The sequence below is a fragment of the Pseudomonas sp. NPDC087697 genome (genome assembly GCF_044743155.1).
GTDB lineage: Bacteria > Pseudomonadota > Gammaproteobacteria > Pseudomonadales > Pseudomonadaceae > Aquipseudomonas.
The window spans coordinates 57,672-114,793 of the sequence record NZ_JBIUVW010000005.1; the positions used below are offsets into that span (position 1 = coordinate 57,672).

The 57,122-nt window shown below is 60.4% G+C and carries 52 protein-coding genes and 1 pseudogene (1 of these 53 only partly in view); 36 read left to right on the forward strand and 17 right to left on the reverse strand.

Annotated elements, in window-relative coordinates; translation table 11 throughout:
- The 3 genes from iolB to iolC all read right to left on the reverse strand — a co-directional run.
- On the reverse strand, positions 1–745 hold the 5' portion of the coding sequence (iolB, locus tag ACIPIN_RS05675) for a 5-deoxy-glucuronate isomerase (RefSeq protein WP_401116449.1). It extends 65 nt beyond the left edge of the window; the window shows 745 of its 810 coding nt (coding positions 1–745); its start codon is at positions 743–745; its stop codon lies off the left edge, out of view.
- A complete protein-coding gene (gene iolE / locus ACIPIN_RS05680; RefSeq protein WP_401116452.1) occupies positions 742–1,635 on the reverse strand; it encodes a myo-inosose-2 dehydratase in 894 nt (297 codons plus the stop codon). Before iolE ends, iolB begins: the two co-directional genes overlap by 4 nt.
- 137 nt (positions 1,636–1,772) lie before the next feature.
- On the reverse strand, positions 1,773–3,710 hold the full coding sequence (iolC, locus tag ACIPIN_RS05685) for a 5-dehydro-2-deoxygluconokinase (protein ID WP_401116455.1): 1,938 nt from the start codon (positions 3,708–3,710) through the stop codon (positions 1,773–1,775).
- A gap of 312 nt (positions 3,711–4,022) precedes the next feature.
- Here iolC and ACIPIN_RS05690 point away from each other — a divergent pair, with 312 nt between their 5' ends.
- Entirely contained in the window at positions 4,023–4,943 is a 921-nt protein-coding gene (locus ACIPIN_RS05690; RefSeq protein ID WP_401116458.1) for a MurR/RpiR family transcriptional regulator, read from the forward strand.
- Here the strand turns inward: ACIPIN_RS05690 and ACIPIN_RS05695 are convergent.
- On the reverse strand, positions 4,916–5,812 hold the full coding sequence (locus tag ACIPIN_RS05695) for a patatin-like phospholipase family protein (RefSeq protein WP_401116461.1): 897 nt from the start codon (positions 5,810–5,812) through the stop codon (positions 4,916–4,918). The genes ACIPIN_RS05690 and ACIPIN_RS05695 overlap by 28 nt on opposite strands.
- Positions 5,813–5,978: 166 nt before the next feature.
- Here ACIPIN_RS05695 and ACIPIN_RS05700 point away from each other — a divergent pair, with 166 nt between their 5' ends.
- Positions 5,979–6,590, forward strand: a complete 612-nt coding sequence (locus ACIPIN_RS05700; RefSeq protein ID WP_401116464.1) for a glutathione S-transferase — start codon at positions 5,979–5,981, stop codon at positions 6,588–6,590.
- A gap of 189 nt (positions 6,591–6,779) precedes the next feature.
- On the opposite strand, the gene ACIPIN_RS05705 is transcribed toward ACIPIN_RS05700, so the two are convergent.
- On the reverse strand, positions 6,780–7,853 hold the full coding sequence (locus ACIPIN_RS05705) for a diguanylate cyclase (protein ID WP_401116466.1): 1,074 nt from the start codon (positions 7,851–7,853) through the stop codon (positions 6,780–6,782).
- A gap of 182 nt (positions 7,854–8,035) precedes the next feature.
- On the opposite strand from ACIPIN_RS05705, the gene ACIPIN_RS05710 reads away from it, so the two are divergent.
- The 5 genes from ACIPIN_RS05710 to ACIPIN_RS05730 all read left to right on the forward strand — a co-directional run bounded on the left by ACIPIN_RS05710 (position 8,036) and on the right by ACIPIN_RS05730 (position 14,251).
- A complete protein-coding gene (locus tag ACIPIN_RS05710; protein ID WP_401116469.1) occupies positions 8,036–8,968 on the forward strand; it encodes an alpha/beta fold hydrolase in 933 nt (310 codons plus the stop codon).
- On the forward strand, positions 8,965–10,464 hold the full coding sequence (gene glcD / locus ACIPIN_RS05715; RefSeq protein ID WP_401116472.1) for a glycolate oxidase subunit GlcD: 1,500 nt from the start codon (positions 8,965–8,967) through the stop codon (positions 10,462–10,464). The genes ACIPIN_RS05710 and glcD overlap by 4 nt, the downstream gene beginning before the upstream one ends.
- The gene (gene glcE, locus ACIPIN_RS05720) at positions 10,464–11,522 is read left to right on the forward strand and encodes a glycolate oxidase subunit GlcE (RefSeq protein WP_401116475.1); all 1,059 of its coding nucleotides are present in this window, start codon (positions 10,464–10,466) and stop codon (positions 11,520–11,522) included. The genes glcD and glcE overlap by 1 nt, the downstream gene beginning before the upstream one ends.
- A gap of 3 nt (positions 11,523–11,525) precedes the next feature.
- A complete protein-coding gene (gene glcF, locus ACIPIN_RS05725) occupies positions 11,526–12,743 on the forward strand; it encodes a glycolate oxidase subunit GlcF (protein WP_401116478.1) in 1,218 nt (405 codons plus the stop codon).
- Positions 12,744–12,853: 110 nt separating this feature from the next.
- Positions 12,854–14,251 carry a VOC family protein gene (locus tag ACIPIN_RS05730; RefSeq protein ID WP_401116481.1) on the forward strand — a complete coding sequence of 466 codons (1,398 nt, stop codon included), beginning with the start codon at positions 12,854–12,856 and terminating at the stop codon, positions 14,249–14,251.
- A 358-nt stretch (positions 14,252–14,609) separates the two neighbouring features.
- Here ACIPIN_RS05730 and ACIPIN_RS05735 read toward each other — a convergent pair whose 3' ends face one another.
- Entirely contained in the window at positions 14,610–14,930 is a 321-nt protein-coding gene (locus ACIPIN_RS05735) for a cupredoxin family copper-binding protein (protein WP_123425424.1), read from the reverse strand.
- A 13-nt stretch (positions 14,931–14,943) separates the two neighbouring features.
- On the reverse strand, positions 14,944–15,915 hold the full coding sequence (locus ACIPIN_RS05740; protein WP_401116484.1) for a metallophosphoesterase family protein: 972 nt from the start codon (positions 15,913–15,915) through the stop codon (positions 14,944–14,946).
- Between the two features lie 149 nt (positions 15,916–16,064).
- Between ACIPIN_RS05740 and ACIPIN_RS05745 the strand changes: the two genes are divergently transcribed.
- Both ACIPIN_RS05745 and ACIPIN_RS05750 read left to right on the forward strand, forming a co-directional pair.
- On the forward strand, positions 16,065–16,577 hold the full coding sequence (locus ACIPIN_RS05745; protein WP_401116487.1) for a sigma-70 family RNA polymerase sigma factor: 513 nt from the start codon (positions 16,065–16,067) through the stop codon (positions 16,575–16,577).
- Positions 16,570–17,328 (forward strand): anti-sigma factor family protein, encoded by a 759-nt coding sequence (locus ACIPIN_RS05750; RefSeq protein WP_401116490.1) that lies wholly within the window; start codon positions 16,570–16,572, stop codon positions 17,326–17,328. Before ACIPIN_RS05745 ends, ACIPIN_RS05750 begins: the two co-directional genes overlap by 8 nt.
- 309 nt (positions 17,329–17,637) lie before the next feature.
- On the opposite strand, the gene ACIPIN_RS05755 is transcribed toward ACIPIN_RS05750, so the two are convergent.
- The 4 genes from ACIPIN_RS05755 to ACIPIN_RS05770 all read right to left on the reverse strand — a co-directional run bounded on the left by ACIPIN_RS05755 (position 17,638) and on the right by ACIPIN_RS05770 (position 22,575).
- Positions 17,638–18,222: a hypothetical protein gene (locus ACIPIN_RS05755; protein ID WP_401116493.1), complete on the reverse strand. Its 585-nt coding sequence runs from the start codon at positions 18,220–18,222 to the stop codon at positions 17,638–17,640.
- 127 nt (positions 18,223–18,349) lie between these two features.
- The gene (locus ACIPIN_RS05760; protein WP_401116496.1) at positions 18,350–19,438 is read right to left on the reverse strand and encodes a lipocalin-like domain-containing protein; all 1,089 of its coding nucleotides are present in this window, start codon (positions 19,436–19,438) and stop codon (positions 18,350–18,352) included.
- Positions 19,428–21,905, reverse strand: a complete 2,478-nt coding sequence (locus tag ACIPIN_RS05765) for an FtsX-like permease family protein (RefSeq protein ID WP_401116744.1) — start codon at positions 21,903–21,905, stop codon at positions 19,428–19,430. Before ACIPIN_RS05765 ends, ACIPIN_RS05760 begins: the two co-directional genes overlap by 11 nt.
- Before the next feature lies 1 nt (position 21,906).
- Positions 21,907–22,575, reverse strand: coding sequence for an ABC transporter ATP-binding protein (locus ACIPIN_RS05770; RefSeq protein WP_401116498.1), 669 nt, complete (start codon positions 22,573–22,575; stop codon positions 21,907–21,909).
- A 356-nt stretch (positions 22,576–22,931) separates the two neighbouring features.
- Here ACIPIN_RS05770 and ACIPIN_RS05775 point away from each other — a divergent pair, with 356 nt between their 5' ends.
- Positions 22,932–24,584: a phospholipase effector Tle1 domain-containing protein gene (locus ACIPIN_RS05775; RefSeq protein ID WP_401116501.1), complete on the forward strand. Its 1,653-nt coding sequence runs from the start codon at positions 22,932–22,934 to the stop codon at positions 24,582–24,584.
- A 2-nt stretch (positions 24,585–24,586) separates the two neighbouring features.
- The gene (locus tag ACIPIN_RS05780; RefSeq protein WP_401116504.1) at positions 24,587–25,240 is read left to right on the forward strand and encodes a DUF2931 family protein; all 654 of its coding nucleotides are present in this window, start codon (positions 24,587–24,589) and stop codon (positions 25,238–25,240) included.
- Between the two features lie 23 nt (positions 25,241–25,263).
- Here the strand turns inward: ACIPIN_RS05780 and ACIPIN_RS05785 are convergent, their stop codons facing one another.
- Together ACIPIN_RS05785 and ACIPIN_RS05790 are read right to left on the reverse strand one after the other, a co-directional pair.
- A complete protein-coding gene (locus ACIPIN_RS05785; protein ID WP_401116507.1) occupies positions 25,264–25,413 on the reverse strand; it encodes a hypothetical protein in 150 nt (49 codons plus the stop codon).
- Positions 25,414–25,433: 20 nt separating this feature from the next.
- Positions 25,434–27,134: a sulfatase-like hydrolase/transferase gene (locus ACIPIN_RS05790; protein ID WP_401116510.1), complete on the reverse strand. Its 1,701-nt coding sequence runs from the start codon at positions 27,132–27,134 to the stop codon at positions 25,434–25,436.
- 387 nt (positions 27,135–27,521) lie between these two features.
- On the opposite strand from ACIPIN_RS05790, the pseudogene ACIPIN_RS05795 reads away from it, so the two are divergent.
- From ACIPIN_RS05795 to ACIPIN_RS05870, 16 genes and pseudogenes are all read left to right on the forward strand, one after another.
- Positions 27,522–27,605: pseudogene (locus tag ACIPIN_RS05795) on the forward strand (hypothetical protein); the annotation flags it as partial.
- Between the two features lie 20 nt (positions 27,606–27,625).
- The gene (locus ACIPIN_RS05800) at positions 27,626–28,708 is read left to right on the forward strand and encodes an NAD-dependent epimerase (protein WP_401116512.1); all 1,083 of its coding nucleotides are present in this window, start codon (positions 27,626–27,628) and stop codon (positions 28,706–28,708) included.
- Positions 28,705–29,451 carry a sugar transferase gene (locus ACIPIN_RS05805; RefSeq protein WP_401116515.1) on the forward strand — a complete coding sequence of 249 codons (747 nt, stop codon included), beginning with the start codon at positions 28,705–28,707 and terminating at the stop codon, positions 29,449–29,451. The genes ACIPIN_RS05800 and ACIPIN_RS05805 overlap by 4 nt, the downstream gene beginning before the upstream one ends.
- Positions 29,452–30,099, forward strand: coding sequence for a CpsD/CapB family tyrosine-protein kinase (locus ACIPIN_RS05810; protein WP_401116518.1), 648 nt, complete (start codon positions 29,452–29,454; stop codon positions 30,097–30,099).
- A 22-nt stretch (positions 30,100–30,121) separates the two neighbouring features.
- The gene (locus tag ACIPIN_RS05815) at positions 30,122–31,147 is read left to right on the forward strand and encodes a polysaccharide biosynthesis/export family protein (protein ID WP_401116521.1); all 1,026 of its coding nucleotides are present in this window, start codon (positions 30,122–30,124) and stop codon (positions 31,145–31,147) included.
- Positions 31,148–31,167: 20 nt separating this feature from the next.
- Positions 31,168–32,760, forward strand: coding sequence for a GumC family protein (locus ACIPIN_RS05820; RefSeq protein ID WP_401116524.1), 1,593 nt, complete (start codon positions 31,168–31,170; stop codon positions 32,758–32,760).
- A complete protein-coding gene (locus ACIPIN_RS05825) occupies positions 32,745–33,845 on the forward strand; it encodes a glycosyltransferase family 4 protein (protein WP_401116527.1) in 1,101 nt (366 codons plus the stop codon). The genes ACIPIN_RS05820 and ACIPIN_RS05825 overlap by 16 nt, the downstream gene beginning before the upstream one ends.
- Positions 33,842–35,212, forward strand: a complete 1,371-nt coding sequence (locus tag ACIPIN_RS05830; protein WP_401116530.1) for an O-antigen ligase family protein — start codon at positions 33,842–33,844, stop codon at positions 35,210–35,212. The genes ACIPIN_RS05825 and ACIPIN_RS05830 overlap by 4 nt, the downstream gene beginning before the upstream one ends.
- The gene (locus ACIPIN_RS05835; RefSeq protein ID WP_401116533.1) at positions 35,209–36,177 is read left to right on the forward strand and encodes a glycosyltransferase family 2 protein; all 969 of its coding nucleotides are present in this window, start codon (positions 35,209–35,211) and stop codon (positions 36,175–36,177) included. Before ACIPIN_RS05830 ends, ACIPIN_RS05835 begins: the two co-directional genes overlap by 4 nt.
- Positions 36,170–37,306 carry a glycosyltransferase gene (locus ACIPIN_RS05840; protein ID WP_401116536.1) on the forward strand — a complete coding sequence of 379 codons (1,137 nt, stop codon included), beginning with the start codon at positions 36,170–36,172 and terminating at the stop codon, positions 37,304–37,306. The genes ACIPIN_RS05835 and ACIPIN_RS05840 overlap by 8 nt, the downstream gene beginning before the upstream one ends.
- A gap of 12 nt (positions 37,307–37,318) precedes the next feature.
- Positions 37,319–38,326, forward strand: a complete 1,008-nt coding sequence (locus tag ACIPIN_RS05845) for a polysaccharide deacetylase family protein (protein WP_401116539.1) — start codon at positions 37,319–37,321, stop codon at positions 38,324–38,326.
- Positions 38,326–39,630, forward strand: coding sequence for a lipopolysaccharide biosynthesis protein (locus ACIPIN_RS05850; protein WP_401116542.1), 1,305 nt, complete (start codon positions 38,326–38,328; stop codon positions 39,628–39,630). Before ACIPIN_RS05845 ends, ACIPIN_RS05850 begins: the two co-directional genes overlap by 1 nt.
- Positions 39,627–41,564 carry a hypothetical protein gene (locus ACIPIN_RS05855; protein WP_401116545.1) on the forward strand — a complete coding sequence of 646 codons (1,938 nt, stop codon included), beginning with the start codon at positions 39,627–39,629 and terminating at the stop codon, positions 41,562–41,564. Before ACIPIN_RS05850 ends, ACIPIN_RS05855 begins: the two co-directional genes overlap by 4 nt.
- A 100-nt stretch (positions 41,565–41,664) precedes the next feature.
- Positions 41,665–42,354, forward strand: a complete 690-nt coding sequence (locus ACIPIN_RS05860; protein WP_401116547.1) for an N-acetyltransferase — start codon at positions 41,665–41,667, stop codon at positions 42,352–42,354.
- A 5-nt stretch (positions 42,355–42,359) separates the two neighbouring features.
- Entirely contained in the window at positions 42,360–43,574 is a 1,215-nt protein-coding gene (locus ACIPIN_RS05865; RefSeq protein ID WP_401116550.1) for a GNAT family N-acetyltransferase, read from the forward strand.
- The gene (locus ACIPIN_RS05870) at positions 43,546–44,340 is read left to right on the forward strand and encodes a carbohydrate deacetylase (RefSeq protein ID WP_401116553.1); all 795 of its coding nucleotides are present in this window, start codon (positions 43,546–43,548) and stop codon (positions 44,338–44,340) included. The genes ACIPIN_RS05865 and ACIPIN_RS05870 overlap by 29 nt, the downstream gene beginning before the upstream one ends.
- A 61-nt stretch (positions 44,341–44,401) precedes the next feature.
- Here the strand turns inward: ACIPIN_RS05870 and ACIPIN_RS05875 are convergent, their stop codons facing one another.
- A complete protein-coding gene (locus ACIPIN_RS05875; RefSeq protein ID WP_401116556.1) occupies positions 44,402–44,560 on the reverse strand; it encodes a hypothetical protein in 159 nt (52 codons plus the stop codon).
- Between the two features lie 611 nt (positions 44,561–45,171).
- Here ACIPIN_RS05875 and ACIPIN_RS05880 point away from each other — a divergent pair.
- Together ACIPIN_RS05880 and ACIPIN_RS05885 are read left to right on the forward strand one after the other, a co-directional pair.
- Entirely contained in the window at positions 45,172–45,858 is a 687-nt protein-coding gene (locus ACIPIN_RS05880; protein ID WP_401116559.1) for a GNAT family N-acetyltransferase, read from the forward strand.
- A 146-nt stretch (positions 45,859–46,004) separates the two neighbouring features.
- On the forward strand, positions 46,005–47,345 hold the full coding sequence (locus tag ACIPIN_RS05885; RefSeq protein WP_401116746.1) for a substrate-binding domain-containing protein: 1,341 nt from the start codon (positions 46,005–46,007) through the stop codon (positions 47,343–47,345).
- Between the two features lie 9 nt (positions 47,346–47,354).
- Here the strand turns inward: ACIPIN_RS05885 and cobF are convergent, their stop codons facing one another.
- Positions 47,355–48,122, reverse strand: a complete 768-nt coding sequence (gene cobF / locus ACIPIN_RS05890; protein WP_401116561.1) for a precorrin-6A synthase (deacetylating) — start codon at positions 48,120–48,122, stop codon at positions 47,355–47,357.
- Positions 48,119–48,706, reverse strand: a complete 588-nt coding sequence (locus ACIPIN_RS05895; protein ID WP_401116563.1) for a histidine phosphatase family protein — start codon at positions 48,704–48,706, stop codon at positions 48,119–48,121. The genes cobF and ACIPIN_RS05895 overlap by 4 nt, the downstream gene beginning before the upstream one ends.
- A 340-nt stretch (positions 48,707–49,046) precedes the next feature.
- On the opposite strand from ACIPIN_RS05895, the gene ACIPIN_RS05900 reads away from it, so the two are divergent.
- The 7 genes from ACIPIN_RS05900 to astA all read left to right on the forward strand — a co-directional run bounded on the left by ACIPIN_RS05900 (position 49,047) and on the right by astA (position 56,342).
- Complete coding sequence (locus tag ACIPIN_RS05900) at positions 49,047–49,901, forward strand: MurR/RpiR family transcriptional regulator (protein WP_401116565.1); 855 nt, start codon at positions 49,047–49,049, stop codon at positions 49,899–49,901.
- 2 nt (positions 49,902–49,903) lie between these two features.
- Complete coding sequence (locus ACIPIN_RS05905) at positions 49,904–50,548, forward strand: isochorismatase family cysteine hydrolase (RefSeq protein ID WP_401116567.1); 645 nt, start codon at positions 49,904–49,906, stop codon at positions 50,546–50,548.
- Complete coding sequence (locus ACIPIN_RS05910) at positions 50,545–51,897, forward strand: glutamine synthetase (protein WP_401116569.1); 1,353 nt, start codon at positions 50,545–50,547, stop codon at positions 51,895–51,897. Before ACIPIN_RS05905 ends, ACIPIN_RS05910 begins: the two co-directional genes overlap by 4 nt.
- A complete protein-coding gene (locus tag ACIPIN_RS05915; protein ID WP_401116572.1) occupies positions 51,881–52,633 on the forward strand; it encodes an N-formylglutamate amidohydrolase in 753 nt (250 codons plus the stop codon). Before ACIPIN_RS05910 ends, ACIPIN_RS05915 begins: the two co-directional genes overlap by 17 nt.
- Before the next feature lie 144 nt (positions 52,634–52,777).
- Positions 52,778–54,127, forward strand: coding sequence for an APC family permease (locus tag ACIPIN_RS05920; RefSeq protein WP_123425456.1), 1,350 nt, complete (start codon positions 52,778–52,780; stop codon positions 54,125–54,127).
- Positions 54,128–54,259: 132 nt separating this feature from the next.
- A complete protein-coding gene (locus ACIPIN_RS05925; RefSeq protein WP_401116575.1) occupies positions 54,260–55,276 on the forward strand; it encodes an arginine N-succinyltransferase in 1,017 nt (338 codons plus the stop codon).
- A gap of 31 nt (positions 55,277–55,307) precedes the next feature.
- Complete coding sequence (astA, locus tag ACIPIN_RS05930; protein WP_401116578.1) at positions 55,308–56,342, forward strand: arginine N-succinyltransferase; 1,035 nt, start codon at positions 55,308–55,310, stop codon at positions 56,340–56,342.
- A gap of 211 nt (positions 56,343–56,553) precedes the next feature.
- On the opposite strand, the gene ACIPIN_RS05935 is transcribed toward astA, so the two are convergent.
- On the reverse strand, positions 56,554–56,886 hold the full coding sequence (locus tag ACIPIN_RS05935; protein WP_401116581.1) for a hypothetical protein: 333 nt from the start codon (positions 56,884–56,886) through the stop codon (positions 56,554–56,556).
- Positions 56,887–57,122 lie beyond the last annotated feature (236 nt).

The following is a 57,122-nucleotide window of genomic DNA, read 5'->3' on the forward strand; positions in this document are numbered from 1 at the left end:
CCATGACATTCAGGTAATACGACTCGTAGCCATAAGGCACGCTGACCGGGTGATACCCCTTGGGCACCACCACCAGATCGCTGTTTTCCACGGCCATGGCCTGATCGATGGAGCGGTCATCGGTGTAGACCCGCTGAAAAACGAAACCTTGCGGCGGGTTGATCTGGTGGTAATAGGTCTCTTCGAGAAAGCTCTGGTGCGGCAGGTCGTCGGTGTCGTGCTTGTGCGGCGGGTAGCTCGATGAATGCCCGGACGGTGTGCGCACCTCCACCACCAGCAGCGAATGCGCAGGCGCGGTGTCCGGCAGGATGTCGCAGACGTAACGGGTGTTGGCACCCTTGCCGCGCACGCTGCGCTTCATGCTTTCGGGTGTGATCAGCCGAGGGCCGAGACCGGCCGATTTCGAGCCAGGCGCGGCACACACGGCAATCTGTACATCGCTGAGGGCGACTACCTGCGCCTGACTGCCAGGTGGCAAGTACGCGGCGAACGGTGATTTGTCTTCGAACACCGAATGGCGGTCGCCGATGTTGTCCCAGTTGAACGCGCCCTGCCCTGGCGCCTCACCGCTGACGTCGACCCGACCGCTGAGCAACACCAGGCACAGCTCTTTATCGCCCGCGCTGACCGGCAAGGTTTCGCCGAGGCTCAGGCGATAGGCGGCGAAACCGACGTATTCCAGCGCACCGGCCGCCAACTCGACCATGGTCCGGCCCTTTGCGTTGCTCTTGACCAGCAGGTTCATTGCCCTCTCCTCTGATCGAGTAATGCGCGCAAGGTGTCGTAACCTTTCTTGGCGTAGACATAGCTCGGCGCGACAGCCGGATCCTGTTCGGCCTCGACCACCAGCCAGCCGTGATAATCGGCGGCCAGCAACACCTCCAGCAGCGCGGCGAAGTCGATATCACCGTCGCCGGGCACGGTGAACGTGCCGTTGATGATGCAGTCAGGGAAACTCCAGAGATTGTTGCGCGCCAGTTGCACCACCGGTTTACGCACGTCCTTGAAGTGCACGTGGCAGATACGCCCGACGTGTTTGCGCAGCACCTCGATCGGTTCACCGCCGCCCATGTAGCAATGGCCCGAATCGAACAGCAGACCGACTTCGCTGCCAGTCAGCGCCATCAATTTATCGATGTCCGCTGGCGATTCGACGTAAGCGCCCATGTGGTGGTGATAGGCCAGACGCACGCCCTGGGACAGGGTGAAACGTGCCAGTTCAGTTAGCTTGTCGGCGTATTCCCGCCAGGCCTGCTCGGTGTGAAAACGCGGGCGCTCGACCAATGGAATGCGCTGACCCTGAATCGAATCGGCGACTTCGCCGTACACCAGCACCTTGGCGCCATTCTTCGCCAGCAACTCGACATGGCTGCCGATGGCGTCGATTTCTTCAGCCACCGAACGCCGTGCCAGGCGGCTGGAATACCAACCCGACACCAGCGCCAGGTCGTAAGGCCGCAACACGTCGCCCACCCCTTTGGCGTCCTTGGGGAACTTGCCGTTGAGTTCAAAACCTTCGTAGCCGATTTCCTTGCCCTCACTCAGGGCAGTGCTCAACGGGGTTTCGCCACCGAGGGACGGCAGGTCGTCGTTGCTCCAGGAAATCGGGTTGATGCCAATTCGGATAGCGGGCATGGCTGCACCTTTTATTGTTTTCTAAAAATGAGATCGCACAAACCACCCCCCGTAGGAGCAAAGCTTGCTCGCGATGCTTTTGGCGTTCTTGAGGGCCCCATCGCGGGCAAGCCTTGCTCCTACGGGTCATCAGCGCTTCAGGCTCGCGCCTTGCGCCAGGCATCAATGAGTTCGACAAACGTGCCCTGCACTCTCTGAATCAGCGCCTCGTCATCGATCTCACCGGCCAACCACGCTCGGCTCGGTTCCTGGAAAATCGTCCGGCCCACCGCAAACCCCCGACAGGTCTTGCTCTGGCTCGCTTGCGCAAAGCCTTCGGCCAGCGCTGCGGCCGGCGCATTCAGGCCCAGCAGCACCACGCCTCGGCAATAGGGGTCGCGCTCCTGGATCAGTTCGTCGAGCTGTTTCCACTCCTCACTGCTTTGCGCCTCGATCTTCCACCAGGCCGGGAAAATGCCCAGGTTGTACAGGCGTTTGATCGCGCGATAGAGCACGTCCGGATGCGGTGACGGGTGATCCTTGGGCGGGATGATTTCCAGCAGCAACTCATGGCCGCTGACCTGCGCCGCCTGATACAAACCCTTGATCTGCGCCTCCTGTTCCAGACGCAACAGCGGCTCGTCGTCCGGGTGAAACTGCACCAGGCACTTGATGATTTGTTCCTGCGGCCAGGCGATCAGATTGCTGCCAATCGAGCGGCCATGTTCGAAGGCCAATGGCCGTGAACCCTGGACTTCCACCGGACGTGCCACCCACCAACCACGACCGGTGGCGGCATTAAGCGAGTCCTGGCCGAAACGCTGGTCAGCCAGCAGGCCGACATCGGCTTCGATGCCCTGCCGACGCAGGTCCGCTTCGACCCGCTCCACGGCTTGGATAAACAACTGCTTGAGCTCGCAAATACTGCTCAGGTCACGTCCACCCTTTTGCGCCAGCTCCACCAGTTGCCCGCGATGGTCGAAGGCAAAGATGAACAGTTGCTTCCAGGCTTTGCGTGGCACGCTGACCTGATGCAAGCGTTGCAGCACGGCATCCTGATCCGGCCGGGTGATCGGCACCGGGCTGTTGAACAGGTAATCCAGTTCGGCACGGGTCGGCATGGCCGGGGCGCAGGCGTGGCGTGAAACCACCAGACCGCCGCAGGCGTTGGCCAACTGGCAGCAGCGCTCGTCACTGGCATCCTCCAGCCAGCCGCTGAGGAAGCCCGACATAAAGGCATCGCCAGCGCCCAGTACGTTGAGCACTTCGACCCGCACACCGGGATAGATCGCGCCGTCTTCGAGACGTACCGGAATCACCCCGTGAATCACCGTGCAGCCTTGCGGCCCGAGCTTGACCACCAACGTCGCTGCCGTCAGGCGTCGCACGTTACGCAGTGCGCTCAACAAGTCTTCGGAGCCACCGGCAATCAGAAACTCCTCTTCGGTGCCGACGATCAGGTCAAAACGCGGAAGTATTTTCTGTACGTGCTGGCTGACCTGCTGGTCGGCGACGAAACGGGTTTCGCCATCCGCCTTGCCCGCCAGGCCCCAAAGGACCGGACGGTAATCGATGTCGAGAATGCGTTTGACGTTGTGCTTTTCGGCGTACTCCAGCGCCTGGATGCTCGCTTTGTAGACGCCGTCGGTAGAGAAATGCGTGCCGGTGATCAGCAAGGCTTTGCTGGAGGCAATAAAGGCTTCGCTGATGTCTTCGGCGCGCAGGGCCATGTCGGCGCAGTTTTCGCGGTAGAACACCAACGGAAAGGTTTCGCGGTCCTTGAGGCCCAGCAGGACCATGGCGGTGAGGCGCTCCGGATCGACCTTGATACCGCTGACGTCGCAGCCTTCGCGGGCCAGGGATTCGAGCAGGAAGCGGCCCATGTGGTCGTCGCCGACCCGACTCAGCATGGCCGACTTCAGCCCCAACCGGGCCGTGCCGAATGCGATGTTGGCGGACGAGCCTCCGAGGTATTTGGCGAAGCTTGAGACATCCTCCAGCCGCGCACCGACTTGCTGCGCATAGAGGTCGACGCCAAGGCGCCCGAGGCAAATCAGATCCAATTGACGCCCACTGGCAAAACGAGTCTGGCCCATGCTGGCTCCTGTTATTTTTATCAGCCTGCGTTCGGGGCGGTGGTGGCGCCGAACACTCTTGGTGGATGCAGACTAAAACGGGCGGCGCCCACAAATCAATATTTATTCCAATAAATTTTTACGTGGAATATTTTTTCCAATAAACTTTTACAGAACCGCTCCAGACACACTGCATCGTTTCAGCAACTGTCTGGCTGACCCACGGCTCAAGATTTTATTCACGCCTACCCTGTAGACTGCGCACAGCCAACCTATTGTCAGGGGCAGCGCTTCACCGAGCGGCCCTGTAAGAACAAGCCAGAAGGATTATTTATGTCCCGCACCGATCAGCCGGCTACCGCCGAGACCACGCCGGAAAGCGACCTCGCCAGCCCCCCGATCAATGCCGAGCGCTTGCTGGCGCTCATCACCAACGAATACGAAAGCCTGCCGCGCCAGCTCAAACGCATCGCCAGCTACATGAGCCAGCAGAGCGACCGGATCATGGTCGACCGCATCAGCGACATCGCGCGCGAATGCGAAGTGCACCCCTCGGCCATCGTGCGCTTCTCCCAGCGCTTTGGTTTCAGCGGTTTCAGCGAAATGCAGGCGTTGTTCCGCGAGGCGTACACCCACAAGACCACGCCGGTACAGAACTACCAGCAGCGCATTCGCAGCATGATTGCCAACAAGTCACAGAAGGCCAGCGGCGGCGACCTGGCGCGCGAGTGCATCAACGCCACGCTGTCGGGCATCGAACGCCTGGGCCTGGAGCTGGATGACCAGTCCTTCGAGAAAGCCGTGGACCTGGTGGTCAATGCCGACAACATCTACGTGGTCGGGGTGCGCCGCTCATTCGCGGTAGCCGATTACCTGGTGTACAACCTGCAACACACCAACAAGCGCATTCACCTGGTCTCGGGGCTGGGCGGCAGCTATCGCGAGCAAATGCGCAGCGTGCGGGCCAATGATCTGGTGATCGCCATCAGCTTCACGCCCTACGGCAAGGAAACCCAGCACTGCCTGCGCATCGCCCAGCATCATCAGGCGAAAACCCTGATCATCACCGACAGCAACCTGTCACCGCTGGCCAAACGGGCGAACACGGTGTTGCTGGTCAATGAAGGCTCCTCGTTTGCGTTCCGCTCCTTGAGTGCGACCTTGTGCCTGTGTCAGGCGCTGTTCATCGCCGTGGCCTATCGCCTGGAACTGAAGATGGATGAGATTCACGAGCAGGTCGGGTTCGAGGACTGACCCTCACCGCCATGATGGGTGTGGGCCTGCAATGAGCCCGGCACCCCGGTGCGAACCAGCCCGCCCTCCTCGATCCAGGCCTGGGTCGATTGATAAGCGCGTTGCAGCAGTTGATCGGTCTGGGTGAAATCGAACACCGAGATCCCCAGCGGACACAGCGGCGCGACCACATGGATCACCGCTCGCGGTGAGTACAGCTCAATGTCGCGCACCAGTTGACGCATGCTCATCAGGTTCAAGGTGTGCAGCGCCAACGCCACCAGCCCCGATGGTGGACTGGGGCAGTCACAACCAAATCCGGTCGGCACCACCACAACCCGCGTCGCTCCCAGGTACACCGCACTGGCAATCGGCGTATTGCTGGCAACGCCGCCATCGACCAACAGCTTGTCGCCGATCTGCACACACGGAAACACCAATGGAATCGCCGCACTGGCCAGCAACGCCTGCTCGGCACTGCCGCTGGACAGCAGTTCTTCGGCGCCGGTGAGCAAATTGGTGGTGACGATGTATAGCGGCAATTCGGTGTCTTCAATCTGCTTGAAGGGCAACGCCTGCCGCACCAGATGCTCCAGCGCCGAAGGCTGCAACAGAAAGCCTCTGCGCCGAAAAATCGCCGACAGGCTATCGAGCAGCGAAAACGGAAACACATCGGCCTTGCGCAAACCCCGCCAGAAGTCCGCCAGCTCGGCTACCCCTTGCGCAGTCGGCCGCGCAGCAAAGTACGCACCGTTGATGGCGCCGACCGATGCACCGATCACCAGGTCGAATGAAACGCCCGCTTCGACCAGCGCCTGCAACATGCCGACCTGAACCGCACCGAGGCTACCGCCACCGGCGAGGACGAGTGCAGTTTTTTCCGCAGGCATGGCAGACCTCCAGAACCGCTCAGGTTTAGATACTCAAGCATAGCGGTTGAGCTCGATTACACTCGGCTCGTCGCTAGCGCATCAAGCGATTGTGACAGTGGCGAAGGTCACGGGTTTACCGCTAAATTGGCGGCGCACTGTCTGCGCATAATCACAGGAGCTGTACATGAAGCTGATCGGAATGCTCGATTCACCTTATGTAAGACGCGTCGCCATTAGCCTGAAGTCGCTGGACATCCCGTTCGAGCACGCCTCGGTGTCGGTGTTCCGCCATTTTGCGCAGTTCCAGCAGATCAATCCGGTGGTCAAGGCCCCGACGCTGGTGCTGGACAACGGCGAAGTGCTGATGGACTCGACCTTGATCATCGACTACCTGGAAGCCTTGAGCGGCCCGGACAGAAGCCTGATGCCCGCGCCACTGGACCAGCGCCTGCGTTCATTGCGGCTGATCGGCCTAGCCCTGGCGGCCTGCGAGAAATCGGTGCAGATCTATTACGAGCGCACTTTGCGGCCGGCCGAGAAACAGCATGAACCGTGGCTGGAACGCGTTGGCGGGCAGTTGCTGGCGGCGTATTCGGTGCTGGAACAAGAGCTGGAAAGGCAGCCACTGAAGACCGACGGCACCCTCGATCAGGCTGGCATCACCCTCGCCGTGGCCTGGAGCTTCACCAATCTGGTGGTGCCGGATCAGGTCAGTGACGCGCAGTTTCCGAAGATCCGCGCATTTACTGCCTACGCCGAACAGCTGCCGGCGTTTATCAGCATGCCGATTACCTGAAGACTGACCTATGGGAGCTGGCGCCGCCTGCGATCTTTTGGCCCCATCGCAGAGGCCACAAAATCAAGATCAAAAGATCGCAGCCTTCGGCAGCTCCTACGAACTTGCGTACGGGTTCGACTGCCCGGCGTAGGAGCTGCCGCAGGCTGCGATCTTTTGGTGATCCTGCACGCGCAGCCCTCTTTAACCTCAAACCGCCCCCATCGCCACCCGCTGCACCAGCCCATCGGCATGACAAATCACCCGATTGCGCCCGGTAGTCTTGGCCGCATACAGCGCCTCATCGGCATCGTTGAGCCATTGCAGGGCTTCGCTGTGCATCGGGTCGAACGCGGCCAGGCCGATGCTCAGGCTGACTTTCAACGCCGGATTCTGTTCGTAACCCAGCCCCGAAAACCGATCACGCAAAGCGTCCATCGCCTGCGCGGCGTGGGCCAGTGGCACGTCGGGCAGGATCACGCAGAACTCGTCGCCGCCATAACGCCCGGCCAAGTCGCTGGCGCGCAGGTTTTGTTTGAGAATTTTGCTTAGCTGACGCAACACACTATCGCCGGCCACGTGGCCGTAAGTGTCGTTGATGGATTTGAAGTGGTCGATGTCGATCAAGGCAATCGCCCCGCCCCGCTGCTGGCGCTGACAACGCTGGAACTCGACGTCCAGCGCATCTTTCCAGGTGCCATGGTTCAACAGACCGGTCAGGCTGTCGGTGCGGCTCAGGGCCAACAGTTCGCGTTTGTGTTGGCCCAGTGTGTGGGCCTGGCGAAAGCAGATCCAGCCCAGCATCAAGGGATACAGCGTCAGCAACGGTAAGCAGGCATACAGCTGAATCGGGCTTGTTTGCGGGATGAACACAGGGAAGAAAAGTAGTAACCCGACGCCCATACCCAGCAGTTGGGCCACCGTACCCGCGAGCAGAAAACGCAAGCCACCAATGGCGACGTTGTTCATCGCCATCATCGATAACGTGGCGGTGCTGGGTAAGGGATTGAACTGCATGGCAGCGACCCAGAACCCACCCATGAACGCGTCGATCAACAGATTGCGGTGTTCGGCCTGATAAGGCGATTGCGAGCTGCGCGCCCATTGATAGGCCAGGTGCGGCCAGATCAGGCCGTTGAACAGCATCAGCGCCAACAGCCAACGGGGCGGGTTGAGTGGAATGATCGCCGCGCCCACGCAGAGCAGGCCCAGGACCATCCCCAGGGTTCGCGACGTGTAGAGCCTCCTGGCCAGTGAAAGTCCCTTTCCTCCGTTATGTTGCATAGGGGGCCAAAGCTCCTGATTACTACCGGAAACACAGGGATGTCTGGGAGTCTATCAGGGTGACCTCAAATAGCCATCACCGCCCGGCGCCCCGAAATAGACCTGCGGGCAGGCCCGCTGTCGAAAATTTGACTATAAATGACAAGGGACCTGCGTCGACGCCTGCTGTGTGGGAGAACACCATGCTCGTTGTACTGATCGTTGTCGCAGTGTTGATCATCTGGAGTTGGCGGACCTGGCCACGCATCGGGCACGTGTTGTACGACGCGAGCATGGCATTGGAGGCGCGGCTTTATCGCCTGCACAAAGTCTCGGTGCCAATTACCGGGATGAACATGGTCACGTACCAGGGCGGACCGGCCAACGCCGCTAAAACTATCCTGATGCTCCACGGTTACAGCGCCGACAAGACGATCTGGCTGCGCTTCGCCCGGCATTTTGTCGACGATTGCCGGGTGCTCATTCCCGACTTGGCGGGCCACGGTGAAACCGGGTTCAAGGCCGGCGCAGGCTACGACATACCGAGCCAGACTCAACGGCTGATCCAGTTGCTCGATGCCTGCAAAATCGACAAGGTGCATGTCATCGGCAACTCCATGGGCGGTTACATCGCCGCCTGGCTCGCGGCGACCCATCCTGAACGAGTCGCGTCAGTGGCCTTGATTGACCCGGCCGGCCTCAGTTGCTCACCGGAACCCAGCGACATGGATCGTCTGCTGGCTCAAGGCGCCAACCCGTTCCTGATCCACTCACGCGCAGACTTCAACGTGTTCTATGCCATGACCATGGCCTCCCCGCCGTGGGTACCGGGCGTGGTGCTGGCCGCGATGACCGAACGTTATGAGCGTCGGCGCGATGAACTGGCAGAGATTTTCGAGGACCTCAATGGGAGCCAACCAATCGGCGAAAAACTGCACGACATCCACGGCCCCGCCCTGCTGCTGTGGGGTCGCGAAGACCGGCTGATTCACGTCAGCAGCGCGCCTGTCTGGGCGCACGGTATCGCCGGGTTGGAGGTGGAAATCTGGGACGGTATCGGGCACATGCCGATGGTCGAACGGCCGGGGAAAACGGCGGCGTTGTATCGTGGGTTTCTGCAAGGGCTGACGCTATGAACATCCTCTACGACGAACACATCGACGGCGCTCTACCCCCGGTGGACAAGAACGCGTTGCTCAACGCCCTGCGCGAGCAGGTGCCGGATCTGGACATTCTCTACCGCGAAGAAGAGCTCAAACCCTACGAGTGCGACGGGCTCTCGGCGTATCGAACCACGCCGATGCTGGTGCTGCTGCCGCGCACGCTTGAGCAGGTTCAGGCCGTGCTCAAACTCTGCCACGCCCGGCGGGTGCCGGTAGTGGCGCGTGGCGCGGGCACCGGGCTGTCCGGGGGCGCGTTGCCGTTGGAAAAAGGCGTGCTGCTGGTGATGGCGCGCTTCAACCAGATCCTGCACATCGACCCCGCCGCCCGCACGGCGCGGGTTCAGCCGGGGGTGCGCAACCTGGCGATTTCCCAGGCAGCAGCGCCGTTTGGCCTGTATTACGCGCCGGATCCGTCCTCGCAGATCGCCTGCTCGATTGGCGGCAATGTCGCGGAAAACGCTGGCGGTGTGCACTGCCTGAAGTACGGTTTGACCGTACACAATGTGCTGAAACTGGAAGTGTTGACGATCGAAGGTGAACGCCTGACCCTCGGCTCTGACGCGCTGGACTCAGCGGGTTTCGATCTGTTGGCGCTGTTCACCGGATCCGAAGGGCTGCTGGGGATCATCACCGAAGTCACGGTCAAACTGCTGCCCAAACCGCAGGTGGCCAAGGTGCTGCTCGCGAGTTTCGACTCCGTGGAAAAAGCCGGACGCGCCGTGGCGCAGATCATCGCCGCCGGGATCATCCCCGGTGGCCTGGAGATGATGGACAACCTGGCCTTGCGCGCCGCTGAAGACTTCATTCATGCCGGCTACCCGGTGGACGCCGAGGCCATTCTGCTGTGCGAACTCGATGGCGTCGAAGCCGATGTGCGCGACGACTGCCTGCGGGTTCGCGCAGTACTGGAACAGGCCGGCGCCAGTGAGGTGCGCCAGGCCCGTGACGAGGCGGAACGGGTGAAGTTCTGGGCCGGACGCAAAGCTGCGTTCCCGGCGATCGGGCGCTTGTCGCCGGATTATTACTGCATGGACGGCACCATTCCGCGCCGCGAATTACCTGCGGTGCTCAAAGGCATCGCCGAGCTTGCCAGTGAGCACGGCTTGCGGGTGGCCAACGTGTTCCATGCCGGCGACGGCAACATGCACCCGTTGATCCTGTTCGACGCCAACCAGCCCGGCGAGCTGGAACGCACCGAAGCCCTCGGCGGAAAAATCCTTGAGCTCTGCGTCAAGGTTGGCGGCAGTATCACCGGCGAGCATGGTGTCGGTCGGGAGAAAATCAATCAGATGTGCGCGCAATTCAACAGCGACGAGCTGACAGTGTTTCACGCGGTAAAAGCAGCCTTCGACCCCCAAGGCCTGCTCAATCCCGGCAAGAACATTCCCACTCTGCATCGCTGCGCCGAGTTCGGCGCCATGCATGTCCACGGCGGGGAATTGCCCTTCCCTGAACTGGAGCGTTTCTGATGCGCACCGAACAGGATAGAGACGCCAGCGCGGAGTTACTGGAGCAGATCAACCAGGCCCGGGAGAACGCCACCCCGCTGCGCATTCAAGGCGCCAGCAGCAAGGCCTTCCTCGGCCGCGAGGTCGCCGGCGAGGTGCTCGACACCCGGCCCCATCGCGGCATCGTCAGCTATGACCCGACTGAACTGGTGATCACCGCCCGCTGCGGTACACCGCTGAGGGAATTGCTGGCGGCGCTGGATGCGGCCGGGCAAATGCTCCCCTGTGAACCGCCGTCCTTTGGTGAAGATGCAACGGTTGGCGGCATGATCGCCTCGGGACTATCAGGCCCGCGTCGACCGTGGGCCGGTTCGGTGCGCGATTTCGTCCTCGGCACCCGGCTGATCACTGGCAGCGGCAAACAGCTGCGTTTTGGTGGTGAGGTGATGAAAAACGTCGCCGGTTATGACCTGTCGCGGTTGTTGACTGGCAGCTTCGGTTGCCTCGGCGTGATCACCGAAGTCTCGCTCAAGGTCCTGCCCAAACCGCGCCAGTGCCTGAGCATCAGCCTGGAACTCGACAGCGCCCGCGCCTTGAGCAAACTCGCCGAGTGGGGCCAGCAACCGCTGCCCATCAGCGCGGCGAGCCATGACGGCCGGCAGTTGCACTTGCGGCTGGAGGGTGGCGAAGGTTCGGTCAGCGCTGCCCATCAACGACTCGGTGGCGAGGTGCTGGACTCTGCTTACTGGCAGGCGTTGAATGAGCAACAGCTGGAATTTTTCGATGCAGGTCTGCCGTTGTGGCGTCTGTCGCTACCCAACAACCTCGGCCCGCTGACGCTGCCCGGCGACCAACTGATCGATTGGGCCGGTGCGCAACGCTGGTTGAAATCCGACGCGCTCAATATTCAGTCGCTGGCCTTCGATCTGGGCGGCCATGCCACCTGCTACAGCCACGGCGTCAGCGACAGCCCGTTCCAGCCGTTGGCGCCTGCGCTGCTGCGCTATCACCAACAGCTCAAGGCCCAACTCGATCCTCAGGGATTGTTCAACCCTGGCCGGATGTACGCGGAGTTCTGAAGCATGCAGACCACCCTCAGCGAACAGGCCAAACGCCTGCCCCGCGCGGCAGAGGCCGAAAGCATTCTGCGTACCTGCGTGCACTGCGGATTCTGCAACGCCACCTGCCCAACCTATCAACTGCTCGGCGATGAACTGGACGGCCCGCGTGGGCGCATCTACCTGATCAAGCAAGTCCTCGAAGGCCACCCCGCCACCGCCCAGACCCAATTGCACCTGGACCGCTGCCTGTCGTGCCGCGCCTGCGAAACCACCTGCCCGTCCGGGGTCGATTATCACAACCTGCTGGACATCGGCCGCGCCGTGGTCGATCAGGCAGTGCCGCGCTCAGCGAGTCAGCGCGTGTTGCGCCAGGGCTTGCGGGCGATGGCGCCGAACCCCGGACTGTTCAAAGCCTTGTTGCAGATCGGTGCAACCTTCCGACCGTTGATGCCGCGCGATCTCGAAGCCAAATTGCCTCACGACATTCCGTCAGCGGGAGAATGGCCAACCTCGGTGCATTCGCGAACAGTGCTGATGCTCGAAGGCTGTGTGCAGCCGGGTTTGTCACCAAACACCAATGCCGCAGCGGCGCGGGTGCTGGATCGCTTGGGCATCAGCGTCACACCCATTACCCAGGTCGGATGCTGCGGTGCGCTGGACTATCACCTCGACGCACAGGAACAGGGGTTGAATCGCGCCCGCCAGAACATCGACGCCTGGTGGCCCGCGCTGGAAAACGGCGCCGAGGCTATCGTGCAAACCGCCAGCGGCTGTGGTGCGTTTATCAAGGATTACGGGCATTTGCTCAAGACCGATCCGGCCTACGCGGCCAAGGCCGAACGGGTCAGCGAGATGAGCAAAGACCTGGTAGAGATCCTGCGCGACGAGCCGCTCGAACGGCTGTGCGCTGCTACCGAGCGACGGATCGCCTTCCACTGCCCGTGCACCTTGCAGCACGCGTTAAAACTCGGCGGTGCAGTCGAAGAACTACTGACCCGGCTGGGTTTCAATCTCACAACGGTGCCCGACAGTCATCTGTGCTGCGGTTCAGCTGGCACCTACTCATTGACTCAACCGGTGCTTGCCCGGCAACTGCGCGACAACAAGCTCAACGCTCTGGAAAGCGGCCGCCCGGAACTGATCGTCACCGCCAACATCGGTTGTCAGAGCCACCTCGCCAGCGCCGGACGGACGCAGGTTAAGCACTGGATCGAACTGGTGGATCAGGTTTTGCGCTGAGTGCAGCAGTCATTTGCAGAATGAAGTTCAGAAGAAACTTCGTTTGTCAGCACCGCCTGTGCCGAACAGAATCGGCCTACTCCACTGTCACTGCGCCGGGATTCGTGTTTATGAGCAACCACAACGTCGTCAGCCCAGACCTGATCCGCCAACGCTTCTCGCGGGCGATGTCAGACATGTACCGCGAAGAAGTGCCGCTGTACGGCGCCTTGATGGAACTGGTGGCGCAGACCAACGCTCAGGTGCTCGACAGCGATCCGGCGATTGCCCGGCAGTTACGCAGTACCGGCGAAATCGAGCGTCTGGACCTGGAACGCCACGGTGCAATCCGCGTCGGCACCGCCGAGGAACTGGCGACCCTCTGCCGTTTGTTCGCGGTGATGGGCATGCAACCGGTCGGCTATTACGACCTGACACCGGCCGGGGTGCCGGTGCATTCCACGGCATTCCGCGCCGTGCATGAAACCTCATTGCAGGTCAGCCCGTTCCGGGTGTTCACCTCGCTGCTGCGCCTGGAGCTGATCGAAAACCCCGAGCTGCGCGCCTTTGCCGAATCGGTGCTGGCCAAGCGTTCGATTTTCACCGCGCAGGCGCTGGCGCTGATCGAGCAGTCCGAACAACACGGTGGACTCAACGAACAGCAAGCCGAGGATTTCGTCGAACAGGCACTGGAAACCTTCCGCTGGCACCACCACGCCACCGTCACCGCCGCGCAATACCAGCAACTCAGCGCCCAGCATCGCTTGATCGCCGACGTGGTCGCCTTCAAAGGCCCGCACATCAACCACCTGACGCCGCGCACCCTGGACATCGACATCGTGCAGGCAAAAATGCCCGAACACGGCATCACCCCTAAAGCGGTGATCGAAGGCCCACCGCGCCGCCAGTGCCCGATACTGCTGCGCCAGACCAGTTTCAAAGCGCTGGACGAGCCGATTGCCTTCACCGATCAACAGCAGGCTCATGGCAGCCACAGCGCCCGCTTCGGTGAAATCGAACAACGCGGCGCCGCGCTGACGCCTGAAGGTCGCGCACTCTACGACCGCCTGCTCAACGCCGCCCGCGATGAGCTCAAGGACTTCCCCAACGAAGCCAACGCGGCACGCTACAACAGCCTGATGGAACAGCATTTCAAGGCATTCCCGGACAGCTACAGTGAGATGCGCGAACAAGGCCTGGCTTACTTTCGCTACTTCGTCACCGAAAAAGGCCTGGCGGCCGATAGCGAAGAGCTTGAGTCAACGTCGTTGCAAGGTTTGCTCAAAGCCGAGTACATCCGCGCCGTGCCGCTGGTGTACGAAGACTTTCTACCAGTCAGCGCGGCGGGGATCTTCCAGTCGAACCTCGGCGACGCCGCACAAACCCACTACGGCGAGCACTCGAACCGGCAAGCGTTTGAAAAAGCCTTGGGACGGCAGACTATTGATGAATTGGCGTTGTATGCGCAGACGCAACAGCGTTCGATTGAAGAGTGCTGCGCCGCGCTTAATCTGCCGCCGCTGAGCTGATAGGTAGGCGGATCGTCAACAGAAATACGGTGATTCTATGTGACTTCGCACGGGTGTTGGCGATTCCGCTGCGCGACGGTTGTGATTTGCTGGATGTCATCGGCCGAGGATTGCAGGAGCAGGTGTCGGTGCCGTAACGAAAATGGGCGACCCTGGGTTCAATGACGGTCAGTTAAGGAAATACATTCCGTAAAACGAAGCAAGTCCAGTGTGGGAGCGGGCTTGCTCGCGAAAGCGTCATATCGAGCGACATATTCGTCGCGTCGTAAACCGTCTTCGCGAGCAAGCCCGCTCCCACATTTGATCTTTACTGTTTCAAACCTTGCGTTCGCTTAACTGACTGGCATTAACCTCCCCCTCACTTCGCCGCACTGACAATGATCTTCCCAATCATCTGCGGGTGCAGCGTGCAGTAGTATTCATAGGTCCCCGGCGTATTGAACTGGTAGGAAAACTGGTCGTTGGTGTCGAGCGCTGCCGAATGGAACACCTTGTGGGTTTCCATCAGCGTATGGACCGTTTGATCGTCGTTGACCCAGGTCACGGTGGTGCCCACCGCTATCGTCACTTCCTTGGGACCAAACATGAATTCCTTGATGTCGATTCTGGTCCCTTCCGCCCACGCCGGTATCGAAACCATCAGGCAACCCAAGGCCAGTACCCGCAGTAAATGCTTCATGTCAACGCCTCCTTTAAACAAGTGTTGAATCGATCAGTGCCAACGGATGATCGCCCTGCGTCGCCTTGACCTCGGTAATTCCCAAGTAGTTGCGCAGTTGATCGGCAGCCACGGTCATCGGTCCCGGTGCTGGTCCGGCACCGGGTGCGGGTTGCGGGTAAGCCGTGCCGCGCGCGGTGTGGAAGGTGATGTTGCCTTCGACCTTCTGGATGACCTGATGGATGTGACCATTGAGCACCGTCACCGAACCGTATTTGCGCAGCATCGCGATGGCTTGATCACCGTCTTCGGTGCCCCAGCCCCACGGCTGATAGATCGTCCACAACGGAATGTGGGTGAACACCACAACCGGTGTGCTGGTGCTCACCGCCTTTAAATCATCCTGCAGCCAGGCCAGTTGCTCGGCACCGAGGGTGGCCTCGTGGCCGGCCTGGAAGTTGAAGACGTTGACCAGCCCGATGAAGTGCACGCCATGGTCGTCGAAGCTGTACCAGCCGTTGCCTTTGGTGCCTTTGCCATAGCGTTCGAGGTAGAGCTTGCCGCCACCTTCATCGAGGGTGTCGTGCTCGCCCGGTATGTAGTGCACAGTTGAAGGCAGGCCTTTGAGAATATGCGCGGCAGTATCGAATTCTTCCGGTTTGGAGAGGTGGGTGATGTCACCTGTGTGGAGGATCAGCGAAGGCCTTTTCGGCAGCGCGATAACTTTGTCGATGGCGACCTGCAAAGTCTTCAGCGGTTCGGGATTGGCTTCCTTGTTGAAGCCGATGTGTGAATCGCTGATTTGCACGAAGTGAAAAGTGCTGTCCAGCGCTTTCGGGTCCGATAAGGTGCCATCGTCACTCAGGGCGAACGCTCGCGGAATACCGCCGCTCAACGCCCAGATAACACCGGCGCCAGCCCATGCCGAGCATTTGAGCAGGTTTCTGCGGTCGGGGTCCAAGGGGCCGTCTGTACGCTTTTCATGTGATGCTGAACGAATGTTCATGGGAACGCCCTCGTAGCGGTCTACATTGATGAACTGACAGGATGTACAACCGATCCGGTCGGGGATTTATTCCAGACAAAAAAATATTTTTTATTTCGGGAATAAAACGCAACGCATCCGGGTTATAGGGGGCAAAGGCTGGAGCCACTATGAAGCGATTTGAGGAGCTGTTTGCGCCACATATGGATGCGGCTTATAACCTCGCACGCTGGCTCACCGGCAGTGACAGCGCGGCGCATGATGTGGTGCAGGAAAGTGCGCTCAAGGCGTTCAGGTTTCTGCATCGTTTCGCGGACGGCAACGCCAGGGCCTGGTTCCTGACGATCGTACGCAACGAGAGTTACAACTGGCTCAAGGGCTCGACCGGTCATCGTTGGGTCGCCATCGGCGATGAGATCTCGCAAGACAATTTTGCCTTGAGCCACAGCCAGACACCGGAACTGCTCGCCATGCAGGCGGAGGACGCCACACGGATTCAGCAGGCACTGCGCGCCCTGCCCCCGGTCTTCCGTGAAATGATCGTCCTCAAGGAGTTGGAAGACATGCCCTACAAGGACATCGCGAAAGTGGTCGACATACCACTTGGAACCGTCATGTCCCGACTGGCCCGGGCTCGCGCCATGCTCAAGCTGGAACTACTGAAGTTGCAAGGCCATGAATGAGATCAACTGCACGCTCTGCCACGAACTGATTCATGGCTACCTGGACCATGAACTGGACAGTGCGAGCGCAACGAACGTTGCCGAGCACCTGTCGCAATGCGCCGACTGCCAACGCGTGCATGACGAAGCGCAACGGTTGATCGCCAGCGTCAAGACCTATGCGCCTTATTACGCGGCGCCCGACGCACTGATTCAAGAGGTCTTCGCCAATCCCCAGTCACCGACTTCTCCCTGGCGAGCCCTGAGAGACGCCGCACAAAAGTGGCTGGCACCGGCGTTTTCCGCGGTCGCGTTGGCCATGGCCCTGGTGTTGTATGTGACCACGCCTTCGCCTGAGCAACCCTGGCTGGACGAAGCGGTGTCCAGCCATGTGCGTTCGCTGATGGCCCAACACTTGAACGATGTCGTGTCCTCCGACCGGCACACCGTCAAACCCTGGTTTACCGGCAAGCTGGACTTTTCGCCGCCGGTGTTCGACTTCTCGGCACAGGGTTTCCCTTTGCTGGGTGGGCGGCTGGATTACCTGCAACACCAGACCACCGCTGCGCTGTCCTACGGGCGGGCGAAACACATCATCAACGTGTTTATTCTGCCGACGACAGAAACCGATAAACCCCGGCTAAGTCAGTCCATCCGCGGCTACAACGTGGTTGCCTGGCAAGACCATCACATGCGTTTTATCGTGATATCCGATCTGGAAAAAACCGAGCTGGAAGTCTTCAGCCAGTTGCTTGCACAGGGTGCTTTTTAACGAGGGGTGTAACGTGCAGGCCATCGGCCCTGAGACGTGCGGTGAAATGTTGTTTATCGCGCCCGGAGGAAGGTGTTCGCCCAGTGTATTGGCCTGGCAATCCATGCACCGGTAAAGAGCCCCGACACTGAGCGAACGAGGGGATTTTAATTCAACGCAAACAATCTGTCCGTTCACAAATTCTGAATAAATCTGGACACAATGTTTCCGTGAAATTGTTTGAAGCGAAAAAAAACGAACCAGTTCGGTCAGATCTGCGTCCCTGTTCGGGGACGCAAAGACCCCGGGAGTCGCTCTAGCCTGCGGCTATCAGCTTTCGTGCTCGGTGGTGATTTTCAGCACATCTGTGTAAGTCACCACCACGCTCTGACCGACCTTGAGGTCTTTCAGCTTGGCCCGAATTTCTGGCTTCTCGACGGTAACGGTCTTTTTCACGCCCGCCGGGTTCTCGAATGTCACCTGGTGCTTCTTCAGGTCGATCGCGGTGATCTTCAGCTGTACCTGAACGTGACGGAACGCTTCGCCACCCGGGTTTGGATTGTCCTTGGTGGCACGCGCGTCCCCGCTGCTTTCGCTGGCGCTCGGCAGGCCCTTCTCGACATCGGTGTCGAGTACAACGGCCACCGAGTGGGTGACATCGACCTGAACCTTGTCACCGGCTTTCAGATGGCCGAGATCCTTGGCTTTGTCGCTGAGCTGGACATGAACCGGCTGGCCGTCGGCACCTTCGACCACCACTTGATGATTGGCGGCGTCGACAGACAGAACTTTGGTGACCAGTTGATCAGCTTCCAGCGTGTTCGACAACGGAATATCGGCCGCATAGGCACTGAGGCTGCCGGCAGAAAGCAACGTCGCAAGGGTGATGGCTTTGGCCAGTGAGTTAAGTTTCATAACGGTACGTTCCCTGTGTTTGAAGTAAAAAATGCACACAGCGACCTCGGCTCATGCCTAAGGTCATCTGTGCCGAAGGAGCATAGACGCAGATCTCGATTTCACCCGAAACATTGCAGCTAAAAGCTCAGTACCCGGTCATTTCCAGGTACCCGTTGCCGGCATGGCTGCCACTCAACTGCACGGGGCCCTCCCAATAGGGAATGCGCAAATCCATCCAGGCCTTGGGGTTCAAAGCGCTACTGGTAATGTCCAGGCCTTTGCCCGGGACTTTGATCGACCAGCGCGTAGGCAAACTCCGCCCGGCCACCTCGGAAGACGCCAACGGCGTGAGGCTGATCTCGTCCCCCGACAGTTGCACAGCGCTGCCGTCCGGGTTGATCCAGGTGCCGGTCAGGTACGCCGCCCCGTCCTTCTGCCGCACCCGAAACAGCATCAACTGCGCGCCGCTGTCCAGGTGCAGGGAAAACCAGTCCCAACCGGTCTGGTCGGCCGTGAGTGGTTGGCTGCTCCATTCACGGTCGAGCCAGGCCGGACCGCTGACCTGATACGTCGTGCCATCGATTTCCAGGCTGCCGCTGGCCTGGAAGAACGGCTGGCTGTAGTAGTACGACGCCTGTCCCTGTTCGGATTTTTGACTAAAGCCCTGCTCGCCATGCAGCACCAACGGCCGACTGGAACTCAGCCGCAGTCGATAGTTGAAGCCTTTGCCGCTCGCCTGCAATTGCATCTCTGCCAGCGGGTTCGCGGTGTCGGCTTGAGTGCTCAGACGCCAGTCATCGATCCACGCCGCAAACGGTACGTTCTGAACCCCGGCCTGGCCGACGCCACCACGGGCATAACGTTCAGCAGCGTGGTGAATGGTCGCTGAGGTCACTGCGGCATGACCAAGCCAGATCACCTGGCTGGCCCAGCCGGGCTGCTCGAGCCCGGCCTTCAGGGCATTGCGAAACAGCGTCCACTGCACGCCGAATTCCCGGCCCTGCGGGTCCTTGAGGTTGGCGGTGATGTACCACCATTCGACGCGGTAACCGTCATGCGCGCCGTGATCGGCCGGGAAACTGAATACCCGGCCCGGCGTCACCTGCTTGAACGCCGCCGCTTCGCTGCCCAACCCGGCGAAACCCTCGCTGTTCTTCGAAGAATCATCACAACCCGTCAATGCCAGCAACAGCACGGCCAGCAACAGCACGCCGACGGCCCGGTTAATCCTCATGGGCAAAGCTCCTCAGCAGGTCCGCCGGCTGCGTGCGATAGAGTTTGAACAACGGCCAGGCCGAGGCCAGCAAGGTTGCGAGCATCGCCAGCCCCATCAATTGCGCGAGTTGCAGCGGGAACACCCGCAATGGCAGACGCCAGCCAAACGCCTGAACGTTGATTACCGTGTCCAGGCACCCGGCCAGCGCGAGCCCCAAGGGCAACGCCACCACCAGTGTGAGCAGCGCCAGCAACCAGGTCTGCCCGAGGTTGAGCAGCATCAATTGCCGGCGCGTCACACCCAGCGCCCACAACGGCGCCAGTTGCCCGAGACGGCTCTGGCTTTGGGTCAGCAGACTGATAAACAGCGCCACACCGGCCACGCCGAGGGTCAGGCTGTTGAGCGCCGCCGTGGCCGCGAAGGTGCGCTCGAAAACCTGTGTCGACCAGCCCTTGAGTCGGGCCTGATCAACGATCCGACTGTCGTCCAGGGCAAAACGCGTCTGTAGCGCGGTGAGCAGCGCTGGAATCTGTGCCGGTTCGATCCTCAGGTTGAAACGGCTCGGTGTCAGTTGCGGCCAATAACGCAGCAAGTGTTCGGCGTTGACCAGCAGGTGACCCTTCGGGTTGCCATAGTCAGCGTAGATCCCGATCAACTGCGGTGACCACGTGCCTTGAGGCGTGGGGATGTTCAGGCGGTCACCGAGCCGCAGCTTGAGTCGACGGGCCAGTTGTTCGCTGAGCATCAGCGTGTCGTGCGCGGCCAATTGATCCCAAGGGCGCTCGCCCAGCGCGTCGAGCAGCGGCCAATGTTCGCGATAGGTCGCATGATCGATCACCCCGTAAAGGTCCGCTGGCCAGCCCTGCAACGACACCGCAACCTGCCAGCTCGGCAACACCGCGCTGACCTGTTGTTGCGCCAGCCACTGTTGCAACGCGGTGGCTTGCGCCGGGCTCTGCGGGTTGACGTAAAGCTCGGCGGTCAGCCGTTGCTCCAGCCAGTCACTGAAGGTCTGGCGAAAACCGGCGGTCATGCTGCCGGCGCCAATGTTGGCTGCCAGCGCCAACAGCAGCGCCATCAACGCCAGGCTCAGGGCCGGCAACTGCTGACGGCAATCGGCGAGAAACCATTGCCCCAGCACCGAACGGCTGCGCCGCAGTACCAGGTTCAGCGCAGCATTGAGCAGCACCGGCAAACTCAGCGCGGCACCCAGTAACAGCGCAGCCATCAGCACAAAGCCGCTGGCCAGGCTGTCACCCCACGTCAACGCGATAACGCCGATCGATGCAGCGAGTGCCGCCACCCAGCCCTGACGCCGCAACCAGCGCGCATGAGCCTGATGCCAGGCTTGCGGGTTGGCCAACGCCAGTAGCGGCAGTCGCGCCGCCCGCAGCAAACTACTGGCGCCGGCCAGCAGTGCGCCGAGCAGGCTCAAACCGAGCCCGCTGAACCACCACAGCGGACTGAGGCTCAACTGTCCCGCCACTTCGGCCCCATATAAGCCACGCAAACTGGCGGCAACGTCCGGCAACAGCAGGCTGGCCAACAGGTAACCGCTGACCACCCCGAGCATCCCGCCGAGCAGTGCCAAACCGCCCAACTCAATGCACAAACAGAGGATCAGCATCCGCGCGCTGACCCCGCAGGCACGCAGGGTTCTGAACAGCCCACGGCGTTGCTCCAGTGCCAGGCCGATGGCGGCGTGGACGATGAACAAACCGACCACGAACGACAGAAAGCCCAGCGCATCAAGGTTCAGGTGGAAGCTCTCGGTAAGCCGCGCCAGATTGTTTTCCTCACCGCTGCGCTTGAGTTGCAACTGACCCGCCCACTCGGCGGGTAACCGGGGCTCGGTGGCGGCGAAGTCCTTGGGCAACAACAGTCGCGATAGCTGTTCCGGCAAGCCCAGCACCTGCTGTGCAGCACCGATGTCCACCAGCAACACGCCGGGGGCCATGTCGGCCTGGCTGTGCAACGGCGGCAAGGTCTGCCCGTTCAGGCTTTGCGGTTGATCACCTTCACGCAAACCCAGCGCCTGCAAGGTTGGCGGGGCGATCCAGGTGCGGCCCGGCGGGCCGACAAAATCGACCATTTGCGCCATATCCAGACGTTGCCCGGCCAGCGCCGAGCCGGTCGGCAATGACAGCGGCTCGATGCCCATCAGCTGCAAACGCAAGTCTTCATGACCCTTGAGCTGGATTCGCGCCTGCAACAGCGGCGACACCGGCCAACCGGCCCGACGCAGGTTGACGAACGACGCCTGTGAAAAGGTCGCGCCATTCGGTGCACTCAGACTGGCCTGAGGTTCACCGCCAATCAGTTGGCTGGCTCGGGCGTAACTTTCTCGCGCCTGGCTGTTCAGCGCCTGCACCCCGGTCAACAGGCTGGTGGCCAGCCAGAGCCCGGTCAGCACACTGAAAAACTGCACCGGATGCTGGCGCCAATGGCTGAGCAGCGCTCGCAAGGTTTCACGCAGAACGCCCATCTCAGCGTTGGCCTGCGTCGACCAGGCGTCCACCGTGCAACACCACTTTTGCTGCCAGCCGTGCGGCGACCCGTTGGCTGTGCGTGACCATCAACAGACTGGTGGGGCTGTCATCGAGCAGTTCCAGCAGCAAGTCGAGCACCTCATCGCTGGTGTGCTCATCGAGGCTACCGGTCGGCTCGTCTGCCAATAGTAAGCGCGGACGCGACGCCAGCGCCCGCCCAACAGCGACCCGTTGCTGCTGGCCGCCAGACAACTGCTCCGGGTAACGCTGGAGCAGATCCCCCAGCCCCAACCGCTCTACCAGTTGCGCCTGCCAACGCGGGTCATGACGCCCGGCAAGGCGTGCCTGGAATGCCAGATTGTCCTCGACGCGCAGGCTGCCGATCAGGTTGAACTGCTGGAACACCAGGCCGATTTCGCTGCGCCGCCAATTCGCCAACTGCCTTTCGTTCATCTGCTCGAGACGCTGATCACCCATGCGGATGCTGCCGCGATCAACCTTGTCCAGCCCGGCAATCAAGTGCAGCAAGGTGCTCTTGCCACTGCCCGACTCGCCCATCAGCGCCAGGCTGCTGCCTTGCGTCAGGTGCAAGTCGACACCCTGCAACACCGCCAACGGACCTTGCGGGGTGGCGTAGCTCTTGAACACGCCTTGCACCTGAAGCATGGGAGTACTCGATCAGCAAACAGTAAGGCCAAGGATAGCGGACTACACCGCCTCCACGGCGGCAACTGTCAACGCAGCTCAATCACCTTCTGTGCCGGGTCGGAACATGTCTGACACATAGCGTCAGACAAAACCCACAAGCCAATTTTCAGCCCGTGCTCCATGCCTCGTCGCCAGCAAATTCAGCCTGAGGTTTTGTCTGTCAGGTGCAGGCTCCAAAAAACCAGTCTTGTTCCCACATTTTCTTAATCCGCTACTGACAGCGTCACCCATTCCTCAATGCTCACTGTTGTCCCCAGAAACCGATCACTGATTTGGCGCCCAGGGACGGGCTTTCCGCTAAAAGGGATGCATTCATGGGAGAGGATTTTGGGGGTTACCACTGCGCCATCTGCCGTGACGATGCCTATAAAGAACGCGCCCGACAAACAGCCGAACGCAACCGGAGAACGGCCGAACGCAACCGAGAAAAAGCACTGGACTCGGAACGGTTCCAACGCCGATACGACGAGATGCAGGTTCGGCAGCGAGCACAGGAAGAACAGTACAACGATGCCCGGCAAACCAAAGAAGCGCGTGAAGAGGCCGCCCGCGTGAAGATCACCCTGCGTATAGGGGTGTTTTTCGATGGCACCGGCAACAACCCGTTCAATGTCGAGATGGGGCGAAAGTGCGGGGCTCATCATCCGGTGTCGGCGCAGGATATGGATGGGAGTTGCAAGCCGTACATGCAAGACCCTGACAGTAGCTATGGGGGTGAAGTGACGAATGTTAAGCGGTTGCATGATTTGTATAGGGCATCTATCGACCAGGAAAAAATCATTCAGCAAAAAAAGGCATTCGATAAGGTCTACGTCGAAGGTATTGGCACGACCGCAGGCGGGCAAGATCGTGTGCTGCTGGGCATGGCGTTGGGTCGGGGTGAGACAGGTATTGAAGCTCGGGTATTTGACGCGTTCGGTCAGGTCAAACAACGGTTGCGCAACTTTCATGAACGCTTCCCAGACATCCAGATCAGTTCCTTGATCTTCGATATTTTCGGCTTCAGCCGTGGTGCGGCCGCCGCCCGACATTTCGCCTGCTTGTGCCTGGCCAGAACCGGCAGCCCGTTGCGCGAAACCCTGTCCCTGCCCGACAGATTGTTTGCACGGGGTTTCAGCAAGGTGTTTGGTGAAGGGGTCAACACCGGGTTTATCGGCCTGTTCGACACCGTTGCCTCCGTCGGCGGCCTGAGTAATCTGGGCTATGTGCGCAGTCCGACAACCCCCGGGGTCAAGTTGTACCTGATGCCGCAATATTTCCCCAATGTGCTGCAACTGGTGGCGCGGGACGAGTACCGCGCCAACTTTGCCCTCAACAGGGTCGGCCCGGATCACCCGGAAATCAGCCTGCCGGGGGTTCATTCGGATATCGGCGGTGGTTACCGCGATGAAATCGAAGAGTGCGTGTTACTCAGCCCCATGCAAGCCTTGGAAGTGGGCCAGTTCACCGACGTAAAAACCACCTCGATCTACCGCGATGCCCAACGGGAACGGGCGAAATGGCACGCCAAAGGCTGGCAACTGGACATGCTGGAACTGGTCACCCCTGATCCGGTAAAGCTGCTACCTGAACCAAGAGAGCAGAACGCGCCGAAACAAAAGCGGGTATTTGTCGGCTTGCAGCTACGGCGTAAAATCGGCGCCGGACTGTCCCGGGTGTACCTGCGGGTGATGTATGAGGCAGCCAAAAAGCATGGGATTGAGTTTGACGACCTTCAGGAAGATCCCGAATTGGCTCCACCAGCCGATCTTCAGCCACTGTGCGAGCGGTTTGTCGCAGGTGACTACCGCATTACGCCAGCTGAGGAGCAATTGCTGAAGCTGCACTACATCCACCAGTCCGCCCACTGGAACCCGACCTTTCTCTCGGGGCCTCGCACCACCACCTTCGAACTGGCCTATGCCCATGTCCCGACGGCAGATGCCGTACGGGTGCACCACCCTCATGTACCGGAATGGACACTGTAACCATGAAAATACTGATCGTGTTATTAGCGCTTGTATCGATAGGTGCCTGCCAACCCGTCGATCCGTTGTCGGCCAAAAACGACTACAGGACATCTTGGTGGTATATCGGCTTCACTGAGCCCGCTCACATGACGGTATGGGTCGAGACCTCCGCTGTCGAGGACATAAAGGGGCGGATTACTTACGATATCGCGGCGGGTGTAGCGGGTAGCAGCGACCACGAGAATGGAACCGAAAATGCTCGGGGCTGGGTGGGTGTTGGCAGTGCCAGCATGCCAGTCACGGGCGCCGACCTGCCGAAACGCCTCTTTGTGCGCTGGCAATCGATTGTCGAACGCAAGATCTACGCGGGCTGGATCGATATCTCCGAATCCACCCGCGACATCATGCGCAACTCGACGGCCCAGCGGTGCCATGAGACCCCTGAGTTTACCGCCAACCCGAGTGCGGCCCTGAATCTGGGACTGGCGCCGGGCGGCATCATTCAGGTCTGGGTCTGGGACGACTGTTTCCGCGCTCACAAAGTTGACCGAGGGCAAGTCGGCATTGAGCCGCTAGGCCCAAATCAAGGCAAGTACAACGGTTACTACAGAAAGATCAAAGAATCCTCCAAACGCTACATCGAACGCTTCGGCATTCCCTATGGAAGTTGGTGATTCCAGTCGATGCCCGATTCCGTCTACTCGAAGCAATAATGCGATTCCATGTACAACGCCAGTTGCAACGCCACGGGTTCATCCAGCAGCAACGGTGCCTGCTGCATGCCCAACGCAGCCCGGCGCAGGAGCTGGCGCAGGCTGCGATCTTTTTCGGGTTGCCGGAAGATCAAAAGATAGCAGCCTTCGGCAGCTACGGGGTTTGTGCGGCAACGCTGGACGGAGTCTGGTCGGGCGTGACGATGGTCTTGAGGTCGATATGTCGCCAGGCAGGCTTAGCCCCCAACCGCGCATTGAAGCGATAGTTGAAGGTGAAATCGTCATTGGTCGGCTGGCTCAGCGGCTTGCCGTAGATCGGTTCGATGGCCGTCAGGTCATAACCCATCAACTGGAGCAGCGTCGGGAAGATGTTGTAGTGGCTGGAGCGGTCCTTGTTGCCGGGCAGCGCGTCCTGCCAGTCGAGGGTGTGCAACCCTCTGCCCTGAATCACCACCAGCGGCACCAGCCCCTCTTCCTCGACCGGATCACCGCCGCAATGGGTGTTTAACCCAGGATTGCCGCGCTCGTGCAAGTCCTGGCCATGATCGGAGGTGTAGATCAACGTCGCGTTGCTCAGATCAGCCTTGGCAAACACCCGTGCGAAGAACTCGCCGACGTTCCACAACAAGGTGTTTTTGTAGGCGTTGCGGTACAGCAGCCAGTCATCCGGCTGACCATTGAAGCCATCCCGTTTGCCGGTGTCGGCGACCTCCATGAACTGCCCGCGCGGCAGTGTCGGTCGATAGGCCATGAAATCGTCCGGGTATTTGTCGTGCACCGGAAAATGCGCGCCGACCTTGTTGATCACCACCAGCGCAGGCTGGCCGTCGTTGAGCAGATCAATCAGCTTCTGCGCCGCCGCCATGTCACGGTCGCGCACGTGGGTCTGGTCAAACTGGACGAACTCATCGATGTCCTTGCGCTCAAGATCGGTCATCAGATTCTGCAGATTACCGCCGGTGCGTTGGGCGTCGATGTAGACCGTGTGCAACCCGGCTTTTTTTGCGTATTGCCAGATCGACGGCAGGGTCGAGTTGATGCGCATGTAGTCCGTGCGCGTGCCGCCATAGCGTAAGGTCACGTTGGTGTCGGCGCTGCAATTGGCGACGGAAGCGGCATAGCCGTAGTTGAAAATGTCGAGGCCTGGGTGTGCCTCCTTGAGATTGCTGTGCACGCCGAACTCGGTGTTGATGTCCAGGTAGTTGCCGGACACGCTTTCATCGATGATCAATACGATGTCGTGGCTGGCCGGCGAATTCACCCGCGCCAGGCTGACCGGTTCACGCGGGCCGACCGTGTTGTGCAGGGATTCGTAGGCGAACAGGTTCAGGTAGGCCAGCGGCGTGTACATGATCGGCAAGCCCCGGGCGCCCTCGCCGGCCCGCACGAACAGCACCGCGCTCAACAGCATCACGCCTGCCAGCGGCGCCGCTACCAATGCATAGCCCGGCAATGCCAGACGCCGACGCGGCTTGAGGCCAATACCGAACAACAGCAGCAGCCCACTGGCCACGGCGCTGACAATCACTGTCCGATACTGGTACACCGCTTCTTGAATGAAGCCCCCGGAATAGACCAGCGACACAAAACTGCTGTACGTCAGGTAGTCGGCGGTCACGCGCGTATAAACGTCAAAGAATACCGCCGAGACAAACATCACCAGTGCGAACAGATGACGAACCAGCGTCTGGCGGATGTAAGCACTGAGCCACAAGGCCCCCACCAGAGCGACGAACATTGCGCCAAACAGCACGACGGCAAACCCGACGCCCATGGCGTTCAGGCGTTCCAGGTAGTAGTCGTAGCTCTTGAGCAAGTACAAAACCAGCAGCAGTTCCTTCAGGTATCTCGTCATGAGTCCTTTATCGCTCCTGATCGGTGTGGCGAGTTAATGACTGGCCATTTTTTGACACTAGCAGCACGCCCTTAAAGCGCAAGAAATGCCATCCGAAGTGCAAAAGCGTCAAAAAAAAGATGACTCAAAAATGACACACCAACATCTTGTCAACCCTTGTAATTCAAGCCTTTCGACCGTTTATCGCTTTCTTTAAAGCGTCTGCAACACCTCAACCACAGGCAGAAGCCGCTGCCCGACGGCACTTGGTGGCAAATCGCCTAGCTCCTGGCCGTTTTTCAACATGAAGAACATGTCAGTTTGCTGACACGGTTTGCCTACGCTGGGCTATACCCCTTTTGACAGTCTCATCTGAGTTACATCAACCGTTTTACGAGGCACGCCAGTATGGACGTGAGCGTATTTGGTACGGGTTACGTTGGCCTGATAAAAGCAGCTGCCCTGGCAGTTGTCGGTCACCGGGTTTGGTGTGCGGCACAAGGATCAGACGCATGAAGATCCTGGTCACCGGTGCGGCCGGATTCATTGGAGCCCATTGTGTGTTGCGGCTGTTGCGCGACGGACACCAGGTGATTGGGCTGGACAACTTCAATGATTACTACGACCCCGCCCTCAAGCATGCCAGGGTGAGCTGGGTTGAAGGGCAGGTCGGCGAATTTCCCTTGATGCCGATCGACGTGGCGGACAGCGAGGCGATCGCTGCGCTGTTCACCCGCGAACAACCGGAGGTGGTGATTCACCTCGCCGCGCAGGCCGGGGTGCGCCACTCGCTGGATAACCCCAAAGCCTATCTGGACAGCAACCTCGGCGGCTTCCTGAATATTCTCGAAAGCTGCCGACACCATCCAGTGAAGCATTTGATCTACGCCTCGTCGAGCTCGGTCTACGGTGCCAACCAGCACACACCCTACTCGGCCCATGACGGCGTCAATCATCCATTGTCACTGTATGCGGCCACCAAAAAAGCCAATGAACTGATGGCCCACAGTTATAGCCATCTGTTCGGCATTCCCTGCACCGGATTGCGCTTCTTTACCGTGTACGGCCCTTGGGGTCGTCCGGACATGTCGCCCATCCGCTTTGCCAGGGCGATCGTCGAAGGCAACCCGCTGAAGCTGTTCAACTATGGCCAGCACCAGCGCGATTTCACCTACATCGACGACATCATCGAAAGCATTGCGCGCCTGCTCGATCGCGCACCGCAAGTCGCGTTCGGCTGGGACCGCGAGCACCCTGATCCTTCTACCAGCATGGCACCGTGGAGGATCTACAACATTGGCGGTGAGCATCCGGTTGAACTCAAGGATTACCTGGCGCTGATGGAAAAGCATCTGGGGCGCAAGGCCGACGTCGAGTTATTGCCGATGCAACCGGGCGATGTCCTGAACACCTATGCCGATGTTCATGAACTGGAACACGACACCGGTTTTCACCCTCAGGTAGAACTCGACGAAGGGCTTAGACGTTTCGTTGCCTGGTTTCGTGAATATTACCTGCTGCCCGTCATCCCCACGTCGCTTTCTGGCGAATCATCGCGCCTGAGTGAGCTTGCTCAAAAACGGAGGAGTCTATGACTGGTCATGAACGAGGTATGCAGCTGAACATAATGCGGCGCGATAAGCGCCTTGATCCCGAACACCGCATGCGTCTCGATGCGGCGGTCCATATGCAAGGTCGCGGCTGGATCACCGGTCGCGACGGTGGTCGTCCCTGGACCCTGTCGCGAACCAATCGGAGCGTCGCCACCCTCGGCGCGTTGATCTTGCTGGTGCTGTTGTCGCCGGTGCTGTTGGGCCTGGCCCTGGTCATCAAGTTCAGCAGCCCCGGGCCCGTGCTGTTTGTGCAAAGACGCACCGGTTACCGCGGACGGATATTCGGCATGTTCAAGTTCCGCACCATGGTGCCCAATGCCGAAGACCTCAAGGAGTCGCTGCGCCACCTGAACAAACACGGTGCCGACGCCATCGACTTCAAGATCGACAAGGACCCGCGGATCACCGGAATCGGCGGCTTCCTGCGACGCAGCAGCCTCGACGAACTGCCGAACCTGATCAATGTGTTGACCGGTGACATGCGTCTGGTCGGCCCACGGCCCACCTCGTTCAACGCCTATCGCTACAAGGACACCCACCTCGCCCGCCTGAGCATTTACCCAGGCATGACCGGTCTGTGGCAGATCTCCGGGCGCAGCAACCTCGATTTTGATAAACGGGTCGAGCTCGACCTGAGCTACATCGCCAATCAGAGCCTTCTGCTGGATCTGAAGATCCTGCTCAAGACGCCCTTCAAGGTTTTCAGCGGCCACGGAGCAAGTTGAATGGACGGTTCAACCACTAAAAGCTTGACCATCGCAAACCCAAGCGAGTCCAACCTGACCTCGACCGTGCTCGACCAGGATCTGCAAATCCTGTTCCTGACGGCCGCCAACAGCGGCGACGGTATCAGTACCAGCGCCCTGGCACTGGCCAGACAACTGTCGGAGATGAGCAGCGGCAGAGTGCTGCTGGTCGATGCCAGCCAGTCGGCCAACAACCTCAGCCAGCAACTGGGGGTGCAAAAGGAACGGGGATTTCGCGACCTGTTATTCAATCAGGACAACACGCCGCGGCTCCAGGACTGCATCCTGGAGGTCTCCACGCTGCCCTTCCATGTGTTGCCCAACGGCCGACATATCCGCGGTGCCGAGCACCTAACGCCGGAGCAATTGCGACCGTTGCTCAAGCAACTCGCCGAGCAGTACCGGTTTGTGGTGATCGACGGTGACCCGGTGTATTCCGCCGCCGACACCCTGGTCATCGCCACCCTCGTGGACGGCGTGGTGCTGGTGGTGCGTGCCGAAGATACGCGCTGGGAAGTCGCGCAGGCCGCCAGCCAACGCTTGAGCCAGGCCGGGGCAAAAGTGGTCGGCAGCGTGCTCAACGGACGCAAGTACTACATGCCCAAATGGCTCTACAACAACCTGTAAACAGCAGCCAGAGGATGACGACATGAACGTGAAATGGCTTGCCCTGCTGTTGCTGCCTCTTGCAGGTTGCTCCAGCCACCCCGAGTACCAGCAGACGCCGGTACAGATTCTCACCGCCCCACCCGCCAACGCCCAGGCCACCGACGTGCCCAAAGTCGAGCAGACATTGCGCCCGGGCGACAAACTGGATGTGATTTTCCATATCAGCACCAGCGGCTCGTCGGCCTACCGCATTCAGTCCGGTGATCAGATCGGCCTGAACTTCACCGCGGCCAGCCAGCTCAATGGCAACCAGTTGGTACTGCCGGATGGCACCATCCAGCTGCCCGGCGCCAATACGTCAGTGAAGATCGCCGGTTTGACCAGCGATCAGGCACGTGAAGAGATCCAGCGCGCCTATCAGCGCAAGATGCTGTTCCAGCCCAACCGTAACCAGGTGACGGTGCAGATCATCAGCCCGCTGAGCAATGAAGTCGGCCTCAAAAACGCGCTGAATCACCCGGCCACCGGCATGAGCCGGGAGATCACCGTGGGCAACGACGGTTATGCAAGCTTTCCGGAAATCGGCGCGGTACCGCTGCAAGGCATGACCGTCAATCAGTTGGAAACCTTCCTCAACAAACGTTATGAGCAACTGCCGGGACGCATGTCCGTCGACGTGCTGCTCAAGTCCACCGAAGGCAACGAAATCTATGTGCTCGGCGAAGTCGGCCAACCGGGTTCCTACCCGATCCGCCGGCCGGTCTCGGTGCTTGAAGCCCTGAGCCTGGCCCGAGGCACCAACGTCAAGGCGCGGCTCGATTCGGTGGTGATCATGCGGCGCAACGGCAATCAGGTCGTAGCCCGGCGTTACGACGTTGATGCCGCCCTGGCCGGTGATGCGACGCAAATGGCCTACCTGCAACCCGACGACATGCTCTATGTGCCCAAGACCAGACTGGCCAGCGCCGGCGAATTGGCGCGACAGCTGGCGGACGTGGTGCTGTTCCAGGGCATAGGCGTCAGCTTCAGCTATCGCCTCGACAACAAAGGCAGTACTACCAACTAACCTCTTGCAGGTGACCGACCATGAATCCGAAGGAAAACTACCTGCATGAGTTCTTCAGGATCTTCTTCGCCAACAAGCAATTGGTGAAGAGAGTCTTCCTGATCTTTGCAGTGATCGCACTCGTGCTGCCATTGGTGCTCAAACAGAGCTTCGATATCACCGCCCAGGTGATCGTGCAGTCCAAGAAACTCTCCCAGGGTGACGCCACCACGTCACTGACCCAGGACAACGCGACGTTCATCCCGCCGTCACTGGCGGACATGGAAACCGAAGCGAATATCCTGCGTTCACCGGCGCTGATTCGCCAGACCATCAGCGAGCTGCGCGACAAGGGCGAATACACCCCGTCTCCCGGAATATTCGTCAAGCTGGTGACTGATCCGCTACGCAAAGTCATCGTCAATCCATTGCGCGAGTATGTGATCAATCCGGTGCGCAACCTGGTAGGGCTTGAGGTCGATCCGGTGCGTGACACGGCCCTCGACGGGCTGACGCAACAGGCCATCGACAGCCTCAAGATCGAGACGTTGCCCGGCTCCAACGTGATCTCGATTATCTACGCCTTTGGCGACCCTGCGCAGGGCACGAAGTTCGTCGCGCAGTTGCTGCAGAACTACCTGCAAAACCGCCAGGAGCTGCAATCGATCGACCTGCCGCAGGCTTTCTACGAACAGAAGAAAAAGCAGTATCAGGTTCGCCTCGATGGCCTGGAAGGGACACGCCTGGGTTTGCTGGAAAGCATCGGCTCGTCCGATCCCAAGGAAGAGATCACCTTTCGCCTGAATGCCATCAACACCGAGGAACAGGCGCTCAACCTGTACCGCGACCGCCTGCTGCAAAGCCAGCGCTGGCTCGACTACCTGAAAACCAGCCTGAGCGCCGCCAACAGCTCGAAACTCAACGACTACACCTTCCCCTACACCTTCACCAATACGGTGGGCGACGTCGCCTATGAGGACCGGGAAATCAAGCAACTGGGCGAACAGTTGACCACTCAGGTCAGCCGCTACATGAATGACCTGGCGGTGTTCCAGCCGGGCAGTGAACCGATGATGCTGACCCGCGAACAGATTACCCGCACCCGTCAGCAGTTCTTGAAAATCGTCAGCAACCGGATTCAGGAACGCACCAGCGACCTGGCCATCATCAGCTCGGTGATCGACCAGAAAACCGCGCGCATCGCCGACTACAAGAACCGCATTCACCAGTTGCAGGAAACCCAGAGCAAACTGCGGCAGATGGACACCGAGATCGACGCGCTGCATGCGGCCTTCTCGACCTACGCCCAGCGCTTCGCCGAAAGCAGCACCGCGCGGTTGCTCGACAACGACTTGTCGAACGCCCGGGTCCTCAGCCCGCCGTATGAGCCGACCGACCCGGCGTTTCCAAAACCGTTGCTGATCATCCCGTTCGGCATGCTCACCGGGTTGTTGCTGGCGATTGCCCTGGTCTACGTGCGTGAGTTCTTCGATCACCACTTCAAACACCCGGCGCAAATCAGCCACGAGCTCGGCTTGCCGGTGCTGCTGGTGATCAACGACCAGAACGTTATACCGACCAATCCGCATCCGAACTGGACAGTCCCAAGCTTCGTACATTGGGTGCGCCATTGAACGGGCAGACCGCACCTGCGCTGCCGATCATCCATCTGCTCAGCAGCGGCGGGTTCTACGGTGCCGAGCGGATGTTGCTGGACCATTGCCTGGCGACGCCGGGGCAGCATCAGGTGCTGTTTCTCGATGCGCCGCCAGAACTCATCGCGCGGTTTCGCGCAGCTTCGGTCGACTGCCGCAGTTGCGCGAGCCTGGGCGAGCTGATCCACCACCTGCGCCAGCGGCGTGACGAACGTCCGCTGGTCAACACCCACAATTTCAAGGGCCTGCTGTTTGGCTGGGTAGCGGCGACGCTGCTGCACCTGCCATTGGTGATTACCCAGCACGGTTTTACCCCGCGCAGTCGTAAGCAACGCTTCTACAACTGGCTGAGCCTGCAACTGTGTCGCACCGCGTCGGTGGACCGGGTGGTGTGTGTCGCCGAAAGCATTGCCGTGCTGTGTCGACGTGCCAGTGTTCGCCCGGACAAACTCCAGGTGATCCCCAATGGTCTGCCGGCCGCCAGCGCCTTGCCCCGGCACACCGCCGATCAACAGCGCTGGCTGGCCGGTTACGTCGGTCGCTTGAGCAGCGAGAAAGGCCCGGACCTGTTTCTCGATGCGCTGATCCCGTTGTGCCAACAGCATCCGCAGTTACACGCGGTGATGCTCGGTGACGGTCCGGAACGTCAAACCCTGCAGGCGCGGATCAACGCGGCCGGGTTGCAGCAACGCGTCACCCTGCCGGGCTACCAGACCGATATGCGGACCTGGTGGACACGACTCGATACGCTGGTGATCAGCTCGCGCACCGAAGGCACGCCGATGATTCTGCTCGAAGCCATGCAGGCCGGGGTGCCGGTGGTGGCGTTCGGCGTTGGTGGCATTCCCGACGTGATCGAAGACCGGCATAACGGGCTGCTCGCCGCCCCAACCGATAGCCGTGCACTGGCGCAACACATCGAAACCTTGCTGAGAGATCCAGGGCTGGTCCGCCTGCTGACGGAGCATGCCCGCCGTACCCAACTGGACCGCTACGACCTGCCGGCGCTGGCCGAACGCTGGTCGCAGCTGTACATCCGCACTGCACAGGAGGCTCGCGCATGATTTTTCCTCTGTCGGTGGTCAGCCTATTCGGGCTGGCGTGTCTGATTTTGTTGGCCAGCCCCTGGCCGTACCTGGCGCCCGGCGTGGTGCTGGCGCTGGTGGGTGTGGCGGCGATGTATCGGCGCCCTGCCTGGGGGCTGCTGGGGATCGCCGCGCTGGTGCCACTCGAAGGTCTGTTCAAGGACAGTATCCTGTCCGGGTCGAAATTCATCGGTGCCTCGCTGGCCCTGATCCTGATGCTGCAACTGGCGCTGCATCAACTGCCGTCCGATCGCTTGCGCAGCAACCTCTGGCGATTTCTGGCGTGGTTCATGGTGCTGTACTTTCTGAGCATGCTGGTGACCGATGACCTGGGCATGTCCCTGGGTCACTTGCGCGAACTGAGTGTCGGCCTGGTGCTGTTCATGATCACCTTGCTGGTTGGCCGCGAAGTGAACCTGATGATGTTCTGCCGGTTGACGACCCTCAGCGTGACGTTGACCTGCATCCTCGCGATGTTCTCCAGCAAGTACCAGGATCAGGGCCGCGCCGCCGGCCTGTTGGACGACCCGAACGCCTTTGCCATGCTGATTGTTTTTGCCATTCCGCAAGCACTGCTGCTGGTGCTGAAAAGCCCGAATCTGTTGCATCGGCTGTTCTGGTTCGGTTGCTGTGTGCTGCTGTTCGGTGGCATGACCAAGACCGAATCACGTTCCGGACTGCTGGTGCTGTTCGCCAGCCTGATGATTGGGTTCTACCACTACCGCGCCCAGTTGCCGCGCATTCGTCCGCGCCACCTGGGGTTCGCAATGCTCGGCGTGGTGATCCTGATTCCTCTGGCGATCTACGTGATGCCGGCCAGCTACATAGCGCGCATTCAGTCATTGAGCGTGCTGAGTGCCGGCGCCAGCGGTCACAACGACGAATCCCTGGGGCGCCGCGCTTCGTACATCGTGGTCGGTGGCCAGATGATCCGCGAGAACCCGCTGCTCGGCTCCGGTCCGGGAACGTTCCCGCTGCACTACGCGACCACCGGCTACGCCATGGCGTTCTCGGCCAACCGCAAGGCCGGCGACCTGTACCGCCGTGCCCACAACACCTACCTGGAGATTTTCAGCGAGCTCGGCATCCCGGCGGGCTTGCTGTTTGTCGGCATGCTCGGCATGGGCCTGTTCAATATGCAGCGCGCCCGCAGTGCCTGGTTGAAACGACATGAATGGGAACAGGCGGACCTGATCACACACCTGGGCATGAGCCTGTTGTCGTTGACGCTGTTTTTGCTGTTCCTCAGCGCGCCGAACCAGAAGTACCTGTGGATCATGCTCGCGCTGTCCTGGGTGCTGCGTCTGAAGGCCGAACAAAGCCCGCTGCCGGAGCGCCAGCCATGAGCCGCATCAGCGTCGTCGTGCCCATGTACAACGAGGCGCCGAACATCGCCCGGACCCTGCAGGCCGCACGCATGGCCGCGAAAGTTGCCGGGATTGAATGCGAGCTGATCGTGGTCGACAACGGCTCCCAGGATAAGGGGCCGCAGATTGCCCGCAACCTCGACGCCCAGGTGCTGAGCCTTCCCGGCCTGCAGATCGGCGCCTTGCGCAATCGCGGCGCGGCACTCGCCACTGGCGACTGGCTGGCGTTCCTCGATGCCGACATCGAGATGCCGCAAAACTGGCTGACACTGCTGACGGACCTGCAGTACAGCGGCCAGGCCGATGTGCTCGCGCTGGACCTGCAAACACCCTTTCAGGCGCCTTGGTTTGCCCAGGCCTGGCAACGCCGCACCGAGCAAGCCAATGGTCAGTCCAGGACTCAGGTGCAATGGCTACCGTCCGCCAACCTGTTGATGCCCCGCGAATGGTTCGTGCGTGTCGGCGGCTTCAACGAAGAACTGCGCACTGGCGAAGACAAGGACTTCACTCTGCGTCTGGGCAACGCAGGCGCACGGTTAATGGCCGTCAACGAAAGCATGGCGTTGCACTGGGGTTACGAGGGCAGCTGGAGCGAGTGGCTGGGCAAGGAGCTGTGGCGCCAGGGCAGTCATCTGCAACTGCTGCGCAGCAATGGTGTGAGCCTGCGCTTGCTGCGTTTTCCCCTGCTCTCTGTCGCCGCCTGGGTGCTGGACGGTATGGCCATTGCGACACTGCTCGACGATATGCCCCACCTGGCCCTGGTGTTTTTGCTGATCAGCAGCCTGCCGGCGCTCGCGCTGAGCCTGCGCCAGAGCCTGAAACACCACGACCTGGGCTTGATCCTGCAACTCTGGGGCCTGCACTGGTTGCGTCTGCACCTGACCGGTGCGGCCTTCGTCCTTAGCCTTTGTCATTGGAACGCCAGGAGACCTGCCCGTGGCTGAACTCATTTTCTGGTTGTGCCTGTTGTTACCGGTATACGCCTACCTGGGTTACCCGCTGCTGTTGACTTTACTGTCACCGCTTTTCGCGGCGCGGCGCAACGAAAGTGCCGAGCCGATGACGGTGAGCATCGTCATCGCCGCGCACAACGAAGCCCGGCATATCGAAGACAAACTGCGCACCCTGCTCGCCCAGGATTACCATGCGAAAACCCTGCAAATCATTCTGGCCAGCGACGGTTCCAGCGACGACACCGTGGCCTGCGCGCAACGAGTGATCGATTCGCGCATCAACGTGCTCGACCTGCCACGCCAGGGCAAAGCCGCCACCCTGAATGCCGGGGTCGCTGTGAGCGACGGTGAGATTCTGGTGTTCACCGACGCCGATAATCAATGGTCCACCGACACCCTTCGGCATTTGCTCGCACCGCTGAGCGATTCGCAAGTCGGTGCCTGCGCCGGGCACATGATCATCCCGCGCCCCGGCATTGGCCTGAGCCTGGGCGACAGCCTGTATCGGCATTACGAGGGTTGGTTGCGTCGCGTGGAGAACCGCACCGGCTGCATGGTCTCCGCCGACGGCGCCCTGCTCGCCTTGCGCCGCGAGCTGTTTCAAGAGATTCCGGCAGAGGTCAACGACGACTTCTTCGTCAGTACCTGTGCGCCGGTGGCCTTCAAGCGAATTGTCTATGTGCCGGCGGCGATGGTGTACGACCAGGGCGTCGACGAAGCCGACAAACAATTTCGCCGTCGTCAGCGGGTCACCGTCGGTGGCTTGCAAAGCCTGGCCCAGCGCCGCGAGCTGCTGAACCCGATGCGGCATGGCCTATATGCGCTGGCGCTGATCAGCCACAAACTGATTCGACGGCTGGCGCCGATCCTCCTGCTGCCGTTGCTGCTAAGTAACTTCTGGCTGTGGGACACGCACATTTTCTATCGCCTGACGCTGATCGGCCAACTCATCGGTTACGCCGTGGCCATCGTCGGTCTGTTGGATGTGCAACACCGTTTGCCAAAACCCTTTCGCCTCGCCGCTTTTTTACTGGTGACCCTGGCCGGTATGAGTATCGGTGTGTGGCAGTTCCTGCGTGGTCATCGGTATCGCCAATGGAACCCCGAGCAGAATCGCTGAGAGTGCCACCCCATGCCGATCAAGCAACTGTTCAAGCGCACCGGTGGCTGGCTGTACCTCAACTCACCCTTGGGGCGCAGTCAGCTGCGCGGCGCCGGGGTGATCCTGATGCTGCACCGGGTGTTGACCGACGATCATGCCGCAGCATTACCGCATCGCAACGAGCTGTGCGTCGGCCCGCAAGCCTTTGATCATTTGCTCGGTTGGCTGAAGCGGCATTTCGACTGCGTACCGTTGATGGCACTGCTGCAATCCGACGCCACACCGAGTGCTGCAACACGGCCGCGGGTAGCACTGACCTTCGATGACGGCTGGCGAGACAACGCGCTGCATGCTTTTCCGCTGCTGCAACGGCATCAGGTGCCGGCGAGTATTTTCCTGTCCACGGATTTCATTGGCAGCCGCCAGCGCTTCTGGTGGGAAAGCCTTGGAGAAACCCTCTGGGGCAGCCATGGCACCGCTTCGCGGCAGCGCTTGATTCACTACCTGCACCAGCTCGACCGGCCATTGCCCAACGCCTTCCTCAATGAGCCTGGTGAACAGCGCCGCAGCCTGGCCTTGGCGCATTACCTGCAAAGCCTGAAAAACCTCTCGGCGAATACCCTCAGTCAGCTGACCGACACCTGTCCCGAAGAATCCTTGCCACAGGCACTGGACTGGCAACAAGTGCGCGCCCTGGAGAATTCCGGGTTGATCAGCTTCGGTCCCCACGGCGCCAGCCATGCGATTCTCACCGGCCTCGACGATCAGCAGCTGGATCAGGAACTGAGCCGCAGCCGCGATGCCTTGCACAACGGTTGTCAGCAACCGCTGCCGGTTTACTGCTACCCCAACGGTGACCACGATCAGCGGGTTCGCCAGCATTTGGTCGCGCACCGGTATCTGTACGCATTGGGCACCGGTAGCGGTATTTATCGGGGCACCGGCGATCCACTGGCACTGCCGCGTTTCGGCGTCAGCCAGCGCAATGCCAGTCGCCCCGAGCTGCTGGCCTGGCGCATCAGCCAAGGAGGACGCTGATGAGCCGCAGCCATTACCTCAAACACCTGGCGCTGAGCATGGGCACCAAGCTTGCGATGATCGGCCTGCGCTTGCTGCGCAACGTGCTGCTGGCGCGGATTCTCGGGCCCAGCGAACGTGGGTTGTTCGCCCTGCTCAGCACCCTGCCCGACCTGATCAGCGCCGCCACCAGCGGCGGCCTGAACTCGGCAGTCGGGTATCAGGCGGCAAAACAACGGCCCATGGGTTTGTTGCTCAGTCAGGTGCTGGTGTTCGGTTGTCTGCTGGCCGGATTGCTGACGTTGTTGGTGGTCGCGCTGGTGCGCGAGTTCGGCAGCGAACTGGACATCACCACCCAACTCGGTTTGCTCGCTTGGCTGTTATTGTTGGCGGTGCCGCTGACGGTGCTCAAGAGCGGCCTTCTGACCTTGCACAACGCTTCCGGCGGCGTGGTCGCATTCAACGCATTGCGGCTGACCGAATCACTGGCACCACTGCTGTTGTTTCTCGCGTTGTTCTGGATGTGGAAGAGCGCTGCGCTGGAAGCGGCGCTGATCAGTTGGCTGGCGGGCATCAGCCTGGTGGTGCTGGCCGGCTGGGTCTGGCTCAAACGCGATAATCGGTTGCAGCTGCAATGGGATCGCGCCGGGCAAAATGAACTGCTGCGCTACAGCGCCAGAAGTCATCCGGACCTGCTGTTTCAACAAGTGATTCTGCGTTCCGACTACCTGTTCATCGGCGCCTTGCTGGGCAGCGCCGCGCTGGGGCATTACGCGATGGCCAGCGCCGCCGCCGAACTGCTGCTGATCGTTCCCGAAGCCGTCACCACGCCGCTGATGAAACGCCTGCTGCAACAGGAACAAGGCATCGAGCGCCTGACCCCGTTGGCCCTGCGCCTGACCGCGACGGTGATGCTCGGCGCCTGTCTGAGCATGGCGCTGATCGGTGAATGGTTGATCGTCACCCTGTTCGGCGTAGCCTATCAACCGGCGTACCCGGCGCTGCTGGCCTTGCTGCCGGGTCTGCTTGGGCTGTGTTACGCGAGCATTCTGCGCCTGGACCTTCTGGGCAAAAATCGCCCCGGCAGCGTCTCGCTGTTGATGGGTGCCGGTGCGCTGCTCAACCTGGCGCTGAATCTGTTGTTGATTCCCACCTACGGCATTGTCGGCGCTGCCGCGGCGTCCTCGATTGCCTACCTCGCCGTGACCATCGCCCTGCTGGTTCTGTATTGTCGGATCAGCGGCGTGCCGGTGTGGCAAACCCTGATCGTCCTGCCCAGCGATCTGGCGCCGATGCGTCAGATGCTGATGCGTAAATCAGCATGAAAGGCCTGGTGCTGCTAGTCGGTCTGGGGCTCGGTCTCGGCCTTGGGCTGAGCGCGTATGCAGCGCCGATGCGCTGGGCCGAGATTCGCGACGGTAGTCTCTACCTGCAAACCGATCGCCCCGACACCTTGACCGTGCGCTGGGTCCCGGCCTGGCAGGCGGACGCCAACGAAGAGCAGCTGTATCTGCTAGACGGCCAAGGCAATCTGAAAGGCCAACGGCAGATCGCCGCCAACGAAACCCGTGGCAGCCAGAGTTGGCCGCTGGCGCCGAGTGCCGCCAGTTATCGACTGGAAATCCCCGGCTACAGTTTTCGCCGTTATCAGGTGGAGCACGATGAACGCACAGTCGCGCTATTCGCCCCGGCCAAGGTCCACTTCAGCGCCGAAACCCACGAGGGCGATGAGTTGTACTTCAAGGTCGCGCCCTTTGAGCACGCGGTACTCGCCGGCAAATTCCATGGCGGCGTCTCAGCGCTGCAAGCGCAGCGTGTGGCGGATGGCAAACAGCTCAACCTGGCGCTGAAACCCTATCGCGGTTATTGGCAGTTCGATCAAGTCGCGTTGCCCACCGGCAGCGTCGAACAGGTCTGGCGCCTGCGTATGCAGGGCAGCGGCAAGGTTGCGTTCTGGCTCGACGGCACTGCCAACCTGTTCGCGCAGAACCCGCAGCAACTCAAGCCCGTGCGTCAGGACGACGGCCAGACCCGGCTCACACTGCATGCCGAGGTTGTTGGCAGAACACCGAATCTGGGCGTCGCCCTGCCCTATACGCTACCGCCGCCCAGCAGCTACCCGGTGCTTGATGCCCTCAAGCCACGCGCTGCCAGCTACTACAGCTTTGTCGACCTGACCGCGAAAAGGCCGCAGTACGAGGACCGCTTCCGCCAGTTCTATCAGGACCGTTTGGGCATTACCCAGGACATCACGCTGCTCGCCGGTACCCAACGCAAAGCCGACCTGCGTGCGGATGTTGTCAGCAATGCCGGCCTCGACGCCTGGCTCGCGGGAACCCGCGCCCTGGGCGGCAAAGGCCTGCATTACATCGCATTCGCCGATGAGCCGAACCTCAACTACCCGGACTTTGCCAGCTATCAAAACATCTTCACCAGCATGGCCCGACAAGTGCGCGGCGATCCTGCCAACTTCAAGGCTGGCGTACGCATTGCCATGCCGGCCAGTTCGCGGTTGATCAACGGACCGTTTGCCGAGAACGCCGCCGATAAGCGTGGTATCGACTGGGCGCGACGCCTGCTGAGCGAATCGGGCGACAAGATCGACGCTCTGGCCTGGCATGAATGGATGATCCGAGACCTGCTGGCCACCCGCGTCTACCGCGACAGTGTGCGTCGCGCCGCCGAGCTGGTCGGCCTCGATCAACACGGTCGGCCACGCAAGGCCTTGCTGCTGGATCAGACCAATATTTCCAGCGGTTCGAGTCTCAGCCCCTACGACCAGGAAACGCATTTCGCTTCACTCTGGTGGGCCTCGGTGGCGATCAACTCGGCCCAGGACGGTCTGCTCGACATGCTCAACTGGTTCCAGGTGAACGACGAGGAAAACTACCCCAAGGGCATGCTGCGGGTTCTCGGGCCCGATCGTTTCGAGCTGAAACCGGTGGGCCTCGCCCAGCAATTCATCGCCAGTCACTGGCTGGAAAAAGTCCTGCGCCTGGACAACGACGCCTTCGAGGTTGACGTGCTGGCCATGGCCACCGGTCAGCAACGCAGCCTGCTGGGCGTCAACAAGGTGACCCGCCTGCAGCATGTCACCCTGCAGGGCGTCGAAGCTTCGTGCCCGCTGTCATCGGACGCGCTGGTTTATTTCGGTGCCGACAGCAAGAGCCGGCCAGCAGCATTTCGCTGTCAGGACGGTCGGGTCAGCTTCGAGCTGCCCGGCGAAACACTGTTCGCCTTGAGCTGGAGCGCCTCATGAACCGCTCAACCGAACGCTTTGCCGCGCCGGCATCCCGCCGCGCGCTGCGTAGTCCCGTCGTCATTGTTCTTTCACACGGCTAACCCCGTCAGGAGGCAACATGAGTGCATTTCAGAAGCTCAAAGAACGAATCCAGGAAAAAGGCCTGCGCCACACCTTCAGTACCCTATGGAAGCGTTTTGTGTATTTCCATTGGGAGCTGTTGTGGATGGAACGCGATCTGGTCAGCCCGGTTCCTCCGCACAAGCTCAGACCCTACACACCGTTACGCCTGGAAACCATCACCGCGCAGAATGCCGGAGCCTTCGCCAAACACTTCGGCGACCGTGTAGGGACCATGGCCGAGCTGGCTGACGAAGGTCATACCGGGCACATGTATCTGGATGACGAAGGCAACGCGGTCGCGTTCATCTGGGGCAGCAAGGGTGACTACTTTGATCGCCACTACTACGGCTGTCTGTTTCCGGTGAACGAGGGCGAATTTTTCGAGTTCGGCGGCGAACAGATCCGCGCCTACTGGGGCAGCACCCTCTCGGTGGATTTCCAGCTCGATCTGTGGAAAGCCATGCAAGCGAAAGGCTGTAACAAGGTGGTGGATGTTTGCGAAACCCATAACATTGCGGCCCTGAAACTGCACATTCGCATGGGTTATAAAGAGCAGGGCCGGGTCATGCATGTGTACGGTCTGTTCGGGCGCTGGCGGTTCTTCCGCGAAACCCGCTACAGCGGCTCACGCCTGGACGCCTTGCGCAAACCGTCGCCGTCTACCGTCGCAGCACCGGCAGCCTGATTGTCATGATGGTGCGATTCGAATGGCGCACGTCACTGTGCGCCTCGGACTTTCCGGCGACAGCCTATGAGGCCTTGCGCCAGCGGGTGGCGGACCCTACGCCGTTCAACACGCTGGCCTGGTTGTGTGCGGCCGAACGCTCGCTGCAAGACGGCGCGACATTGCACGTGTTGCTGGGCTGGCAAGGCGAGCAGTTGAGTTTGTGTCTGCCGCTGATCGCCTTGCGCGAACGTTTCGGTGGGCTACCGTTTCGCGTCTTGCACTACCTCGGCCATCCCCTCTCAGACCGCATTGCCCTGCTCGCCTGCCTGGACGCACAGAGCATCCGTCAGACGTTATGGGAAATCCGCCGGCACTTGCCGCACGCATTGCTGCAACTCAACGAGCTGCCGGAACACCCGGCCCCTGAAAGCGCGCTGACGCAATGGATGCAACTCAGCTCCACCGGCGAACATCGCGTCAGTTGTCGGGTGCCTGTGCACCGGATCAGCGACAGCGACCGTCAGGAAGTCTCCGGCGATCCGCGTTACAAACTGCGCCGAGCGCGTAAGCGCATTGCAGCCTGTGGCGCCGTGGTCAGGCGCCTGACCCCGGACGTACTGACCATGAGGCCCTTGCTGCAGGCCATCAGCGAGGTCGAGGCGGTCAGCTGGAAAGGTGACAAAGGCGTCGGGATCTTCTCCGACACCCGGCACCGACAATGGATGGACGACGCCTTTACTGCTCTCGCCGCCCAAGGTCAGGTACGCGTGGTCGTGCTGGAGCTGGACGGGCGCTGCATCAGCTATCGCCTCGGGTTGCTGGAACAGGGCCGGCTCTTCGACTACAACCTGGCGTTCCTGCCGCAATACGCCGATCTGGGCAGCGGCCGGGTGCTGCTTGAAGAGTGGATTCGCTGGGGTCTGGACGAGGACTGGAAGTGGATCGATGCTTCGCGGGTGAGCATTCACAACTCCAGCCATCAACTGCATGAACGCATGACCGGGCAACTCGAACATTGGCGCTGGAGCTTTTTTTCCTGGCGCCCCGGCGGGCTCTTGCTGGGCCTTGGCCTGCGGCTCTGGCACCACGTCAAACCGCGACTGCGACAGTGGCAAACCAAACGTGCGGCAGCGGTCGCAACCCACACACCCGTCGTGACCAGCGTTGATAAAAACATCACGCCCAGTGCAAAACCCATGGAGGGTGAAAATGCCTCGCCAAGTCATAGTCAACGCTGACGATTTCGGTCTCAGCCCGAACGAAAACACGGTCATCCTGCGGGCCTTCCAGTCCGGGGTGATCAGCTCCGCCACTGCCATGGCCAACATGCCGGCCTTCGAAGCCGCCTGTGCGCTGGCGCAACAGCCGCTGCTCAAGGGACGCGTGGGGCTGCACTTCAACCTAACCTATGGCCGACCCCTGAGCCGGGCGATTCTCGAGCAGCCAACCTTTTGCGACGCGGCCGGCGAGTTCGACCTGAACCTGCCCCGCCACCGCCTGTGGCTTACCCGAGGACAACGCGATGCGGTGCGCCAAGAGCTCGAAGCGCAATGGCAACACTGCCTGGACAACGGTCTGCGGCCCAGCCACCTCGACTCCCATCAGCATGTTCACAATATCTGGCCAATCGGTGAGATCGTCGCGCGCTTTGCCGCGCGTCAGGGTGTGCCGGTTCGCCTGGCGCGCAATCTGGGGCAAAACCTCAGCCTGGCCAAGCGCGTATTCAAGCACATGCTCAACCGGCGTTTACGCAGCCTTGCCGGTGCCACGGCCGACTACGTCTGTACCCCGGTAGACTTGCGCAATGCCGCGCCACCAACAGACGGACTGCTGGAAATCGTCGCCCATCCCACCATGCTCGGCAGCGACTGTGGCGACGCCTATCTGTATCAGGGCGAATCCTTGAGCAAGTTGCTCGACAGCCGCTTGCCGGGCATTCCACGAGTCTCCTACAGCGTGCTCGCACGCACGCGACCCGCAGCCGCCACAACGGCATTGGAGTAACGCAAGGTCGACAACACAATGCCCGAGGCTGGCCACGGGCATTGTGCAAAAGGCAGATGACTCAGGGTTTCAGCGGCCATTCCTGGTCGAGATCCGAAAGGCTTTTGCCGTCGTCCGGATGCTTCCAGGTGGGATCTGGCGGATTCTCTTCCGGGGTCGCTTCTTCCTGCTGTTCCTCGTCGGGGTTTTCGTACTGCTCATGTTTCTTTTCGGTTGCCATAAGGCCCTCCTCCTGAGGTTGATGTTCAATTTTCAGGATAGAACAAAGCCACCGCTTCGCTATGGGCAGGGGTAGCAACAGCCTGAAACGCTGACCGGATTCTGACGTTTCGACGAACGGTCGTTACTCGTTCATGAGGAAATTTGACGCTTGATAACCATCAGTGTGCAAGACAATGGCAAACACTGAAGGTGTGCGCCGAAGCCCAGCAGATAAGGCATTGAGCCATTATCGGGCGGATTTTCGGGAGCGGTCTGAATACCTGAATCGATAGAGAAACCGGTCGTCTGAATCGCCGTTCGCGATAAGCACAGCAGACCGTTATTCGAATCGAAATAACGCCCTTTATGCTATCCGAGTCGCTGTTTGACTTCGCCGACAAGTTGATCCAGATTTCCAGACAGCAAGACGCCATAAAATTGCCGTTTTGCGTTGCATCTCCCCAAGAGCGTCAAAAAAGCAGTCGCGCAACTCGCTTCAAGGCACGCAGGCATGGACGTGAGCGCTCTTATTCCTCCAATGATTCTGCGTCCGGTTCTACCCCGCTGTGCAGCCCGTGTGCCTTCCACACCTCGTTGCCAGCCAACCGACGAGTGACATCAGGAGGCTACATGAGCGTATTGCACAAACTTCGTGACCGGATCCAGCAAAAGGGCCTGCGCCGCACCCTCAAGAAACTCTGGGAGCACTATGTGTTCTTGCACCTGGAGCTGCTGTGGATGGAGCGCGATCTGGTCAGCCCGATCAAGCCACACACACTCAAACCCTATTCGCCATTAAGCCTGGTGACCATCACCGCGCAAAACGCCGATGCTTTCACCAAGCACTTTGGTGACCGTATCGAAACCATGCGCGAGCTGGCGGCCGAGGGTCACACCGGGCATATGCATCTGGACGAAGAAGGCCACGCGGTCGCCTTCATCTGGGGCAGCAAACGCGACTACTTCGATCGCCATTACTACCGCTGCTGGTTCCCGGTCAAAGCCGGTGAGTTCTTTGAATTCGGTGGTGAGATGGCCCGCCCCTACTTCGGCACCAGCCTGTCGGTGGACGTTCAGATCGCTCTCTGGAACGCCATGCGGGCCCAAGGCTGCGACAAGGTGGTGGACGTCTGCGAGACCCGCAACATCCCGGCGCTCAAACTGCACATTCGCATGGGTTACCACGAGCAAGGCCGGGTGACTCACGTCTATGGTTTGTTTGGCCGCTGGCGCCTGTTCCGTGAAACCCGCTACGACGGCTCGCGCCTGGAACCGCTGCGCAAACCGGGGCAGCCGGTGGTTGCGGCACCCGCCTGAGGGTCATGCGACGGTGGTTGGTCGAAGGTTTCCGGATCAACCACCGTGTGCTCGTAGATGACCGTCACGTTTGACCAAGTGTCATATTTGCGCAACCTTACTGTCTTATTATCCCGGCACTTCCTTTAGCCTTAGAAGGTGCCGGCCTGATGCTGCGCGCTCTGTTACCGCTGCTGCTCTGCGGTTTGCTTCCTTTATCTGCCACCGCCACTGCGCTGCCGACACCCGAGCACGGCCCTGCCCTGCGCATTCAAGGCTCCAACACCATCGGTGCGGACCTTGGCCCGGCGCTGGCCAAAGGGTTGTTGCTGGAACAAGGGTTGCTGAAGGTTCATAGCGAAGCCTCGGATAAATACAATGAACAGCAGATTGTCGGCCAGACAGCCCAAGGCCGGCGGGTGGTCGTGGACATCGCCGCCCACGGTTCCAGCACCGGTTTCGCCGCGCTGAAAAACGCCAGCGCCGATCTCGCCGCGTCATCGCGCCCGATCAAGGACAGCGAACTGGTAGACCTCGAAGCCCTCGGCGACCTGAAGAGCCCGAATGCCGAGCAGGTCATCGCTATCGACGGCCTGGCAATCATCCTGCATCCGCAAAACCCGCTGACTCAGCTGAACACCGAGCAGCTGGCGCGTGTTTTCAGTGGCGAAGCAAAAACCTGGGAAGAACTCGGCGGCCTCGGCGGGCCTATACACCTTTACGCTCGGGACGACCATTCAGGGACCTATGACACCTTCAAGGAGCTGGTTCTGAGCCATCGCGGGAAAGCGCTGGCCGAGTCGGCAAAACGCTTCGAGTCCAGCGAACAGCTGTCCGATGCGGTCAGCCAGGACCCGCAGGGCATCGGCTTCATCGGCTTGCCTTACGTGCGCCAGGCCAAGGCAGTGGCGATTGTCGACGGCGACTCGCAGCCGATGCTGCCGCTCGCCAGCCTGATCGCCACCGAGGACTACCCACTGTCGCGTCGGTTGTTCTTCTATTTGCCACCCAACGGCCAGAGCCCTTGGAGCGACGCTTTGGTGAAATTCGCCCAGAGCAGCAAGGGCCAGGAGATTGTCGCCGCCAATGGTTTTATCGCGCAGACCGTACAAGCCATAAACGTCGCGTCGAACCCGCAAATGCCTGACGGCTACCGGGCGATCACCGAGCATGCACAACGACTCACGGTTAATTTTCGCTTCGAAGAAGGCAGCGCCAGCCTGGACAACAAGGCCCGGCAGGACCTGTCGCGCGTGCTCGACTATTTAAGGCAACACGACAAGCTGAACAAACAGGTGACGCTAGTAGGTTTCGGCGATGCCAAGTCGGATTCGCAGCGGGCCGCCCTGCTGTCGAAGCTGCGTGCCATGGCGGTACGTCGCGAGCTGGTGAAAAGCGGCGTGGTGTTTCGCGAGATTCGTGGCTTCGGGGCCGAGATGCCGGTGGCGGCTAACAGTGCCGATGAAGGACGGATCAAGAATCGCCGGGTAGAAGTCTGGGTTTATTGACGCCGGCGCTCACTCCGGCGATTCAGCCTTGCGCAACAAATAGGTGTCCATGATCCAGCCGTTGGCCAACCGCGCGGCTTTCCTGACCCGTTCAATCTCTGCAGCGACGTCTTTGAGCTTGCCGCTAATGAGGATTTCATCTGGCGTGCCGAGGTAGGCACCCCAGTAAATTTGCTGTTCCTGATCGGCAACCTGGTGGTAGGAATCTTCTGCGTCGAGCATCACCACCAGGCTGTCGGCATCGCCAACTTTGCCTGCGGCCAGTCGACGGCCGGTGGTGATTTCAATGGAGCGCCCGATGCGGTTCAGCGGCACCTTGTGCTGCGCCGCCAAGGCCTGGACGCTGCTGATACCGGGAATCACCTCGAAGTTGAAAGTACAACGACCGGAATCGAGGATCGCCTGCAAGATGCGAATGGTGCTGTCGTACAACGTCGGATCGCCCCACACCAGAAACGCCGCACATTCTCCGTCCGTCATCTCTTCGTTGATCAGCCGTTCGAAGGTCTGTTGCTTGTCGCGGTTAAGCGTGACGACGCTGGCGTTGTAGTCCACATCGCCGCGCACACGTTCGGGGCTGTGGGCCTCAACGAAGCGATAAGCAGGATCGGTGATATAGCGCTCGCAGATTTCCCGCCGCAGGTCGATCAGCTTGTCTTTGCTCTGGCCCTTGTCCATCAGAAAGAACACATCGACACGGTTCAACGCGTTGACCGCCTGCATCGTGATGTATTCAGGATTACCGGCGCCGATGCCGATGATCAGTATCTGCTTCATGGATTCTTCACCTCGTCGAGTGCAGCCGTGTCCAACAATCGCAGCCGCCAACGGCCGTTGAAACGCAGTTCAGTGGCTGACAGCGGCTCGACGTCAATCAGGTTGAACGCCTCGGGTCCGCACTGCATCACCTTCATCAGTGCTGCGCGGATCACAAAAGGATGGGTAATTGCCACGAAATGCCCGGGCGTTGTGCACAGTGCGTCCAGCCAGTCGCCCACTCGCTGGCACAATTGCGTCACTGACTCGCCGCCATGAGGGGCCGAGGCCGGGTCGCCGAGCCAAGCCTGCAACGCCTCTGGCTCGATCTTTTGTAGATCGTCGATGCGCTGTCCGCGCCAACGCCCGACATCATATTCGCCAAGCGCTGGCACGATCTGCATATCGCTACCGAACAGTTCGGCGGTCTGCCTGATTCGGGTTTCCGGCCCACCCAGTAACTGTGGCGTGCGCTTGAAACATTCCGCGCGACTGCCCTTTGCCGCCTGCCAATCCATTTCCAGCGGCTCATCCATAGGAAAACGCGCCAGTTTTTGTGCGACGGTTCGAGCATGGCAAATCAAGGTCAAGCGGGTTACCGGCACGTGGGATCACTCAGGTTTGCGGGTACGAAAGTGTACAACCGATCATGCAGCAGACAAATTTTGCCGCAACAACAGACATTTGCGACTGTTCTGTTGCCATGAAAAAAGTGAGACGCAACGCACATCTGTCACGACAATAGCCACTTTCCTACACCAGCTAAAGTGATGGCTTACAGCATAGTTAGAAACCTGTGCAAGCCCCGTCGGACAAGACTTTCGCCCCACTTTGGTGCCTTGGCGATAGCAGAAAAAATTCACTAGACATGTAGCATAAATTACATAAATACTGATTTAACGGATTATGAAACAAAAGCAACACAACCCTATAGCAGGAGCTCGGATGCCCTCACTCAGAGACCGGATCACCGATCCCGGCCTGGACCTCACGCCGTCGGAACGCAAAGTCATACGTGCTTTGCTGGACCAATACCCGCGTAACGGGCTCGGCCCGATGTCGCGCCTGGCCGAGCATGCCGGCGTCAGCGATCCGACCATCGTGCGGCTGGTGAAGAAACTCGGTTTCGGTGGCTATGCCGAATTTCAGGACGCCCTCCTCAGTGACATGGACCACCGGCTGCGTTCACCCAGCGCGCTGTTGCAACCGCGTTCGCACCTCAAGCAAGACGATGCCTGGACCCATTATCTGGCGGACAGTCACCGCGCCCTGCTGGAAACCCAGGCCCTGACCCAGCCCGAAGATGTGCGAATTCTGGTGGAATGGTTGCTGGATGCACGGCATCAGGTGCACTGCTTCGGCGGACGCTTCAGCAGCTTCCTCGCCCAATACCTGCTCAATCACTTGCGCCTGTTACGTGCGGGCTGCTTCGCCCTGGAAGACAACGCGCAACTGCCCGATCGGCTGTTCGATGTACAACGCCAGGACGTGGTGCTGGTGTTCGACTATCGACGCTATCAATCCCAGGCACTGCGCGTCGCCAGTGCGGCCAAGAACCGGCACGCGCGCGTCGTGTTGTTCACCGACATCTACGCCTCGCCGCTGCGCGAGATGGCGGATCTGGTGATCACCGCGCCCGTGGAGTCGGCGTCGGCCTTCGACACCCTGGTGCCGGCGCTGGCCCAGGTCGAAGCGTTGATTACCTGCCTGTCGCTGCGTTGCCCCGATCTTGCCGAGCGACTGGAAGGTATCGATGCGCTACGGACCGATTTCACCACTCACCTGCTGGAGGAAAAATAAGGATGTTTACACTCCCCCATCGCTCGCCCCGCGACCTGCCGTTTGCCACCGACCACACCGCGCTGTTGCTGGTGGACATGCAACGCGCCTGGCTTGAGCCGCAGTTCGATCCGCATCTGCAAGGGCCTGACGCCGGGTACTTCCTCAACCGCACCCGCCAACAGGTGATTCCCAACCAGCTCAGGCTGCTGAGCGCAATGCGAGCGGCTCGGCAGAACGTCCTGCACACGATCATCGAAAGCCTCACCGCCGACGGTCGCGACCGCTCGCTGGACCACAAGCTGTCAGACATGCACCTGCCAAAAGGCTGCCGGCAAGCGGCGATCATTGAAGAGCTGACACCGGTCGAGAACGAAATCGTCTTGCCCAAGACCTCCTCCGGGGTCTTCAACTCGACCAACATCGACTACGTGCTGCGCAACCTGCAAACCCGTCATCTGATTATCGCCGGCATCGTCACCGACCAGTGCGTCGACATGGCCGTGCGCGATGCAGCCGATCGCGGTTATCTGGTAACGCTGGTAGAAGACGCCTGCGCGACCTACACCGAGCAACGCCATCTGGCGTGCCTGAATGCGATCAAGGGCTATTGCTGGATCACCGATACCCATACCGTGCTCGACCGTTTGCAGGTGCTGCAGGCATGAGTCGCACCCACAGCGGTGAGCCCCTGACGCCCGTGGCAATGACCACTATCGTCACCACTGACCTGATCGGCGTGACCCGTGGCCGGTCGTTTCCCACCGATGAGCTCGAACACTACCAGGCCGCCGGTTGCGGCTGGGTCCCGGCCAACAGTGCGCTGACCCCGCAAGACATCATCGCCTCAAACAACCCGTGGGGTGCCTACGGCGACTTGCGGCTGATCCCTGACCTGGCCAGTCGCGTGACGGTCAGCAACGGTCCCGATGCCAGTGCGCCAGCCCTGGATTTTATCCATGGCGATATCTGCGAAACCGACGGCCGCCCTTGGGCTGCCTGCCCACGGACGCTGTTGCGCAATGAAGTACAGCGCTACCACGATGAACTGGGGCTGCACATCACCTCAGCCTTCGAGCACGAATTCAACCTCACCACCGACAGCGCACAGGCCGAGCACCTGGCGTTTTCGCTGGAGGCCCAGCGTCAAGGCGCAGCGTTCGGCGGCTGGCTGCTCAGCGCATTGCGCGCAGGCGGAGTCGAGCCGGAAATGTTCCTGCCCGAATATGGCAAACACCAATACGAAATTACGTGCCGGCCGACCCAGGGTGTCGCGGCAGCCGACCGGGCGGTCAACGTGCGCGAGATCACGCGCGAGATCGCCCGGCAAATGGGCCTGAACCTGAGCTTTGCGCCCAAGACTTCCGAGCACGCGGTGTGTAACGGCGTGCACCTGCACCTGAGCCTGCATGACCTGTCCGGCCATCCGGTGCTGTATGACGCCGGGACCGCCAATGGTCTGTCGACCCTCGGCCAGCACTGGGCTGCCGGGGTGCTGCACTACCTGCCGGCACTGTGCGCATTGACGGCGCCGACGCCGATTTCCTATGAGCGCCTGCAACCTCATCACTGGAGCGCTTCGTACGCGTGCCTGGGTCAACGCAATCGTGAGGCCTCGCTGCGGATCTGCCCGACCGTGAGCCTCGGTGGAAAATCCGAGGCGGCGCAATACAACCTCGAATTCCGCGCCATGGACGCCACTGCCTCACCTCATCTGGCGATGGCTGGCGTGCTGATTGCCGGCCGACTGGGCATCGAGCAACGTCTGGCGTTAAACGCGATCACCGATGAAGTCCCGGATTCGCTGAACGAAGAACAACGCCAGCGTCGCGGCATCGTCGCCCTGCCGGCGTCACTCGAACAAGCCCTGAGCCACTTGCGGGGCAGCGAGGCTTTGCTCGAAGCCTTGCCGCGCGCCTTGCTCGACACCTATTTCGCCGTCAAAACCGAGGAACTGGCATTGACCCAACACCTGTCGCCCACCGAGCTGTGTGAGCACTATGCGCACCTCTACTGAGACCCCCGAACGTGGGCTCTACACCGAGCCGGCTTACAGCCTGAGCCGGGAAGCGTCCGAGCACCCGCTGATTCTGGTCTGTGAACATGCCAGCCGTTACATGCCGACGGCCTTGAACAATTTGGGTTTGAGCGGCGAGGCCGCGCGCGAGCACATTGCCTGGGACATCGGCGCCCTGGCGCTGGCCGAAAGCCTGTCCAAAACCCTCGGCGCGACTCTGCTGGCGGCCAACTACTCCCGCCTGCTGATCGACCTCAACCGACCGGTGCAGGCCCCGGACAGCATCCCGGCCAAGAGCGAGATCTACCCGATCCCCGGCAATCAGCACCTCGACGAAGCGACTCGCGAATACCGTCGCCAGTGTCTGTTCCAGCCATTTCACACGCGCCTTGGCGAACTGATCGATACACGTCTGGCCGAAGGCCGTGCGGTGCGTGTGGTGGGCATCCACAGTTTCACACCGATCTACTACGGCCAGCCCCGAGCGCTGGAAGCCGGCGTGCTGTATGCGCGGGCCGAGGATTATGCAAAACGATTGATCGACGGTTTGGCCAGGCATCCACTGCGAGTCGCCGGCAATCAGCCCTACAAAATCGATCCGGCGGGAGACATGACGGTGCCGGTTCACGGCGACGCCCGCGGTATCGACTCGGTGCTGATCGAGGTGCGCAACGACCTGTTGCGCAACCGGCTGGCGGTCCAGACCTGGAGCGATTATCTGGCGCCGCTACTGTAGAACCGCGACCTCAAGCGAACAGTTTCAAGTTGCAAAAAACACGGATGGTTGTACCGGTAGAACAACGATAACAAACGCCGTAGGGTGTTTTTACCTGCCAGGTTGAAACACATTGCCGTATTGGCTTACAAGGAGAACCGCTTCATGGAAATAGAAGAATTCGGCTACAAGCAAGAGTTGAAACGTAGCCTGTCGCTGACCGATCTGGTGGTTTACGGGATGATTTTCATGATCCCCATCGCCCCGTTCGGGGTGTATGGCTACGTGAACCAGGAGGCACCCGGCATGGTGCCGCTGGCCTACATCATTGGCATGGTGGCGATGCTGTTCACGGCATTGAGTTACGGCAGCATGGCGCGGGCCTTTCCGATTGCCGGCTCGGTCTACTCCTACGCACAACGCGGACTGAACCCGCATGTCGGCTTTATCGCTGGCTGGCTGATGCTGCTCGACTACCTGCTGATTCCACCGCTGCTCTATGTGTATGCGGCGATGGCGTTGAATCACCTGTACCCGGACATTCCCAAGGTCGGTTTCATCCTCGCCTTCCTGGTCAGTGCGACCTTCGTCAACCTGCGGGGAATCACCTTTACCGCACGGATGAACATCATCTTTCTGCTGGCGCAACTGGTGGTGCTGGGGATCTTCCTGTTCTACGCCTGGACCGCTTTGCACGGTGGTGCCGGCAACGGCCAACTGACCCTGGCGCCGCTGTACAACCCGGAAAATTTCAACTTCGCGCTGCTGATGCAGGCGGTGTCGATTGCAGTGTTGTCGTTCCTTGGCTTCGACGCCATTTCAACCCTTGCCGAAGAGATCAAGGGCGACCCGGGCCGCAGCGTCGGCAAAGCCGCATTGATCACCCTGGTGGTGATGGGTGTGATCTTCGTCGTGCAAACCTGGATCGCCACGGACCTGGCCGCCGGCATGGGCTTCAAATCCGCCGATACCGCGTTCTATGAAATCGCCGAGATCGCCGCCGGCAGTTGGCTGGCGACCGTCACCGGCGTGGCCACGGCATTGGCCTGGGGCGTGGCGGTGGCGATCACCTCGCAAGCCGCGGTATCGCGCCTGCTATTCGGCATGGCACGAGACGGCAAACTGCCCAAAGTGCTGGCCAAGGTACACCCCAAACACAACACCCCGTACGTCAGCATTTACCTGGTGGCGGTGCTGTCGCTGCTGATCTGCTACCTGTTCATCAATTCGGTGGACACCCTGACTTCATTGGTCAACTTCGGCGCCCTGAGCGGCTTCATGCTGCTGCACCTGACGGTGATCAACTATTATTGGCGCCGACAGAAATCCGGCCAGGTGGTTCGTCACCTGATCTGCCCGGTGATCGGCTTCATCATCGTCAGCGCCATCCTGTACAACATGGGCGTCGATGCGCAGAAGCTCGGCGGTATCTGGATTGCGGTGGGTCTGGTCTACCTGTTTTTCCTTAACAGAATCGGCGCCAGCACCGTATTGCCGGACCCCTCCAATAGTTGAAAGAGGCTTGTGTCTGGAAAGTCGAGCGGTCGCTGACAGGGGTTGGCCGGCCGCCGTTGTAACGCGTGGAAACCGACAGTGATAGTCGAGCCTGATGCCCGCCATCAGACCCTTTGATACAGGAGTACATCCATGCTGGTCTTACGTCCAGTTCGGTTATCCGACCTGCCTCAGTTGCAGCAACTTGCGCGCGACAGCCTGGTGGGCGTTACCTCGTTGCCGGACGACACCGAGTGCCTGCGCCAGAAGATTCTCGGCTCCTGCGCTTCGTTTGCCAGCGAGGTCCAGAGCAATGGTGCGGAGAACTATTTCTTCGTGCTTGAGGATCTGGCCAGCCAACAGCTGCTGGGCTGTTCGGAAGTCCTCGCTACCGCCGGTTTCAATGAGCCCTTCTACAGCCTGCGCAACCGCCCGTTCACCAGTGAGTCCCGTGAGCTGAACATCCAGCACGGGGTACCAGCGCTGTCGCTATGCCAGGATCTCAGTGCCCACACCTTGCTGCGCGGTTTCCACATCAACACCGAGCTTGAGCGCACGCCGACCTCGGAATTGCTTTCACGGGCCCGGCTTATGTTCATCGCCGCCCACCCTCAGCGCTTTTCCGACGCGGTGATTACCGAAATCGTCGGCTACAGCAGCGACGCGGGGGAGTCACCGTTCTGGGATGCCCTGGGCAAACATTTTTTCGACCTGCCCTACGTCGAGGCTGAGCGCCTCTGCGGCTTGCAGAACCGGAGCTTTCTCGCCGAGTTGATGCCGCACTACCCGATCTACGTGCCGATGCTTCCAAAAGACGCTCAGGAGTGTATTGGCCGAATTCATCCTGACGGCCAGGAGGCCTTCGATATTCTTGAGCGTGAAGGCTTCGAGACCAACAGTTACATCGACCTCTTCGACGGTGGGCCAACGCTGTTTGCGCGCACCCCGAGTATTCGTTCGATCGCCCAGACCCGCACTGCCGTTGCACACTTGAGTTCACACAGTGGCGGCAAGATGCTGTACCTGCTGAGCAATGACGCATTGGAAAACTACCGGGCGATTGTCGCCGAACTGGACTGGAGCGCCGACGAGCCCGTCATGCTCAACGCCAGCCAGCTCGACGCCCTGCAACTGGACAACGGCAGCCCGGTTCGGCTGATTGCGCTATGAAGCAGATCGTCCGCACTCAAGGAGCTCCATCATGATCGTGCGCCCGGTTCAAATGACCGACCTGCCCGCGCTGCTGGTGCTGGCACGCCGCGCCGGCCCGGGGTTCACCACGCTGCCGGCCAACGAGGAACGTCTGACCCTGCGCATACGCTGGGCGCAGCGAACCTTTGCCGGACAGGTTGAACGGGCCGACGCCGATTACTTGTTCGTGCTCGAAGACGACGATCAGCAAGTCATCGGCGTCAGCGCCCTGGCGGGTGCCGTCGGGCTGCGTGAGCCCTGGTACAACTACCGCGTCGGGTTGACGGTCAATACCTCGGCGGATCTGGGGATCCAACGACAGATTCCGACCTTGTTTCTCAACAACGAGATGACCGGCCAATCAGAAATTGGCTCGTTGTTCCTGCGCCCGGATCAGCGTCAGGGCCATAACGGCCGGCTGCTGTCGGTCGCGCGATTGCTGTTTGTCGCCGAGTTCCCGCAGTTGTTCGGCGAGAAACTTATCGCCGAGCTACGCGGCAGCGCCGACGAGCAAGGCTGCTCGCCGTTCTGGGACAGCCTGGGTCGGCATTTTTTCAAAATGGATTTCAGCCACGCCGATCACCTGTCCGGGCTCGGCAACAAGTCGTTCATCGCCGAACTGATGCCACGTCAGCCGCTGTACACCTGCCTGCTCACCGAGCAAGCTCAGGCGGTGATCGGCAAGGCCCATCAAAACGCCGAACCGGCGCGCAGAATCCTCTGCAACGAAGGCTTTTCCCACAAAGGCTATATCGACATCTTCGATGGCGGTCCGGTCATCGAAGCCCAGGTCTCGAAGATCCGTGCCGTGCGCGACAGCCAGTCGCTGGCCCTGGTGGTCGGTACACCTGACGACAACGCACCGCTCTGGCTGATCCATAACCAGCGCCTGGAAAACTGCCGCATCACCGCTGCCCGCGCCCGATTGGTCGGCAACAGCTTGCTGGTCGATCGCCTGACCGCCAAGCGCCTGCAATTGCAACCGGGCAACTCGGTGCGCGCCGTGCCCTTGCTCAAGCAACAGCAGCAAGCGGTTGCCGCATAATTTCGCAAACACCCGCTTTTGATGTGTCAACACGGACCTTGTAGCAAGCCCCTCGCCATAAAACCAATCAAAAGCAAAAAGCCCGCGCATGGCGGGCTTTCTGTTTGATGGGGTCAAATCCTTTTGTCAGCTCAATTTGCGCTCCCGTATGTGAGCGATTCGTGAAAAGCCTGTCGCAGGATTGAGAAGACGACAGATCGCACTGAACACGCTATTTAACTGAATCCGAAACTGGCTCTGGCAACCGCCGCCCGAGCACATCCAGCAGATCACAACCATCGCGCAGCGGAATCGCACACAACAACGCGAAGTCATTGAGAATCACCGAGTCGCTGGCAATCTCCCCCCGCATGGCCAGGTTCTCCAACACCTGAGTCACCGCACGAATGCGATAACCGGCCGCGTCGAGCAGGATATCGAGCGGTGCGTGGGTGTCGACGAACAGGGTCGGCATGTCAGAGCAGTTGCTGGTGAGGGCCATGTAGCGGTTGGAGGGGTGGGAAGTCGGGGCAACGTAGGGTGGATCGGGGTTGTAGGTATTCATTGTTCTGATTCCTAACGTGTGGATTGAAGCTGCCAGACATCATGGTGGCGCTTTATGCACCTAACGTTTGAAGGGCTTCCACACCCTGTCACTGAATTTGCAGTGACAGTCAAAAGACTATCGATGAAACCCATCACGCACCAGTTCATACACACCGCCACAGCATGCGGGAAATATCCGACGAGTTCGCCCAGAAACTTCATTGCCTGAGCGGCCGCCATCGCGGCATCGGTATC

Excerpts from the sequence above, each read along its gene's own strand:
- iolE (WP_401116452.1), bottom strand. The coding sequence starts at position 1,635 with ATGCCCGCTATCCGAATTGGCATCAACCCGATTTCCTGGAGCAACGAC.
- iolC (WP_401116455.1), bottom strand. The coding sequence starts at position 3,710 with ATGGGCCAGACTCGTTTTGCCAGTGGGCGTCAATTGGATCTGATTTGC.
- ACIPIN_RS05690 (WP_401116458.1), top strand. The coding sequence starts at position 4,023 with ATGTCCCGCACCGATCAGCCGGCTACCGCCGAGACCACGCCGGAAAGC.
- ACIPIN_RS05695 (WP_401116461.1), bottom strand. The coding sequence starts at position 5,812 with ATGCCTGCGGAAAAAACTGCACTCGTCCTCGCCGGTGGCGGTAGCCTC.
- ACIPIN_RS05700 (WP_401116464.1), top strand. The coding sequence starts at position 5,979 with ATGAAGCTGATCGGAATGCTCGATTCACCTTATGTAAGACGCGTCGCC.
- ACIPIN_RS05705 (WP_401116466.1), bottom strand. The coding sequence starts at position 7,853 with ATGCAACATAACGGAGGAAAGGGACTTTCACTGGCCAGGAGGCTCTAC.
- ACIPIN_RS05710 (WP_401116469.1), top strand. The coding sequence starts at position 8,036 with ATGCTCGTTGTACTGATCGTTGTCGCAGTGTTGATCATCTGGAGTTGG.
- glcD (WP_401116472.1), top strand. The coding sequence starts at position 8,965 with ATGAACATCCTCTACGACGAACACATCGACGGCGCTCTACCCCCGGTG.
- glcE (WP_401116475.1), top strand. The coding sequence starts at position 10,464 with ATGCGCACCGAACAGGATAGAGACGCCAGCGCGGAGTTACTGGAGCAG.
- glcF (WP_401116478.1), top strand. The coding sequence starts at position 11,526 with ATGCAGACCACCCTCAGCGAACAGGCCAAACGCCTGCCCCGCGCGGCA.
- ACIPIN_RS05730 (WP_401116481.1), top strand. The coding sequence starts at position 12,854 with ATGAGCAACCACAACGTCGTCAGCCCAGACCTGATCCGCCAACGCTTC.
- ACIPIN_RS05735 (WP_123425424.1), bottom strand. The coding sequence starts at position 14,930 with ATGAAGCATTTACTGCGGGTACTGGCCTTGGGTTGCCTGATGGTTTCG.
- ACIPIN_RS05740 (WP_401116484.1), bottom strand. The coding sequence starts at position 15,915 with ATGAACATTCGTTCAGCATCACATGAAAAGCGTACAGACGGCCCCTTG.
- ACIPIN_RS05745 (WP_401116487.1), top strand. The coding sequence starts at position 16,065 with ATGAAGCGATTTGAGGAGCTGTTTGCGCCACATATGGATGCGGCTTAT.
- ACIPIN_RS05750 (WP_401116490.1), top strand. The coding sequence starts at position 16,570 with ATGAATGAGATCAACTGCACGCTCTGCCACGAACTGATTCATGGCTAC.
- ACIPIN_RS05755 (WP_401116493.1), bottom strand. The coding sequence starts at position 18,222 with ATGAAACTTAACTCACTGGCCAAAGCCATCACCCTTGCGACGTTGCTT.
- ACIPIN_RS05760 (WP_401116496.1), bottom strand. The coding sequence starts at position 19,438 with ATGAGGATTAACCGGGCCGTCGGCGTGCTGTTGCTGGCCGTGCTGTTG.
- ACIPIN_RS05765 (WP_401116744.1), bottom strand. The coding sequence starts at position 21,905 with ATGGGCGTTCTGCGTGAAACCTTGCGAGCGCTGCTCAGCCATTGGCGC.
- ACIPIN_RS05770 (WP_401116498.1), bottom strand. The coding sequence starts at position 22,575 with ATGCTTCAGGTGCAAGGCGTGTTCAAGAGCTACGCCACCCCGCAAGGT.
- ACIPIN_RS05775 (WP_401116501.1), top strand. The coding sequence starts at position 22,932 with ATGGGAGAGGATTTTGGGGGTTACCACTGCGCCATCTGCCGTGACGAT.
- ACIPIN_RS05780 (WP_401116504.1), top strand. The coding sequence starts at position 24,587 with ATGAAAATACTGATCGTGTTATTAGCGCTTGTATCGATAGGTGCCTGC.
- ACIPIN_RS05790 (WP_401116510.1), bottom strand. The coding sequence starts at position 27,134 with ATGACGAGATACCTGAAGGAACTGCTGCTGGTTTTGTACTTGCTCAAG.
- ACIPIN_RS05800 (WP_401116512.1), top strand. The coding sequence starts at position 27,626 with ATGAAGATCCTGGTCACCGGTGCGGCCGGATTCATTGGAGCCCATTGT.
- ACIPIN_RS05805 (WP_401116515.1), top strand. The coding sequence starts at position 28,705 with ATGACTGGTCATGAACGAGGTATGCAGCTGAACATAATGCGGCGCGAT.
- ACIPIN_RS05810 (WP_401116518.1), top strand. The coding sequence starts at position 29,452 with ATGGACGGTTCAACCACTAAAAGCTTGACCATCGCAAACCCAAGCGAG.
- ACIPIN_RS05815 (WP_401116521.1), top strand. The coding sequence starts at position 30,122 with ATGAACGTGAAATGGCTTGCCCTGCTGTTGCTGCCTCTTGCAGGTTGC.
- ACIPIN_RS05820 (WP_401116524.1), top strand. The coding sequence starts at position 31,168 with ATGAATCCGAAGGAAAACTACCTGCATGAGTTCTTCAGGATCTTCTTC.
- ACIPIN_RS05830 (WP_401116530.1), top strand. The coding sequence starts at position 33,842 with ATGATTTTTCCTCTGTCGGTGGTCAGCCTATTCGGGCTGGCGTGTCTG.
- ACIPIN_RS05835 (WP_401116533.1), top strand. The coding sequence starts at position 35,209 with ATGAGCCGCATCAGCGTCGTCGTGCCCATGTACAACGAGGCGCCGAAC.
- ACIPIN_RS05845 (WP_401116539.1), top strand. The coding sequence starts at position 37,319 with ATGCCGATCAAGCAACTGTTCAAGCGCACCGGTGGCTGGCTGTACCTC.
- ACIPIN_RS05850 (WP_401116542.1), top strand. The coding sequence starts at position 38,326 with ATGAGCCGCAGCCATTACCTCAAACACCTGGCGCTGAGCATGGGCACC.
- ACIPIN_RS05855 (WP_401116545.1), top strand. The coding sequence starts at position 39,627 with ATGAAAGGCCTGGTGCTGCTAGTCGGTCTGGGGCTCGGTCTCGGCCTT.
- ACIPIN_RS05860 (WP_401116547.1), top strand. The coding sequence starts at position 41,665 with ATGAGTGCATTTCAGAAGCTCAAAGAACGAATCCAGGAAAAAGGCCTG.
- ACIPIN_RS05865 (WP_401116550.1), top strand. The coding sequence starts at position 42,360 with ATGATGGTGCGATTCGAATGGCGCACGTCACTGTGCGCCTCGGACTTT.
- ACIPIN_RS05870 (WP_401116553.1), top strand. The coding sequence starts at position 43,546 with ATGCCTCGCCAAGTCATAGTCAACGCTGACGATTTCGGTCTCAGCCCG.
- ACIPIN_RS05875 (WP_401116556.1), bottom strand. The coding sequence starts at position 44,560 with ATGGCAACCGAAAAGAAACATGAGCAGTACGAAAACCCCGACGAGGAA.
- ACIPIN_RS05880 (WP_401116559.1), top strand. The coding sequence starts at position 45,172 with ATGAGCGTATTGCACAAACTTCGTGACCGGATCCAGCAAAAGGGCCTG.
- cobF (WP_401116561.1), bottom strand. The coding sequence starts at position 48,122 with ATGAAGCAGATACTGATCATCGGCATCGGCGCCGGTAATCCTGAATAC.
- ACIPIN_RS05900 (WP_401116565.1), top strand. The coding sequence starts at position 49,047 with ATGCCCTCACTCAGAGACCGGATCACCGATCCCGGCCTGGACCTCACG.
- ACIPIN_RS05905 (WP_401116567.1), top strand. The coding sequence starts at position 49,904 with ATGTTTACACTCCCCCATCGCTCGCCCCGCGACCTGCCGTTTGCCACC.
- ACIPIN_RS05910 (WP_401116569.1), top strand. The coding sequence starts at position 50,545 with ATGAGTCGCACCCACAGCGGTGAGCCCCTGACGCCCGTGGCAATGACC.
- ACIPIN_RS05915 (WP_401116572.1), top strand. The coding sequence starts at position 51,881 with ATGCGCACCTCTACTGAGACCCCCGAACGTGGGCTCTACACCGAGCCG.
- ACIPIN_RS05920 (WP_123425456.1), top strand. The coding sequence starts at position 52,778 with ATGGAAATAGAAGAATTCGGCTACAAGCAAGAGTTGAAACGTAGCCTG.
- ACIPIN_RS05925 (WP_401116575.1), top strand. The coding sequence starts at position 54,260 with ATGCTGGTCTTACGTCCAGTTCGGTTATCCGACCTGCCTCAGTTGCAG.
- astA (WP_401116578.1), top strand. The coding sequence starts at position 55,308 with ATGATCGTGCGCCCGGTTCAAATGACCGACCTGCCCGCGCTGCTGGTG.
- ACIPIN_RS05935 (WP_401116581.1), bottom strand. The coding sequence starts at position 56,886 with ATGAATACCTACAACCCCGATCCACCCTACGTTGCCCCGACTTCCCAC.